Annotated in this window: 52 protein-coding genes (2 of these 52 running past the window's edge); 27 read left to right on the plus strand and 25 right to left on the minus strand. The window is 72.0% G+C overall.

Annotated elements, in window-relative coordinates:
* The 4 genes from Dac01nite_RS10655 to Dac01nite_RS10670 all read right to left on the minus strand — a co-directional run.
* Positions 1–1,822: the 5' portion of an FtsX-like permease family protein gene (locus tag Dac01nite_RS10655; protein ID WP_203656791.1), read on the minus strand. 1,520 nt of this gene lie to the left of the window's left edge; the window shows 1,822 of its 3,342 coding nt (coding positions 1–1,822); its start codon is at positions 1,820–1,822; the stop codon falls past the left edge of the window.
* Between the two features lie 108 nt (positions 1,823–1,930).
* Positions 1,931–2,302: a fluoride efflux transporter FluC gene (locus tag Dac01nite_RS10660; RefSeq protein WP_203656792.1), complete on the minus strand. Its 372-nt coding sequence runs from the start codon at positions 2,300–2,302 to the stop codon at positions 1,931–1,933.
* A complete protein-coding gene (locus Dac01nite_RS10665; RefSeq protein ID WP_203656794.1) occupies positions 2,299–2,712 on the minus strand; it encodes a fluoride efflux transporter FluC in 414 nt (137 codons plus the stop codon). The genes Dac01nite_RS10660 and Dac01nite_RS10665 overlap by 4 nt, the downstream gene beginning before the upstream one ends.
* Positions 2,709–3,206, minus strand: a complete 498-nt coding sequence (locus tag Dac01nite_RS10670; RefSeq protein WP_203656796.1) for a DUF2505 domain-containing protein — start codon at positions 3,204–3,206, stop codon at positions 2,709–2,711. The genes Dac01nite_RS10665 and Dac01nite_RS10670 overlap by 4 nt, the downstream gene beginning before the upstream one ends.
* A gap of 57 nt (positions 3,207–3,263) precedes the next feature.
* On the opposite strand from Dac01nite_RS10670, the gene Dac01nite_RS10675 reads away from it, so the two are divergent.
* On the plus strand, positions 3,264–4,712 hold the full coding sequence (locus tag Dac01nite_RS10675) for a sensor histidine kinase (protein ID WP_203656798.1): 1,449 nt from the start codon (positions 3,264–3,266) through the stop codon (positions 4,710–4,712).
* Positions 4,713–4,719: 7 nt separating this feature from the next.
* On the opposite strand, the gene Dac01nite_RS10680 is transcribed toward Dac01nite_RS10675, so the two are convergent.
* Positions 4,720–4,974: a WhiB family transcriptional regulator gene (locus Dac01nite_RS10680; RefSeq protein WP_203656800.1), complete on the minus strand. Its 255-nt coding sequence runs from the start codon at positions 4,972–4,974 to the stop codon at positions 4,720–4,722.
* 170 nt (positions 4,975–5,144) lie between these two features.
* Here Dac01nite_RS10680 and Dac01nite_RS10685 point away from each other — a divergent pair, with 170 nt between their 5' ends.
* Positions 5,145–5,522, plus strand: a complete 378-nt coding sequence (locus tag Dac01nite_RS10685) for a hypothetical protein (RefSeq protein ID WP_203656802.1) — start codon at positions 5,145–5,147, stop codon at positions 5,520–5,522.
* Between the two features lie 35 nt (positions 5,523–5,557).
* Here the strand turns inward: Dac01nite_RS10685 and Dac01nite_RS10690 are convergent, their stop codons facing one another.
* The 3 genes from Dac01nite_RS10690 to Dac01nite_RS10700 form a co-directional block, all read right to left on the minus strand.
* The gene (locus Dac01nite_RS10690; protein WP_203656803.1) at positions 5,558–8,401 is read right to left on the minus strand and encodes an FtsK/SpoIIIE domain-containing protein; all 2,844 of its coding nucleotides are present in this window, start codon (positions 8,399–8,401) and stop codon (positions 5,558–5,560) included.
* A gap of 63 nt (positions 8,402–8,464) precedes the next feature.
* On the minus strand, positions 8,465–10,057 hold the full coding sequence (locus tag Dac01nite_RS10695) for an Ig-like domain-containing protein (RefSeq protein WP_203656805.1): 1,593 nt from the start codon (positions 10,055–10,057) through the stop codon (positions 8,465–8,467).
* Positions 10,058–10,186: 129 nt separating this feature from the next.
* Complete coding sequence (locus Dac01nite_RS10700) at positions 10,187–12,289, minus strand: hypothetical protein (RefSeq protein WP_203656807.1); 2,103 nt, start codon at positions 12,287–12,289, stop codon at positions 10,187–10,189.
* A gap of 105 nt (positions 12,290–12,394) precedes the next feature.
* Here Dac01nite_RS10700 and Dac01nite_RS10705 point away from each other — a divergent pair, with 105 nt between their 5' ends.
* Both Dac01nite_RS10705 and Dac01nite_RS10710 read left to right on the plus strand, forming a co-directional pair.
* A complete protein-coding gene (locus Dac01nite_RS10705) occupies positions 12,395–13,072 on the plus strand; it encodes a response regulator transcription factor (RefSeq protein ID WP_203656809.1) in 678 nt (225 codons plus the stop codon).
* A gap of 9 nt (positions 13,073–13,081) precedes the next feature.
* On the plus strand, positions 13,082–14,392 hold the full coding sequence (locus Dac01nite_RS10710; RefSeq protein WP_203656811.1) for a sensor histidine kinase: 1,311 nt from the start codon (positions 13,082–13,084) through the stop codon (positions 14,390–14,392).
* Here the strand turns inward: Dac01nite_RS10710 and Dac01nite_RS10715 are convergent.
* Positions 14,383–14,889 carry a GtrA family protein gene (locus tag Dac01nite_RS10715; protein WP_203656813.1) on the minus strand — a complete coding sequence of 169 codons (507 nt, stop codon included), beginning with the start codon at positions 14,887–14,889 and terminating at the stop codon, positions 14,383–14,385. The genes Dac01nite_RS10710 and Dac01nite_RS10715 overlap by 10 nt on opposite strands.
* Positions 14,890–14,923: 34 nt before the next feature.
* Here Dac01nite_RS10715 and Dac01nite_RS10720 point away from each other — a divergent pair, with 34 nt between their 5' ends.
* Positions 14,924–16,069 carry a 5-(carboxyamino)imidazole ribonucleotide synthase gene (locus tag Dac01nite_RS10720; protein WP_203656815.1) on the plus strand — a complete coding sequence of 382 codons (1,146 nt, stop codon included), beginning with the start codon at positions 14,924–14,926 and terminating at the stop codon, positions 16,067–16,069.
* Positions 16,066–16,575, plus strand: coding sequence for a 5-(carboxyamino)imidazole ribonucleotide mutase (purE, locus tag Dac01nite_RS10725; protein WP_203656817.1), 510 nt, complete (start codon positions 16,066–16,068; stop codon positions 16,573–16,575). Before Dac01nite_RS10720 ends, purE begins: the two co-directional genes overlap by 4 nt.
* A 36-nt stretch (positions 16,576–16,611) precedes the next feature.
* Here purE and Dac01nite_RS10730 read toward each other — a convergent pair whose 3' ends face one another.
* Positions 16,612–17,874: an LCP family glycopolymer transferase gene (locus Dac01nite_RS10730; protein WP_203656819.1), complete on the minus strand. Its 1,263-nt coding sequence runs from the start codon at positions 17,872–17,874 to the stop codon at positions 16,612–16,614.
* A gap of 83 nt (positions 17,875–17,957) precedes the next feature.
* Positions 17,958–19,172 carry an LCP family protein gene (locus tag Dac01nite_RS10735; protein WP_203656821.1) on the minus strand — a complete coding sequence of 405 codons (1,215 nt, stop codon included), beginning with the start codon at positions 19,170–19,172 and terminating at the stop codon, positions 17,958–17,960.
* A gap of 104 nt (positions 19,173–19,276) precedes the next feature.
* Here Dac01nite_RS10735 and Dac01nite_RS10740 point away from each other — a divergent pair, with 104 nt between their 5' ends.
* From Dac01nite_RS10740 to Dac01nite_RS10755, 4 genes are all read left to right on the plus strand, one after another.
* The gene (locus Dac01nite_RS10740) at positions 19,277–20,263 is read left to right on the plus strand and encodes a glycosyltransferase family 2 protein (protein ID WP_203656968.1); all 987 of its coding nucleotides are present in this window, start codon (positions 19,277–19,279) and stop codon (positions 20,261–20,263) included.
* A gap of 80 nt (positions 20,264–20,343) precedes the next feature.
* Positions 20,344–20,664, plus strand: coding sequence for a WhiB family transcriptional regulator (locus Dac01nite_RS10745; protein ID WP_275404551.1), 321 nt, complete (start codon positions 20,344–20,346; stop codon positions 20,662–20,664).
* Between the two features lie 24 nt (positions 20,665–20,688).
* A complete protein-coding gene (locus tag Dac01nite_RS10750; RefSeq protein WP_203656823.1) occupies positions 20,689–23,796 on the plus strand; it encodes a glycosyltransferase in 3,108 nt (1,035 codons plus the stop codon).
* The gene (locus tag Dac01nite_RS10755) at positions 23,796–25,097 is read left to right on the plus strand and encodes a DUF5719 family protein (protein ID WP_203656825.1); all 1,302 of its coding nucleotides are present in this window, start codon (positions 23,796–23,798) and stop codon (positions 25,095–25,097) included. Before Dac01nite_RS10750 ends, Dac01nite_RS10755 begins: the two co-directional genes overlap by 1 nt.
* Here the strand turns inward: Dac01nite_RS10755 and Dac01nite_RS10760 are convergent.
* Positions 25,079–25,483 (minus strand): metallopeptidase family protein, encoded by a 405-nt coding sequence (locus Dac01nite_RS10760; RefSeq protein WP_203656827.1) that lies wholly within the window; start codon positions 25,481–25,483, stop codon positions 25,079–25,081. The genes Dac01nite_RS10755 and Dac01nite_RS10760 overlap by 19 nt on opposite strands.
* A 71-nt stretch (positions 25,484–25,554) precedes the next feature.
* Here Dac01nite_RS10760 and Dac01nite_RS10765 point away from each other — a divergent pair, with 71 nt between their 5' ends.
* Genes Dac01nite_RS10765 through ahcY form a run of 4 tightly spaced genes read left to right on the plus strand, consistent with a single transcriptional unit; the run spans position 25,555 to position 29,736 of the window.
* The gene (locus tag Dac01nite_RS10765) at positions 25,555–25,908 is read left to right on the plus strand and encodes a DUF3499 domain-containing protein (RefSeq protein ID WP_203656829.1); all 354 of its coding nucleotides are present in this window, start codon (positions 25,555–25,557) and stop codon (positions 25,906–25,908) included.
* A gap of 15 nt (positions 25,909–25,923) precedes the next feature.
* Entirely contained in the window at positions 25,924–27,342 is a 1,419-nt protein-coding gene (locus Dac01nite_RS10770; protein ID WP_203656831.1) for a phosphomannomutase/phosphoglucomutase, read from the plus strand.
* A 1-nt stretch (position 27,343) separates the two neighbouring features.
* A complete protein-coding gene (locus Dac01nite_RS10775; RefSeq protein ID WP_203656833.1) occupies positions 27,344–28,294 on the plus strand; it encodes a cation diffusion facilitator family transporter in 951 nt (316 codons plus the stop codon).
* Entirely contained in the window at positions 28,291–29,736 is a 1,446-nt protein-coding gene (gene ahcY, locus Dac01nite_RS10780) for an adenosylhomocysteinase (RefSeq protein ID WP_203656835.1), read from the plus strand. Before Dac01nite_RS10775 ends, ahcY begins: the two co-directional genes overlap by 4 nt.
* A gap of 30 nt (positions 29,737–29,766) precedes the next feature.
* On the opposite strand, the gene Dac01nite_RS10785 is transcribed toward ahcY, so the two are convergent.
* Positions 29,767–30,594, minus strand: coding sequence for an RDD family protein (locus Dac01nite_RS10785; RefSeq protein ID WP_239066622.1), 828 nt, complete (start codon positions 30,592–30,594; stop codon positions 29,767–29,769).
* A gap of 41 nt (positions 30,595–30,635) precedes the next feature.
* Between Dac01nite_RS10785 and Dac01nite_RS10790 the strand changes: the two genes are divergently transcribed.
* Positions 30,636–31,631 (plus strand): stage II sporulation protein M, encoded by a 996-nt coding sequence (locus tag Dac01nite_RS10790; RefSeq protein WP_203656837.1) that lies wholly within the window; start codon positions 30,636–30,638, stop codon positions 31,629–31,631.
* A 50-nt stretch (positions 31,632–31,681) separates the two neighbouring features.
* Here Dac01nite_RS10790 and Dac01nite_RS10795 read toward each other — a convergent pair whose 3' ends face one another.
* The 5 genes from Dac01nite_RS10795 to Dac01nite_RS10815 are packed head-to-tail and all read right to left on the minus strand — an operon-like array spanning position 31,682 to position 37,044.
* Positions 31,682–32,974, minus strand: coding sequence for a DUF58 domain-containing protein (locus tag Dac01nite_RS10795; protein WP_203656839.1), 1,293 nt, complete (start codon positions 32,972–32,974; stop codon positions 31,682–31,684).
* A gap of 3 nt (positions 32,975–32,977) precedes the next feature.
* Entirely contained in the window at positions 32,978–34,063 is a 1,086-nt protein-coding gene (locus Dac01nite_RS10800) for an AAA family ATPase (RefSeq protein ID WP_373307249.1), read from the minus strand.
* Positions 34,060–35,265, minus strand: a complete 1,206-nt coding sequence (locus Dac01nite_RS10805; RefSeq protein ID WP_203656841.1) for a DUF4350 domain-containing protein — start codon at positions 35,263–35,265, stop codon at positions 34,060–34,062. Before Dac01nite_RS10805 ends, Dac01nite_RS10800 begins: the two co-directional genes overlap by 4 nt.
* The gene (locus Dac01nite_RS10810; protein ID WP_203656843.1) at positions 35,262–35,891 is read right to left on the minus strand and encodes a DUF4129 domain-containing protein; all 630 of its coding nucleotides are present in this window, start codon (positions 35,889–35,891) and stop codon (positions 35,262–35,264) included. The genes Dac01nite_RS10805 and Dac01nite_RS10810 overlap by 4 nt, the downstream gene beginning before the upstream one ends.
* Positions 35,892–35,895: 4 nt before the next feature.
* Entirely contained in the window at positions 35,896–37,044 is a 1,149-nt protein-coding gene (locus Dac01nite_RS10815; protein ID WP_203656845.1) for a DUF7847 domain-containing protein, read from the minus strand.
* A gap of 97 nt (positions 37,045–37,141) precedes the next feature.
* Here Dac01nite_RS10815 and mtrA point away from each other — a divergent pair, with 97 nt between their 5' ends.
* From mtrA to secA, 7 genes are all read left to right on the plus strand, one after another.
* Complete coding sequence (gene mtrA, locus Dac01nite_RS10820) at positions 37,142–37,825, plus strand: MtrAB system response regulator MtrA (protein ID WP_203656847.1); 684 nt, start codon at positions 37,142–37,144, stop codon at positions 37,823–37,825.
* Positions 37,826–37,827: 2 nt separating this feature from the next.
* Positions 37,828–39,486 (plus strand): MtrAB system histidine kinase MtrB, encoded by a 1,659-nt coding sequence (mtrB, locus tag Dac01nite_RS10825; protein WP_203656849.1) that lies wholly within the window; start codon positions 37,828–37,830, stop codon positions 39,484–39,486.
* On the plus strand, positions 39,483–41,210 hold the full coding sequence (locus tag Dac01nite_RS10830) for an LpqB family beta-propeller domain-containing protein (protein ID WP_203656850.1): 1,728 nt from the start codon (positions 39,483–39,485) through the stop codon (positions 41,208–41,210). The genes mtrB and Dac01nite_RS10830 overlap by 4 nt, the downstream gene beginning before the upstream one ends.
* A gap of 99 nt (positions 41,211–41,309) precedes the next feature.
* Positions 41,310–42,047, plus strand: coding sequence for a ComF family protein (locus Dac01nite_RS10835; protein ID WP_203656851.1), 738 nt, complete (start codon positions 41,310–41,312; stop codon positions 42,045–42,047).
* 124 nt (positions 42,048–42,171) lie between these two features.
* Positions 42,172–42,843 (plus strand): ribosome hibernation-promoting factor, HPF/YfiA family, encoded by a 672-nt coding sequence (gene hpf, locus Dac01nite_RS10840; protein WP_203656852.1) that lies wholly within the window; start codon positions 42,172–42,174, stop codon positions 42,841–42,843.
* A gap of 55 nt (positions 42,844–42,898) precedes the next feature.
* Positions 42,899–43,783 carry a DMT family transporter gene (locus Dac01nite_RS10845; RefSeq protein WP_203656854.1) on the plus strand — a complete coding sequence of 295 codons (885 nt, stop codon included), beginning with the start codon at positions 42,899–42,901 and terminating at the stop codon, positions 43,781–43,783.
* A gap of 70 nt (positions 43,784–43,853) precedes the next feature.
* A complete protein-coding gene (gene secA, locus Dac01nite_RS10850; RefSeq protein ID WP_239066631.1) occupies positions 43,854–46,649 on the plus strand; it encodes a preprotein translocase subunit SecA in 2,796 nt (931 codons plus the stop codon).
* A gap of 14 nt (positions 46,650–46,663) precedes the next feature.
* On the opposite strand, the gene Dac01nite_RS10855 is transcribed toward secA, so the two are convergent.
* Complete coding sequence (locus Dac01nite_RS10855) at positions 46,664–47,050, minus strand: Rv3235 family protein (RefSeq protein WP_203656860.1); 387 nt, start codon at positions 47,048–47,050, stop codon at positions 46,664–46,666.
* Entirely contained in the window at positions 47,047–47,805 is a 759-nt protein-coding gene (locus Dac01nite_RS10860; protein WP_203656861.1) for a LysM peptidoglycan-binding domain-containing protein, read from the minus strand. Before Dac01nite_RS10860 ends, Dac01nite_RS10855 begins: the two co-directional genes overlap by 4 nt.
* Positions 47,806–47,925: 120 nt before the next feature.
* Between Dac01nite_RS10860 and Dac01nite_RS10865 the strand changes: the two genes are divergently transcribed.
* Positions 47,926–48,432: a hypothetical protein gene (locus Dac01nite_RS10865; protein WP_203656862.1), complete on the plus strand. Its 507-nt coding sequence runs from the start codon at positions 47,926–47,928 to the stop codon at positions 48,430–48,432.
* Here the strand turns inward: Dac01nite_RS10865 and Dac01nite_RS10870 are convergent.
* Entirely contained in the window at positions 48,429–48,647 is a 219-nt protein-coding gene (locus Dac01nite_RS10870) for a helix-turn-helix domain-containing protein (protein WP_203656864.1), read from the minus strand. The two genes, Dac01nite_RS10865 and Dac01nite_RS10870, sit on opposite strands and share 4 nt — an antisense overlap.
* Positions 48,648–48,774: 127 nt before the next feature.
* Between Dac01nite_RS10870 and Dac01nite_RS10875 the strand changes: the two genes are divergently transcribed.
* The 3 genes from Dac01nite_RS10875 to Dac01nite_RS10885 are packed head-to-tail and all read left to right on the plus strand — an operon-like array spanning position 48,775 to position 51,081.
* The gene (locus tag Dac01nite_RS10875; protein WP_203656866.1) at positions 48,775–49,398 is read left to right on the plus strand and encodes a CpaB family protein; all 624 of its coding nucleotides are present in this window, start codon (positions 48,775–48,777) and stop codon (positions 49,396–49,398) included.
* Entirely contained in the window at positions 49,398–50,642 is a 1,245-nt protein-coding gene (locus tag Dac01nite_RS10880) for a CpaE/TadZ family protein (protein ID WP_203656867.1), read from the plus strand. Before Dac01nite_RS10875 ends, Dac01nite_RS10880 begins: the two co-directional genes overlap by 1 nt.
* A gap of 4 nt (positions 50,643–50,646) precedes the next feature.
* Complete coding sequence (locus Dac01nite_RS10885; protein ID WP_203656868.1) at positions 50,647–51,081, plus strand: DUF6912 family protein; 435 nt, start codon at positions 50,647–50,649, stop codon at positions 51,079–51,081.
* Between the two features lie 9 nt (positions 51,082–51,090).
* On the opposite strand, the gene Dac01nite_RS10890 is transcribed toward Dac01nite_RS10885, so the two are convergent.
* Genes Dac01nite_RS10890 through Dac01nite_RS10905 form a run of 4 tightly spaced genes read right to left on the minus strand, consistent with a single transcriptional unit; the run spans position 51,091 to position 54,738 of the window.
* Positions 51,091–51,885, minus strand: coding sequence for an inositol monophosphatase family protein (locus Dac01nite_RS10890; RefSeq protein WP_203656869.1), 795 nt, complete (start codon positions 51,883–51,885; stop codon positions 51,091–51,093).
* 26 nt (positions 51,886–51,911) lie between these two features.
* Positions 51,912–52,928 carry a ribosome small subunit-dependent GTPase A gene (gene rsgA, locus Dac01nite_RS10895; protein ID WP_203656872.1) on the minus strand — a complete coding sequence of 339 codons (1,017 nt, stop codon included), beginning with the start codon at positions 52,926–52,928 and terminating at the stop codon, positions 51,912–51,914.
* The gene (gene aroA / locus Dac01nite_RS10900) at positions 52,925–54,235 is read right to left on the minus strand and encodes a 3-phosphoshikimate 1-carboxyvinyltransferase (RefSeq protein WP_203656880.1); all 1,311 of its coding nucleotides are present in this window, start codon (positions 54,233–54,235) and stop codon (positions 52,925–52,927) included. The genes rsgA and aroA overlap by 4 nt, the downstream gene beginning before the upstream one ends.
* A complete protein-coding gene (locus Dac01nite_RS10905) occupies positions 54,232–54,738 on the minus strand; it encodes a hypothetical protein (RefSeq protein WP_203656882.1) in 507 nt (168 codons plus the stop codon). The genes aroA and Dac01nite_RS10905 overlap by 4 nt, the downstream gene beginning before the upstream one ends.
* 219 nt (positions 54,739–54,957) lie before the next feature.
* On the opposite strand from Dac01nite_RS10905, the gene Dac01nite_RS10910 reads away from it, so the two are divergent.
* A protein-coding gene (locus Dac01nite_RS10910) for a sigma-70 family RNA polymerase sigma factor (protein ID WP_239066623.1) crosses the window boundary here: on the plus strand, positions 54,958–55,179 show its 5' portion. Its footprint extends 393 nt past the window's final position; 222 of the gene's 615 nt are visible here — the first part of the coding sequence; the start codon lies at positions 54,958–54,960; its stop codon lies beyond the right edge, outside the window.

The following is a 55,179-nucleotide window of genomic DNA, read 5'->3' on the forward strand; positions in this document are numbered from 1 at the left end:
TCGAGCGGTTCAGGGCCGGCTCCGCGCTCGCGGCCAGGTCCTCGCCTGACACCTGGGCAGCCTGCGCCAGAGCCGTGCCAGGGACGTCGGTGACCACGGCATCGGCCGGGTGGTGGTACTGCGCCTGGTCGTCCTGAGACTGGCGCCAGGACGCGAGGTAGGCCATCGAGAAGGCCCCGATCGAGATCGCGAGAGTCAGCAGCAGGATCGCGGAGACGGCACGTGCGGAGCGGCGCCCCACCTCCCACGCGGCCAGCGGCATCACGGCTCGGCGGCCGCGCGCCGCGAGGGCCTCGAGCGCCTTGGACGCGGCCGGGATCAGCCGGACCGCGACGAGCGCGCCGGCCAGCAGCGCCAGCGCCGGACCAGCGGCGAGCAGGGGGTCAAGCCTCGCGACGCCGCCATCAGCGATCACCGGCGACTCGTACGAGCGCAGCTGCCAGTACGCGAGTCCCGCGAGCACGAGGAGCGCGAGGTCGAGGCCGCCGCGCTGGAAGGCCGCGCCGCGCCGGGGTCGCGCCTGTGCGGACTCCGCCTCGATGAAGCTGGCGCCTCGGCGCAGCAGCGGCGCCACCATCACCAGGATCAGCACCACGCCGAGCACTCCCGTGACGGCCCAGGTCAGCGGAGGGATGCCGGGATCCTGGTTCATGCCCGCACGTGCCATCGCGTCGCGCGAGGCCAGCGCGCGGTAGGCGACAGAGGCCAGCAGCGGCGACGCCGCGATCGTGATCGCGGAGACCACGACGGCTTCGATGAGAGCAAGTCCCAGGAGCTGGCGGCCGGAGGATCCCCGGGCCACCATGAGCGACTGCTCCGCGTGCCGCCGCTCGCTCATGAGCCGAGCGGTCTGCGCGAGCGCCGCGACCGACAGCACCAGCAGCAGCAGTCCCGTCACGAGCACGCTCGAGCGGGTCACGGCGAGCGAGCCCACGACAGCACCCAGCGTCGCGTCGAGCTGCGAGGTGACGCGCACGTCGTTGCCGGTGACGCCCACTGCGGAGACCGCCGATCGCTCGAGGGCCTCCGTGCGCTCGACGAGCTCCGAGGCCTGGCCGACGGAGGTCGAGGAGAAGTCAGGCAGATACTCGAACGTGACCGTGGCCACGCGGTACTGATCGGCGGTGGCCGCGTCGGTCAGCAGCGGACCGTAGCCGTCGGTGACGATGCGACCCCCGGAGAACGGCACGGCCGTGGCGGGGTCGTAGCCCGCGCCCTGCAGCCTGTCGAAGCGCCAGAAGTCGGTGCCTGGCTCGAGGGCCACGAAGGCGCCGGCGACCGTGAGCGGTGGGTTGTCGTCGATCCCGAACACGCCGGCCAGGGTCAGCGGATCGCCCACCTCGAGGCCCCATGCCTCGAGCAGCTGGTAGGGCACCAGTGCCTCGCCCGGAGCCGTGGGCTCAGCTCCCTCGGTGATCCTGATCTGCTGGTCGACACCGTCCATCGAGGCGACGTAGGTGAGGGTGATGTCGCCCGAGGCGTCGCCGTCCTCGTCATCTCCTGGCAGGGACAGCAGCGCGGACTCCGCATGCGTCGACGTGGAGTACGGCACGGGGCCGAAGTACTCGTCGATCGACGTCTGGCTCGCCGCGGCGACGCTGTCGAGGGGGGCATCGGGGGCCACGCGCACCACGACCCGAAGGTCCTCCGCGGGCGCATCGGTCAGCGCGGCGCGCGCGGCGAACGTCTCGGTGGCAACCGCGAGCAGGTACAGCGTGGCGAGCAGCGTCGACGCGAGCGTGGCGACCAGCAGCACGACGGACAGGAGAGCCCATTGCACGCGGGACCGGCGCAGGGCCAGTCGGGTTCTCCACGGTCGCACGCGCTCGCACTCCTTCGGGTCATCGCTGCAGGGCCGTTCCATCCTGTCGTGGTGGACCGGCGGCCCTCGACCACGGCCATTTCCGTAATCGAATCGTGATGAACGGCGTCAGGCGGTGGCGGTCGACCACACCGCGAAGCCCGCGAACGCTGCGAGGACCCCTACGGTCAGGGTGCCACCGAGGTACCACCAGAACGCGCTCGTGCGCCGCTCATGGAGGAGCACCACCGCGTCGACAGCCAGCGTCGAGAAGGTGGTGAGCCCGCCCGCGAAGCCCGCACCCACGACGAGCCCCACGGATGTGCTCGCTCCTGAGCCGAGCGCCGCCGCCACCGCGCCCAGCACCGCGCTGCCGATCGCGTTCGACACCACGGTGGTCCACGGGAAGCGGGGCTCGGGATCGAGGTGGGCGATCCCGTAGCGCATGGTCGCGCCGAGCCCGCAGGCGAGCGCCGCGAGGATCCAGGTCAGCGTCGTCACAGCACGTCCTCGTCGATCACGTCCGACGCGGGGATCGACCGCAGCCCGAGCGTCCGAGCGCCCAGGCGCCACCCCAGCGCCGCCGCCACCACGGAGGCCGCGGTGACGCCCACCAGAGCCGCGAGCGCGACGGGGACGGACGCATCGGCCGTCCAGTGCAGTGCCGCGACTGCGGAGAAGGTCGTGAAGCCGCCCAGCACGCCGGTGGTCGCCAATGGCGCCCACCACTGCGGTCCCCGCTCGGCGAGGCGCGCGGCGAGCAGGCCCAGCGCGAACGAGCCCACGACGTTGATGGCTGCGATGTCCCAGGGGATGCCCGAAGTGCTCGGGACGAGCTCCTCGATCGCCAAGCGGGCACCGCCGCCCACGGCGGCGCCCAGGAAGACGGCGACGGGCGCGGGAAGCCTCATGCCTCGCGGGCGAGCCACTCGTCCGCGGCGGCGAGCTCGGCGCGCAGGCCCTTGAGCACGGACTCACCCACAGCCTTCTCGATCATCGCGCCGAACAGCGGCACCTTGACGGTCACCGAGCCGTCGACCAGGAAGCGCGAGCCCGCGCCCTCGGGCACGAGCGACAGCGATCCCGCCGCATGCCCCGGCGCGCCCACGATCTCCACCGCGAAGGTGCCGTGGCGGTCCTCGCCCTGCGGGGGCTCCCACACCTCGGTGTAGCGCACGGTGATCTCGGAGCCCACGAACGAGCGGAACTCTGCGGGGATCGTCGAGGCGGGCATGCCCTGACGGATCGCTACGGTGAAGCCCTCGTCAGCGGTGCCCTCGACGTCGACCTCGGGGTGGCGTGCGCCCGAGGCTGCCCCGCGTGCGCTCGCGAACTCGCGGTTCGCCAGCATCGCGCAGACGGCGTCGGGCGCGGCGTCGAACACGTGCTCGTGAGTGATTCTCATGGCTCTCCTTGGGGCTCGCCACAGAGTATCGCGCTCATTACTGCCTAGGCTGGACCCGTGGCGACACTGAGAGAGACGGCCGAGCGATACGGCCCACTGACCGATGCCGAGGCCGACTGGCTGGCCCTGCTCACTGCCGACTGGCAGATCATCGCCGATCTGTCCTTCGCGGACCTGGTGATGTGGCGGCAGGTGCCGGAGGGGTTCGTCGCGGTCGCGCAGTGCCGACCGTCCACGGGCCCCACCGTGCACCAGGACGATGTCGTGGGCACCATGGCTGCCGCGGGACGCATCGCGCACCTCCAGCGGGCGCTCGACGACCAGGAGATCGTCGCGTCGCGCGAGCCCCGGTGGGACGAGACGTACGCGGTGCGCGAGGACGCTCTGCCGGTGGTCATGGACGGCAAGGCGATCGCTGTCCTCACCCGCGAGGTGTCGCAGGCGGTGTCGCGCTCGTCCAGCCGGCTCGAGCTCAACTACAAGGGCGCGGCCGACGATCTGCTGCGCATGATCACCCGCGGGGAGTTCCCGGTGCAGACCTCCGTGACGGGCCCGCGCCGGGGCGCGCCGCGTGTGGGCGACGGCGTGCTGCGGCTGGACGCGGCCGGGCATGTCACCTATGCGAGCCCCAACGCGCTGTCGTGCTTCCACCGCCTGGGAGTGACCGGGTCGCTGATGAACCGCTCGCTCCCGCGGGTGACCAGCGAGATCGTGCTCGACAAGGGCCACATCGACGAGACCCTCGCGATGGTGGTCATGGGGCGCGCCGCATGGCGCACGGATCTCGAGGCGAACAGTGCGTGCCTGTCTCTGAGGGCGATTCCGGTGACGGACCACGGCGAGCGCACCGGAGCGGTGCTGCTGTGCCGTGACGTGAGCGAGCTGCGGCGTCGCGAGCGCGAGCTCATCACGAAGGATGCGACCATCCGCGAGATCCACCATCGCGTGAAGAACAACCTTCAGACGGTGGCAGCGCTGCTGCGGCTCCAGTCGCGACGCGTGGAGGCACCTGAGGCGAAGGAGGCTCTCGCGGAGGCGATGCGCCGCGTGTCGACCATCGCTCTGGTGCACGAGACGCTGTCGGGCACGCTCGACGAGCTCGTGAACTTCGACGACCTGGCTCAGCGCTCGATGCGGATGGCGGCCGATGTGGCGTCGCCGGGGGTGCAGGTGAAGATCGTGCGCGAGGGGGACTTCGGCCTGATTCCCGCGCAGTACGCGTCCTCGCTGGCGCTCGTGGTGACCGAGCTGGTCACCAATGCCGTCGAGCACGGATTCGAGTCCCGCGAGTTCGGGACGATCACCGTCACCTCGAGCCGTGACGGCGGGCGCCTCGCGGTCGAGATCGCCGATGACGGCGTGGGTCTGGCAGGGGAGCCGTCAGGCCTGGGCTCGCAGATCGTGCGCACGCTCGTCGAGAACGAGCTCTCCGGATCGATCGCCTGGCACCGCACCGAGGTGGGGTCGTCGGTCCGGCTCGAGGCCCGCGTCGACGACGAGCGCTGAGCGGGCGCTACTTCGCGGCGCGGCGAGCGCGCGCGGCGCGGCGCTTGAGCGAGCGGCGCTCGTCCTCCGACAGGCCGCCCCAGACACCGGAGTCCTGATTGTGCTCCATGGCCCACTGGAGGCAGGTGTCGCGGACGGGGCAGGTGTTGCACACTGCCTTCGCCTTCTCGATCTGCACGAGCGCGGGTCCGGTGTTGCCCACCGGGAAGAACAGCTCGGGGTCGTCAACATCCAGGCAGGCAGCGTTGTTACGCCAGTCCATGATTCCTCCAGGGGGTATCGGAGGCGCGGCAGGGCCCACGAGGGTGGTGGTGGGGTCGTGCCGCGGCCATCGCGGGGTCACTGTGTCGATTTTCTCATTGTTAACAACAGATGACAAGGGGTTTCTGCTGTGCGATGGTTCACAGTGCTCAGCCGCTACCGTTGTCGCCTATGGAGTCAACGCGTGAGCACGTCCCGGCGTTGCGCTGGACCGCCACGGCGATCATCGCGGTCGAGGCCCTCGCGCTGGTGGTCGCCGCGGTGATCTACGTGGCGCGGGCGATCGACGGCGCCGCTCCTGCCGACGCCGCTCTGTCGATCGCGGCGCTCGCACTCGCGGCTGGTGCAGCGCTCGCGGTTGCCGCAGCGGCCTACGCGCGTGGCCGCACGTGGCCGCGCGGCCTTGCCGTCACGTGGCAGCTGCTCCAGATCGCGGCCGGCGTGCTGCTGCTGGAGCTGCTCCTCGCCGCCGGCATCGCGGCGATCGCTGCCGGCGTCGTGGGCGCCGCCGCCCTGATCGCCGATGCGCGGACTCGCCCGACCGCGTAGGTCCACCCCGAGGCAGGCGCGCGCCGTCCGCGTGCTCACCGTGCCCGCAGCTGCACCGCCGTGGCGACGGCATCGACGATGAGCGCGCAGCGCCCGTCGCGGGGCACGGGCTCCGCGATGCCCTGCCAGCCGCGTGGCGCCAGCATGCGCAGCGCGCGAGGGCTGGGGTCGAGCAGCAGCACCGCATCCACGGGCGGCACCAGGTGCGGTGCGTCATGGCAGGTCACCGTCGCGTGAGGCAGGGACGCGGCCACCGCGTCGCGTGCCGCCCCGGCGGCGCCCACGACGGCCACCCGGCCGCGCGGCGCCGTGAGTGTCGAGGCACGGTCTCCGCCCACGGCCCAGCCACTCTCGACGTGATCCGGCAGCGAGCGCACCCAGCGCTCGGCGGGGTGGTGGTCGCCGTGGCACAGCTGTCCCTCGACCCAGGCGCCACCGATGCTCAGCCACGCCCTGCCGGGATGCGACGAGGAGAGCGCACGGTCACGAGGAGCTCCCCAGGGTGCGGCCGCGCCGGGATCGTGCCCGGGGATCACGGCGGTGATCGCAGCGGCGGCGGCGAGCCGGATGGGAGCGTGGGTCGCGCATGCGACGGCGGTGGGCGCTCGCAGCGCCAGGCGTGCCAGGAGCGCGTCAGCGGCGGCGCCGTCGTCCGCCTGGCCCAACCGCGCCAGCGCCCGCTCGGCGTCGTCGACCACCAGCAGCGCGTCGGACGCGCGCCCCACGAGGTGCACGGTGCGTGCGGCCTCACGCGGGTCGCTGGGCAGCCAGACCGGCCGCATGCCGACCGCACGCGCCTGCTGAGCGAGAGAGCTCAGCGCACTGGTGCGGCCCGAGCGCGCCGGCCCCACGATCACCGCCGGGCCGTCGGTGGGGCGCCAGACGACCTCGCGCTGGAGGCGCTCGCGGGGCCAATCGGCGAGCGCGAGCCGCACCTGATCGCCTGGTGCGGGCTCCCATCGAGCAGGCAACGGCGGCAGCCAGAGCGCCCGGGCCGGCGCCGCTCGTCTCCAGCGACTGGCCGCGACGTGGGCCAGGGAGCGTCCGGGCGGTGCAGGTGCTCCCACGCGCGAGACCGCCGGGCTCGGATCCGCGATGGGCGCAGCGATCTGCGCCATCTCGACGGCGCCCGCGCGCGAGATCAGCGCCCTGCCGGGGATGCCCGGCGGCAGGTCCGCCGCCTCGGGCGTTCCCACCAGGTCACGCGACTCGGCCGCCCCGGCCACCCGCAGTGCGATGGTGGTCGACACGTTCGCACGCACCTCGGGGGTCACGGCCCCCGCGGGGCGCTGAGTCGCGAGGACCAGGTGCAGGCCCAGCGAGCGCCCCTGAGCCGCGAGCCGTGCGAGGTCAGGCAGGAAGCTCGGGTGCCGGGTCACGATCTCCTGGTACTCGTCGATCACCACGAGGAGCCGCGCAGGCGCATCGCCGCGTCGCTCCCACTCCGCGATCGAGGCGAGGCCGCGCTCGGCGACCGCGCGCTTGCGCGCCGCGAGCTCGGCGCTGAGGGCGTCGATCACCCGTGTCGCCAGCGCACCGTCGAGATCGGTCAGCACGCCGCACACGCGAGGGAGCGTCAGGCATGAGCGCAGGCCCGCGCCTGCCTTGAAGTCCACGAGCGCGATCTCGAGGTCGGCGGGCGGGTGCGCGAGGGCGAGCGCCGCGACAAGCGTCTCCAGGGTCACCGACTTGCCGGAGCCGGTGGTGCCGGCGATCAGCAGGTGGGGGCCGTCGGCGTCGAGGTCGAGCTGCAACGTCGCGGTCGCGGTGCATCCCAGGGTCACGGTCAGCCGTCGCGGCGCGCCTCGCGCCCGCTCCTGCGTCGGCGAGGGCAGGTCCGCCCACCGCAGCGCCGCGGGCAGTGTGGTGTCACCGCGCGCGGCAGCGGCCGCGCGCGCCCGCGCATCGGCCGTCACCGCGGTCATCGCGAGCGGTGGGAGCGCGCTCTCCCCGTCCGGCGTGCGCTCGACGCGTCCGTGCGGCCCCACCGCGACGGTGGTGCGGCACCACGTGGGCGCCGTGGCGCCGCGAGGCACGTGCACCATGCGGTCCCCGGCGCTCGGCTCGCCCAGCCACCGCATCCACGGCTCCGCCCACGCCTCGCCGGCAGGCGCCCGGCCTCGCTCGACGGCCACGGCACGCACGTAGCCGCGGGCCCAGCGATCGTCTCCGACCACCGCCACCGGGCCCTCCGGCGGCCTCCACGGCTCGGCACCGCTCGAGGCGTGTGTGGGGCGGAGGCGGCGCACGAGCGCCGGCACCAGCATCGCGGCGGGCGCGGCGATGCCCAGGAGCGCCAGGTACCACCGGCCGGTCGCCACGGCGATAATCACGCCTGCGGCACCTCCGGCAGCGAGCGTGCCCCACGCAGGCCGTGGGCGCTCCTGCGGCGGCGCGTCCGCCATGCTCGACGGGAGGTCGAGCACCACCACGCTGCGTCCGAGTCGCAGCGGTTGTCCGCGCGCCAGCCGACGAGCGCCGCGGGTGCCGTTGGACGACCCCGCGTCGCGCACGCGGCCGGTAGGACAGACCAGAGCGTGCCACTGGGAGACCGCAGGGTCCGCGAGGCGCAGGTCGCACTCGTCCGAGCGCCCCACCACCACGCCTCGCGGCCCCACCGTGACGGAACCGCCGGCATCGGGACCCGCGATCACTCTCAGCGTGGGACCGGACGCACCTGGCGGCGCGCATCGCTCGGGTTCGGGACGAGCGCTGAGGCGCGCGCCGTGGACGAGAGGAGGCACTCCCGCGGGATGGTCATCGTCGAGCCGTACCCTCCCGCACCACAGCTCGCTGAGCCCCGCGGCCTGGGCGATCCGCGAGGCAGCGGTGCCGGTGCGGACCTCGAGATCGACATCGCCAGGGACTGTCACGCGCATGCCGCCAGCGTGGCGGTGGCCCTGGGGCGGGCGCGACCCCGGCGGCGGATCTGTGGAGAACTCCTAGTCGCCCACGGTGATCGACAGGCGCGCCTCGCCGCTGATCAGACCGTTCGCATCCATGGCCGTGTAGGTCGCGCGGACCGTTCCGGACGCTCCCGGTGCTGGCGTGAACGTGATCTCGCCCCCGGACGCCTCGAAGGTGCCATCCTCCGTGCTGACGGACGACTGCACGCCGGCGGCGGCGGTGTCGAGGTCGAGCCCTGCCTCGTCCCAGCCGGCCTCCGCGTACACCTTGTCGTTGGCCAGGACGTTCACCGTGACCGGTGCATCGGCCGTCGTCGTGGCGTAGTCCGTCTCCGCGAGGGGCGCGAAGCTCTCCCACGCCTCACCGTCGCGCACATGGCGGGTCCAGTTGCCCACGAGGTCGCATGCCGGCCCCGGGCACTTCTGCGTGAAGCCCACGCTGTCGGTGGGAGCGGCGATGCTCGCCTCGGGCTGCATGATCCAGAAGTGCGAGCCGTCGCCGCCGGCGTCGTAGAAGGTCTGCAGCCAGTGATCGAACACTGCCATGCGCTCGAACTGGTCGATCCATCCGTACTCGCCGATGTAGTACGGCTTGCCGGCCTCCTCCGCGATCTGACCGTGCTGCTCGATCCACCACGCTCCCCACTCCTCCCAGTCGTCCGTGGGGGTCGTGGGCTCCCAGTGGTTGGGGTAGACGTGGATGCCGTGCGCGTCGATGTTCGGGTCCTCGAGGAGCGCCACCGGGTCCGCAGACTCGGTGCAGTTGAACAGCGTGTCCTCGCTGTCGGGCTCGGTGCAGAGGAACCCCTCGCCGCCGAACCCGACCATGTGGTCGGGGTCGATCGACTTGACGTGAGCCGCCATCTCCTGCGCCCACGCGACGATCATGTCCGAGCCGCATGCGTCGCTCGAGGGGTAGGGGCCGCTGTCCGAGCAGCGCAGCTCGTTGCCGATCTCCCACAGCATGATGGTGGGATCGTCCTTGTACGCGATGCCGGTGAGGGGGTTGACGCGGTTGAGCAGGTGCGTGACCCAATCCTTGTACCAGCCGCGGATGGTCTCATCCGTGAAGAAGTCGTCGTGGTGGTCCAGGCCTGCCCAGCGCACGTACTGGTCGATGCCTCCGAACGCGGTCCAGTTGTTGACCAGCGGCAGCATGAGCTTCACGTCCCTCTCGCCCGCGGACCAGATCAGGTAGTCGAGCTTGCCGAGCCCGTCGGGTCCGTCGTTGTACGCAGGGGCGCCCGCCTCCGCGTCCCAGTACTGGAAGTACGTGCCCGGGTTGTTGCCCTCGACGTTCAGGTCGCCGTCCTCGGTGCCGATGTCCAGGAACGCCCATGCTCGGGCGACCGGCATCGCGCCCTCCTGGAAGGTCTTGAGGTAGACCTCGACCCCGGGCTCCGATTCCAGCATCAGCGTGTACGCGTTCGAGCTGGCGTAGGAGTAGGGCTCGCCATCGAGCATGAACTGGCCGTCCTCGGCGTGCACGAAGCCCTCCCGTGCCTGGCTCCCGGAGCCGTTCACGATCCCGTAGCCGATCAGTCCCACGAGCATGAGCGCGGCGATCACGAGCAGCGCGACCCCCACGCGGGCCGATGCGGGGGTGCGGGCAGCGGTGGTGTCAGACATCGTCGTCCTCCAGGGAGCGGCCGTCGCGGCCGGGTGGCTTGGTGCGCTCGTCATTCTAGGGAGACGGTCGCAACGTTTCGAACGCCTGGTGCGGTTGCTACCGAATCGTGACCTGGAGGCAGCCCGTCCTCACCGCACGCCGAGCGGCTCGACACGTCCGTCGGCGTCCACGACTCCTGCTCGCCAGCGGTAGTCGCGCTCGTAGTAGCTGCGGGGGATCCCGCCGAGCGTGTACGACGAGTGGCGCACGGACGCGTCCACGACGATGCCCGCCTCGCCCGTCCACGGGACGCTGTCCTCGCCGCGCGTGAGCACCAGCGGCGACTCGTCCCACGCGGCCGCCATCCCAGCGAGGTTCTCCGCCGACTGGGTGCTGAGCGCCAGCACGACCGGGACGTCGCACATCACCCGCAGCCCGCCGTACAGCTCGGATGTGCCCACGAGGACGATGGGACGTCCGGGGGAGAGCGCGCACAGGTCCTGGATCATGTCGCGCGCGCCGATCATCTCCCGCGTGGTGACGTTCACCGCCGAGGACACTGGCGTGGGCTGGTCAGGAGTGACCGCGATCCAGGTGGTCAGCGGGAGGCCCACCATCGCCGCCCCCGTCACGGCACGCAGCACGGCGCGCGTGCGCTCGCGGCTCGCGAGCGCCGCCAGCGCCCAGCCGCCCAGCGCTGCGGCGAGGAGGAATCCGGGCAGCGTGGCGGGCTCGAAGCGCCGGATCGCCCAGATCTGGTCCGGGATGATCGACGGCCGCACCAGGTACAGCAGGCTGGGAGCGAGGACCGCGCCCAGCGCGATCGCCCAGCCGCCGCTGCCGCGCAGCGCCCGGACGGCGGCGATGCCGAAGCCCACGACGGCGAGCACGACCAGCGGCCACGTCAGGTAGTACGCGAGCCAGCTCATGGTCGACTCCGCATAGGTGCGCGTGGCGTCGATCGGGAGTCCCTGCGCGGCTTGGAAGCTCTCGACCACGCCGTTGGCGAAGGTGTCGCCGTCGGACTCGGTGCCGCGCCGCGCGACGGTCCACAGCGGGCGCGACGCGAGCACCGTCAGCAGCGCGGCGACGGCGGTCCCGACTCCGACGGCAGCCCGCCCGCCCATCGCGGAGCGCAGGCGTGCCACGAGGCGCTCGCCCGCGGCCGATGCGGTCGCCAGGCCGATCAGCACGGTCACCAGGGCGAGGGCGACGTACGCGAGGTTCAGTGCCGTCGAGCGCTCACCGAGCCGGTCGATGTACTCGCGCGACCACACCTGGAGGGAGACGTACCCCACCCCCACCAGGAGCGCCTGCGGCAGCACGAAGGCGGCGGCCGCTCTCGCGCGCCACCCTCCGGCCGGGCCCGCCAGCACCACAGCCGCGAGCACTCCCGCGCACGCACCGATCGCGAACGCCGTCCCGTCGATGCGCACCAGCATGGTCGCTCCACTGGCGAGGCCGCCCGCCGCCAGGAGCGCGAGCGAGCGCTGCTCGATCCCGCGCCAGGCCCACAGCAGGCCGGCGATCACGAGCACCAGGGTGAGCGGCTCGGTGTACGCAGGGCGCGACAGCCCGATGTGCGACACCGTGAGGGCGAGAGCGCCCGCGGGCGCGAGCGCTGCGTACGGGCCCAGGAAGCGCCTCGCAGCGGCGTAGACGGCGAGGATCCCGATGGCGCCCACGACCACGTTGGCCGCGAGCACCCCCGTGTCGCCGGCGACCCACCCCCCGATCGCGATGGTCGCGGGCAGCATCTTCGCGCCCTGGGGTTGGATCACGTCGCCGCGCAGGTTCCAGGCCTCGGAGGCGTCCGGCAGGCTCTGGGCCCCCGCGGCGGCGGCCTCGACCGCTCCCGCCGCCGGGATGTCCGTGCTGGCATGGTCCACCAGCCACAGTCCCGAGAGCGTGAGGAAGCCGGGGTCCCGGACCACCAGCAGGTACTCCGCCGCGAGCGCGAAGCCGAGGAGCGTCCACGCAGCCGTGCCGATGACGGCGACGGCGGCCCCTCGCGCCTCAGCGATCGTGGTCGACGGCGCGGGCGCGAGTGGACGCCATGCGACCACGGCGATCCCGAGCGCCAGCGGCAGCACGGTCCACCAGTGGTGCAGGGACGCCGTGACGGCGATGCCGGCGGCGAGGCTCAGGGACACTCCCACCAGGACCAGGCGCTCGGGTGCGGCGGCCAGCGCGCTCCCAGCACGGCCGATGCGCGGCTCCGTCGCTCGGGCGTCGGAAGGGGAGGGCGTCACAGCGCACCAGGGTAGTCCCGAGGCGCCCAGCCGTCACAGGGTCCGTGTCCGGCGACGCGCCTCGGTCGACATTGCAAAGTGGGGCGGCGCCGGTAGTGTGGCCCCATGACGCGAATTGTCTTGGTCGAAGATGACCCGACCATTTCAGAACCCTTGACCCGCGCTTTGGGTCGCGAAGGCTACGACGTCGAGTGGCACGGCAACGGCATGGGCGGTGTGGGCGCCGCCGACGAGGCGGACCTGGTCATCCTCGACCTGGGCCTTCCTGACATCGACGGCGTGGACGTCGCGCGACGCATCCGCGACAAGGGCCTGCAGGTGCCGATCCTCATGCTCACGGCCCGAGCGGACGAGGTCGACCTGGTCGTGGGCCTCGACGCGGGCGCCGACGACTACGTCACCAAGCCGTTCCGCCTCGCCGAGCTGCTCGCGCGTGTGCGCGCGCTCCTGCGCAGGCGCGTGGCGGAGGACGGGGGCGCGGAGATGTCGGTGCGCGGCGTGCGCGTCGACGTGGCAGGCCACCGTGCGTTCGTCGACGACCGCGAGCTGCAGCTCAGCGGCAAGGAGTTCGACCTGCTGCACCTGCTGGTCGCCAACGCCGGTTCCGTGGTCTCGCGCGACACGCTCATGCGCGAGGTGTGGGACGCGGACGCCGGCGCCCCCTCCAAGACGCTGGACATGCACGTGTCGTGGCTGCGCCGCAAGCTCGGCGACGACGCCTCGGACCCCACCTACATCACCACCGTGCGGGGCATGGGCTTCCGGTTCGAGAACGACGAGTAGGCGCAGGCGATGCGTCGCCGGGTCCTGCAGGCCACCATCTCCGCTCTCGCGGTCGCGGTCATCCTGCTGGGCATCCCGCTGGGATTCTTCTCCGCGCAGCTGGTCCGCGATGATGCGCTGCGCGACCTCGACCTGCGCACCGGCACCGCCGCTCGCGCGCTCGACGTGCGCTATCGCGCCGGGGAGACCATCACCGAGGACAACCTCTCCTCGTACGTGAGCTCGGCCCCCGGGGCCGGCTCGTACATCTACGTGCAGCTGCCGGACGGCACCGAGCTGACCGCGGGAACCGAGCCCGCATCGGCCTTCTCCGACTCGACCGTGACCGAATCCGGCCTCGTGGTGGTCATGTCCGTGTCGTGGTGGGACGTGTTCTGGCAGGCGGCTCGCTACGTGGGCCTGGTGATCGTGCTGGGCACCATCGCCGTGGGCGCCGGGGTGGCGATCGCGATCTGGCAGGCGAACCGGCTCACGGCACCGCTCGTGTACCTCGCGGCCAGCGCCGAGCAGCTGGGCACGGGCCAGGTGCGCCCGCGCATCGACCGCTCCGGCATCGAGGAGATCGACCAGGTCGCGGACGAGCTGGCCCGCAGTGCGGACCGCATGGCAGCTCGTCTGGCGGCCGAGCGGCAGTTCGCGTCCGACGCCTCGCACCAGCTGCGCACGCCGCTGACCGCCCTCACCATGCGGCTCGAGGAGATCGCCGTGACCACCACGCAGGACGAGGTGCGCGAGGAGGCCGACAAGTCCCTCGAGCAGGTCGAGCGCCTCGTGGGCGTGGTCGACGACCTGCTGGGCCGCTCTCGTCGCGCCCTGGGCTCCGGCACGGAGCTGGTGGTGCTGCGAGACGTGCTGGACCAGCAGCGAGAGGAGTGGGCCCAGGCCTTCGTGGGGGCGGGCCGTCGCCTGGTCATCCACGACACGGATGCCACGGTGTTCGCCACGCCCGGCGGGCTCGCGCAGGTGCTCGCCACGCTGATCGAGAACTCGCTGCACCACGGTGGGGGCACCACCTCCGTCACGACCCGCGAGTCCGGCACCAATCACGCGATCGTGATCGAGGTGAGGGACGAGGGGGAGGGCGTGCCGGAGGAGATCGCGCCCCGCATCTTCGAGCGCGAGGTCACCAGCGGCAAGGGAACTGGACTGGGACTCGCGCTGGCGCGTGACCTCGTCACCGCCGACGGTGGCCGCCTCGAGCTCGCGCACCGCGTCCCGGCCTCGTTCGCCGTGTTCCTGCAGGGGGTGCCCCACATGGTGGACCTCGACACGGTGGTCCCGCATTCGGGGACCGTGCCGCAGCGACGCCGTCAGCGCTGAGCGCCCGCCTCGGGCCCCTCGGCGGCGCGCGCAGCCTCTCGCGCAGCGGGATCGTCCTCGAACACGAAGACCGCGTAGCCCGCGTAGCGGGCGATGGTTCCCACGCCGATCCCGATGATCGACGCGACGTTGTCCGCGAGGAGGCTCGTCAGGCCCAGTCCGTGATGACTGATCGCCACGACGGCCGCCTCGAGCGCCAATGCCACCGCGTTGACGGCTCCGAACAGCACCACCTCGCGAGCAGGCCGGTGGCGGCTGCCCCCGCGGAACGTCCACCCGCGGTGCGCCCACCAGGCGAAGGCGATCGACACGAGGGTCGCGATCACCTTCGCGGTCACGACGCGGTCGTCGTCGCCGGCGACCTCGGCACCCGGCGCCAACGGTCCCGCGCGCAGGAGATTGAACACCGCGAGATTGACCACCACGCCGGTGATGCCGACCGCGCCGAAGCGCGCGAGCTGTCCCGCCCGCTGCCTGGCCCACGTCGCTGCGCTCACGAGCGACGAGCCTAGTCGCCGGTAGGGTTCTGGCATGACCTCCCCCATCGTCGCCGTCATCGGCGGAGGCCAGCTGGCGCGAATGATGACGCCTGCCGCCACCGCGCTCGGCATCACCCTGCGCATCCTCGTCGAGTCCGACGAGGCGAGCGCCGCCGCCGCGGCCCACGAGACCGTCGTGGGCCTGCCCACGGACCCCGACGCGGTGCAGCGCGTGCTCGCGTCGCCCCGGCCCGACGTCGTCACCTGGGAGCACGAGCACATCCCCGCGGAGGTGTTCGAGGCGTGCGAGGCCGCAGGCGTGCCCGCCCGCCCTGGCCTGGGGGCGCTGCGGTTCGCGCAGGACAAGATCGAGATGCGTCGCCGCATGGACCAGCTGGGGCTGCCCAACCCCGCATGGCGGGAGGTCGCGACGCTCGCTGACATCGAGGAGTTCCTCGCGGCGCACGGTGGCGAGGCCGTGCTCAAGACGGCGCGTGGCGGCTACGACGGCAAGGGCGTGCGAGTGATCAGCGACGCGGCCGATGCGCGCGACTGGATCGAGTCCGCCGCGGACGGCGGCCCCCGCCTGCTGGTCGAGCAGAAGGTGCCGTTCGTGCGGGAGCTCGCGGTGCAGATCGCTCGCCGTCCCAGCGGGGATGCCCGCGCGTGGCCGGTCGTGGAGTCGATCCAGCGCGACGGCGTGTGCTCCGAGGTGACCGCTCCGGCTCCGGGACTCGATCCGACGCTAGCGCGCCAGGCGGAGGGCATCGCCCGCACCATCGCGGCGGAGCTCGACGTCACCGGAGCGCTCGCGGTCGAGCTCTTCGAGACGGCCGAGGGACTGGTGATCAACGAGCTCGCGATGCGTCCCCACAACTCCGGGCACTGGACCATCGACGGCTCCGTCACGAGCCAGTTCGAGCAGCACCTGCGCGCGGTGCTCGACCTGCCGTTGGGCGACACGTCCGCGACCGCGCCGTGGACCGTCATGGCCAACGTGCTGGGCGGTGCCCGCACGGACCTGCCGTCTGCGCTGGCGGAGACGGCGGACCCGGGCGCCAAGGTGCATCTGTACGGCAAGGGCGTGCGTCCGGGTCGCAAGGTGGGTCACGTCACCGTGAGCGGGGACGAGGCGGAGAGCACCTATGCGAGGGCAGTCGCCGCCGCGGCTATCGTGAGGGACGGAGGTGCGGCATGACTGAGACGCCCGTGGTGGGGATCGTGATGGGATCCGACTCGGATTGGCCGGTGATGCGCGCGGCCGCCGAGGCGCTCGCGGAGTTCGGCGTGCCGTACGAGAAGGACGTCGTGTCCGCGCACCGCATGCCGGACGAGATGATCGCGTACGGTCGCGACGCCGCCGCGCGGGGGATCCGGGTGATCATCGCCGGCGCCGGGGGAGCGGCTCACCTGCCGGGAATGCTCGCCGCGGTGACATCCCTGCCCGTGATCGGCGTTCCGGTGCCGCTCAAGCACCTCGACGGCATGGACTCGTTGCTGTCGATCGTCCAGATGCCGGCGGGCGTCCCTGTCGCCACGGTGTCGATCGGCGGCGCGCGCAATGCCGGGCTGCTGGCCGTGCGGATCCTGGGAGCCGGCCACGACGCTGAGGCAGCGGAGCTGCGCGCGAGCATGGATCGCTTCCGGGACGACCTCAGGAAGGTCGCCTACGCCAAGGCGGAGGCGCTCCGCCAGGAGGACTGAGCGCGCGCATCGGCCGCGCGCACTGCAGGCGGCGGGCTACGGCACCTCGCACGAGGCGAGGATCTCCGCCTGCGTCTCCCGCAGCGGCTCCGTCGCGGTGGGAGACGGCACGGGCGTCGAGGACGGCGTCGCGCTGATGGTCGGCGCAGCCGACGGCTCGCCCGACGGGTCTGCGCTCGGCGTCTGCGACGGCTCGGCCTCAGGCTCCTCGCCAGGCAGGGGCACGTCGTCGACGATGCTCTGGAACATCTGCTGAGCCTCGTACTCGTTCATCACCACGTCGCCCGAGCCATCGCCCGCGTACGACCACGGCACCGTGGTGAACGTCAGGTTCGAGGTGTCGAAGCCACGGAGGTGGTACGCCAGCCCCGCGAGATTCGTGATCGAGCCCAGCTGAGGATCGAGGGTGAGCGACTCGGCTCCCGCGCGCATGAACTGCGTGAGCTCGGGAACGTCCGTGAGCAGGTTCATGCCGAGCGCCTTGCGCGCGGTGTTCGTCAGCAGCTCGTGCTGGCGATCGATGCGCATGAGGTCCGTGCCGTCGCCCAGCCCGACGCCGGTGCGGGCGCGTGCGAACGCGAGCGCGGTGGTGCCGTCGAGGACCTGGGGGCCCGCCTCGAGCTCGAGGTTCGCCTTCGACGAGCTCATGTCCTGCGGGATGCACATGGGAACTCCATCGAGGGCATCGATCATGCCGATGAAGCCTGCGAAGTCGATCACCACGTAGTGGTTGTTGAACTCGATGCCAGTGAAGTCGGTCACGGTCCGCATCGCGCAGGCGGCCGCCTCCGCACGATCGCCGTTGACGCCACCGTTGGCGAAGGCGATGTTGAACTTGCCGGTCCATCCGGGCACCACGGAGCCGTCGAACAGCTGACAGTCCGAGATCCGCACCCGCAGGTCGCGGGGGATCGACATGACGTCGATCCGCGTGCGGTCACCGCTGATGTGCATCACCATGGTGGTGTCGCCGCGCATGCCGTCCGTCACGAAGCCACCGATGTTGCCGTTCTGCCCGTTGCGCTCGTCGGAGCCGATCAGCAGGATGTTGATGGGCTCGCCGGCGGCGAAGTCCGTGGGCTCCGCAGCCTCCTGCGGCTCGCCCTCGGCGTTCGTGGGCGCCGTCAGCGCGCCGATGTCCTGCCGGTCCAGGGCGCCCTGCGCGAGCAGCGCGTAGCTGGCGCCCGCGACCACGGTGAAGCCGAGGATCGCAGCGACCGCTGTGCCCATCACCGTCAGAGCGCGATGGCGCGGCGCGTGCGAGGCGTGGCGCGCAAGGGCGCGGCGGCGTGACGCCATTCATTCCTCCGTGAGCGGCTGTGGGGTGAGGCTGAGGACAGGGTACCGGCCGGGTAACGATTAGGTGACGGGGAGCGTTCCCGTCAGTTGCGGCACAGAGCGAGGATGTCCTCGACCGACTCCGGCTCGCCAGCGTCCGCAGCGTCATCCGAGGCGGCGTCGGGCGCGGGGGTTGCCGTCGCCTCCTCGGTCGGCTCGGCCAGGCCGTCATCCCACTCGGAGGTGGAGTCGCCCTGTGCCGCCACCGACAGCGGACGGTCATGACGCAGGTCGTCGAGCATCAGCTCGGCGTCCGCCGTCATCACGACGTTCAGCCGGTCGTCGGTGTACTCCCACGGGATCGTCGCGAAGGTGAGGTCCTCGGGTCGCAGGCCGCGCAGGTCGTAGGCCAGCGCGCCCAGATATGACAGCGAGCCCAGCTCGTCGTCCGTGGTGAGCGACTCGGCCCCGGCGCGCACGAACCGCGTCACGGCTGCGGCATCGGCGAAGAGGTTCTGCGAGCGCGCGGTCCGCACGGTCTGCTCGAGCAGCTGCTGCTGGCGCTGGATGCGCTGCAGGTCGGAGCCGGAGACGTCACCGACCTCCGCAGTCCGCAGCCGCGCGTAGTTGAGCGCGGTGACGCCGTCGAACACCTGCGGCCCCGGCTCCAGGTCGAGGTGAGCCTTGGAGGACACGATGCGCTCGGGGACGCACATGGGGATGCCGCCCAGCGCATCGACCATGTCGATGAAGCCCGTGAAGTCCACCACCGCGAAGTGATCGATGCGCAGGTCGAACTGGTCGTGCACCGTGTTGATCACGCACGCCGCGGCCTCCGCGGCGTCTCCGCCGGAGCCGCCGTTCGAGAAGGCGACGTTGAAGTCGCCGTAGCCGCCACCGACGCGTGTGCCGTCGTAGAGCGTGCAGTCCGAGATCTCGACCTGGAGGTCGCGGGGGATCGAGACGATCTGCGCACGCTCGCGGTCGCCGGACAGGTGCACGATGATCGTGGTGTCGTTGCGCATGCCGTCCGCGACGCGGCCGCCGATGTCGCCGTTCTCGCCCGTGCGGACGTCCGAGCCCATGAGCAGGAGGTTGAGCGGCTGACCGTCCGTGTGCTCGACGGGGGTGTCGGGGGACGTGCTGACCAGCGAGTCGATGTCCGCGGCGGTGATCGATGCGCTCACCGAGCTGGCGAGCGACTGGGCGAACACGATCGCGAAGCCGAGCGCCGCCGCGACCGCCACCGCAAGGATGCGGCCGATGGACTGCGAGCGAGCACGGCTGCCGTGGCGTACCGGCGCTGCGCCTCGTGTCACACCCGCTCCTTCCGCGTCAACGCACCAGTGTAGGGGGACCGCGCCGTGCCGCCCTGGAGCCCGGACCGCGGCCCTGTCGGGATAGTCTGCGAGGCGTGATCGACATGCCCGCCCTCCCCGAGCTTCCGCCCGTGAGCGTCGTGATGCCGGTGAGGAACGAGGCGCGCGCGCTCGAGGACGCCGTGCGCGCGGTCCTGGAGACGGGATACGCAGGGGACGTCGAGGTGGTCATCGCCGTGGGGCCGTCGACTGACGGCACCGAGGACATCGCCGCGTCTCTCGCTCGCGATCCCCGGGTCACCGTTGTCGACAACCCGAGCGGGCGGACGCCGCAGGCGCTCAACCTCGCCATCGCCGCTTCGTCGCACGATGTCGTGGTGCGCATGGACGGCCATGCGCACATGCCGACCGGCTACCTCGCGCTGGCCGTCGATGCGCTCCGACGCACGGGAGCGGCCAACGTGGGCGGGCGCATGGTGCCGACGGCCACGGAGCCGTTCGCGCAGGCGGTGGCAGTCGCGATGGCCTCGCGCGTGGGCCTCGGCGGCGCCGGCCACCGCCAAGGGGGCGTCGAAGGGCCCGCGGACTCGGTCTATCTGGGCTCGTTCAGACGCGCCGCCCTGGCGGACGTGGAGGGCTACGACGAGCACTTCGTGCGCGCGCAGGACTGGGAGCTCAACCGACGGCTGCGCGAGGCCGGCCACGAGGTGTGGTTCGTGCCGGACATGGCAGTGCCGTACACGCCGCGCAGCACCTGGCGGGCGCTCGCGCGGCAGTTCTTCACCTCCGGGCAATGGCGCCGCGAGGTGGTGCGACGCCATCCGGGGACGCGCTCCGCGCGCTATCTCGCGGCCCCGGTCGCGACCGTGGCCGTCGCGATCTCCCTCATTTCTGGGACTGTTCTCGCGGTCGCCGGGAGCGCCTGGGCGCTGCTGGCATTCGCCCCAGCAGCGGCGTACTTCGTGGGCGTCCTCGGTGCATCGGCCCTGCTGCTTCCCCGTACGGGGGTGCCAGCGGCCCTGCGCATGCCCCTCGTGCTGCCGACCATGCACCTGGCGTGGGGCCTGGGCTTCCTGCGAGGCGTGCGCTAGTCTCGGCTTGACGCATAGGGATAACAACGGTGTAATTCCTACAAGCAGGATCTCCTGCTGTGGCGATCGGAGGACGGCCCATGTGGAATATCTACGGTGGCGCAGTGCCCTCGGACGCGGACAAGCCGGCGCCAACCCTGGCCGCTGTGGTCGACATCTTCGACGCCGTCGAGGACGACGGACCGCTGTCGTGGCAGGAGCGTGCGCTGTGCGCTCAGACAGACCCCGAGGCCTTCTTCCCTGAGAAGGGCGGGTCCACCCGCGAGGCCAAGAAGGTGTGCGCGTCGTGCGACGTGCGATCCGAGTGCCTCGACTACGCGCTCGCGAACGACGAGCGCTTCGGCATCTGGGGTGGGCTGTCGGAGCGCGAGCGGCGCAAGCTCAAGCGCCGCGCTGTCTGACCGGCTGGCCTGCGTGGGGACGGCATGAGTCCCGCGCGCATCATCGTGCGCGCGGTGATGGTCACGGACGGCCGCTCTCCTCACCTCGCGGCCGCCCTCGACGCCGTCCTGTCCCAGGACCCCGCGCCCGATGCGGTGCATCTCGCGCTCGTCGCTGATCTCGATCCGCCCGCAGCCGGCTGGGACCCGCGCGTGGAGGTTCAGCGCGTGGACGCCCCTGACTACGGAGCGGCCGTCCAGCAGATCCTCGACCAGCACGAGGGCGACGGCTCCGAGCTGATCTGGCTTCTCCACGACGACATGGCGCCGATGCCGGGCTCGCTCGCCGCGCTCACGGCCACCGCGCGCAAGCGCCAGCTCGCCGGAGTCGTGGGAGCGGCGCAGGTGCAGTGGGACGCCCCCGACCGTCTGGTGGGGCTCGGCACCACGACCACCAGGGTCGGTGCCCGTCGCATCGGACTGGTCGAGCGCGACGACGTCGATCAGGGCCAGTACGCCGAGCGCGACGACGTGCTCGCGGTGTCCCTCGGCGGCGCGCTGGTGCGTCGTGAGCTGTGGGATGTCCTCGGAGCGCCCCAGGCGGACCCCGAGGGGTGGACGGCGAGTCTCGACTACTGCCGCCGCGCGTGGCGCGCAGGGTTCGATGTGGTCGCCGTTCCCCACGCCCGGATTCGCCACAGCCAGGAGAGGCTCTACGGCCGCCGTGACGGCGCTGGCGGGGGACGCCGTGCGACGTACGGGACGCGGCGCGCGGCCGAATGGTTCCACGCGTGCGTCTACGCCCCGTGGTGGGCGCCGCCGTTCCTCGTCCTCTGGGCGATCCTCGCCAGCCTCGCGCGAGCGGTGCTCCGCATCGCTCAGAACGAGCCGCGCCTGCTGATCGCGGACCTGCTGGTGCCGTGGCGGCTGCTGGGTCTGCTCCTTCGCCTCCCGTCGGCCCGCGCCCGTGCTCGGCGCGCAGGGCGGTCGACGGCCGCCGAGCTCCGCCTGCTCGCCGGCCCCCGGCAGGTGGCCCGGCATGTCCGTGCGCTCGAGTGGGGTGCGCGCAGCCGCATCGCGGCTCGCCAGGCCCCGAGCGATGCCGTGCGCGCCGAGCTGGCAGGCCTGGCCACGCGGCGTCGCCTCGCGCTCGCCACCCTCGCGCTCGCGCTCGTCTCCCTCAGCGTGTCGCTCCACCCCTCGTGGCTGCCCGGCCTGGTGCGAGGTCAGATGCTCACCGGGTCGATCCTGGGGGTCACCGACACGAGCCTGGGCGTCCTGTGGGATCGAGCGCTCACGGGCTGGAGCGACCAGGCGTTCGGTGCCCCGGCCATCGACGGCGGACTTGCGACGCTCCTGCTTCCCTTCGCTGCGGCGCCGGGAGGGCTCGCCGTGTGGCTGGGAGCCTTCCTGCTGCTCGCGCCGCTGCTCGCCGGGCTCACGGCGTGGGCGGCGACCGGCGCGTTCACGAGGTCGCTCTGGGCGCGAGGACTCGCCGCTGCGGCCTACGCGCTGTGGCCCATCGCCCTCGAGTCCGCCGCCGCCGGTCGCGTGGGCGCGGTGATCGTCCACGTCGTGGCCCCTCTCGCCGTGCTGGGACTCGTTCGAGCGGGCGGCTGGCATCGGCCGGAGTCGCTCAGCGACGGCGCCCAGCACCCGCCTGCCGTGCGCGCCTCGCGCAGCGCCGCGATGGGCGCCGCGGCCGCCCTGGCCATCGTCGTCATGGCCTCTCCAGTGCTGCTGGTGCTCGTGCTCGTCGTGGTCGCCATCGCTGGCACGGCAGCGGGTCGGGCGCGGTGGCGGGTGTGGGGGGCCGCGCTGCCCCCGCTCGCCGTGTCCGGAGCCTCGCTCGCGGCAGCGCTGGGCACGGGTCTCGCCTCTGGCCAGGCCTGGGCGATCCTCGCGCGCGAGCCTGGGCCGTCCGGCCAGGCCGAGGCGCTCTCGGCTGCAGATCTGCTGCTGGGAGGGATCGGCGAGACGGGGAGCGTGCCCGCGCCGTTCGTCTGGGCGCTGCGTGCCCTGCCTGTCCTCATGCTCGCGGCCGCGGTCGCCGGAGCGCTCGTGGGTCGCCGGCGGTGGCTGAGCGCAGGCGCGCTCGGCTCCGTCGCGGTGGCGGTGCTCGCCGCGACCGCCGTCCAGGGACTCACCCTCTCACCCGACGCCGGTGCCGACTCCCCGGCCCCATCGGGGTGGTACGGCTCCGCGATGAGCATCGCGGCGCTCGGGTCGATCGTGGTCGCCGCGGCCGCGTGGCGGCCGCATGCCGCCGATCGCCCCGGCGGCATGCGACGCGCGACCGCCGTCGTGGCGATCATCGTCGTCGCGGGCGCGGCGGTGGGATCTGCCGCGGCGCAGGTGTGGCCCGGACGCGCAGCGCTCGGCGACGTCTCACCGGCGGACGCGGATGTGCTGCCCTTGGTCGCTGCCCTCGAGCAGGGCACGGATCAACGTCAACGCGTGCTGGTGCTCGACTCGGACCCGGACGGAGTGGTCTTTGCCGTGCTGGGCACCGACGGCGCCGATGCCGTGTCCACGGCGGGCACGCTGCTGGACTCGGGACAGGCGGCGGTGCGCGGACCGGACTCGCCGCCGTTGCCAGGACCCGCCTCGCTCAGCGACGCGGTCGCCGCCCTCGTCGCGGGACGCGACGAGGGCATCGACGCGCTCGCCCAGTGGGGAATCGGAGTCCTCGTGGCCGCGCCGGGCGCGGACGGCATCGCGGACGTGCTCGCGCAGAGCCCCGACCTGCGGCTCATGGGAGCGGCGGATCGTGGAACGTCATGGCGAGTGGGCGCCGCGGAGGGTGACGCACGGGTCAGCCGTGCCACGTTCGTGGGTCCGGACACTGTCCCGGTCTCCGTCCCGATGGGCAGGACCGCGGCCGACTGGCAGGCCCCGGCCGCCGGAACGCTCGTGATCGCGGAGGCCGCGGACGATGCCTGGACCGCCACACTCGACGGGGCGCCGCTCGCCGGCACCGGCGACGAGCTGGGGCGGCAGGTGTTCTCTGTGCCCGAGGCTGGGCACGTGCACGTCCAGTACGACGACCGCACCTATCGCGTGTGGTTCTGGGCAGGCGTCGTGACGGTCGCGTGGTCGCTCGTCGCGGCGATCCCGGTGCCGTCGCGCCGCGCCCGTGAGGAGGACTCCTGATGATCCGCATGGTCGCCACCGCGGTGGCTCTGGCCTGCGTGCTCGGCGCAGCGACGCTCGCGGCGCCAGAGCCCGGAGGCGAGGGCGGTGCGACCGCGGTGGTGCCCATCGCTCCCGTCCGGCAGCCGCTGGCGTGCCCGGGCCCTCTCGAGATTCCCGTCGGAGCGATCTCATCAGGGGACGAGGTGCTCGACTCGGGTTCAGCGGACGTGACCTACGACGTCACTCCGACTGGACGCCCCGTGGGCGCAGGCGTCGCCGTGGATGCGCCGCAGGCGGTGAGCGTGGAGCGCGTGGGCACGGGCGACATCGCCGGGCTCGCCGGCGTAGGCTGCACCCCGCCGGCTCAGGACCAGTGGCTGGTGGGCGGCTCCACGGCACTCGGCGCCAGCGCACGACTCGTGCTCACCAACCCCACCGCATCGGCCGTCCGTGCGCGGGTGCAGATCTACGGACCGGGCGGACTCGCGGAGCAGGACGCCTCGGTGCTGCTGGGCCCCGACAGCCAGGGCACGCTCCTGCTCGAGTCGATCGCTCCCGAGGTGACGGCCACCGCGGTGCACATCCGTGCGGAAGGCGTCGGTGTGAGCGCTGCGCTGCAGGACTCGCGGCTCGACGGCTTCACGGCGGCCGGGACGGACTGGGTGTCCCCGGTGGAGCCGGCCACGTCGCTCGCGATCCCCGTCGCCGGCGCGTCGACCGATGATGCGCCGGCCTCCGTGTCGCTGATGGCCCCCGACGGCGCGGAGGTCACGCTCGCGCTCGTGACGGAGGACGGCCCGCAGCCGTGGCTGGGCGACGAGGCGGTGGTCCTCGAGCCCGGTGTCGTGACCGAGATCCAGGTGCCTGTGGCCGCACTCGCGGCGATCCAGATCGAGGCCACCGCGCCCGTGGTCGCCGGGGCTCGTGTGCTGGTGGCGCGCGACGCACCCCTCGACGATGGCTCGCTGGCGTTCGATCATGCGTGGACGGGCGGCCAGGACGTGAGCGAGACGCGCAGCCGCGCCCTGGTGGTGCCCGACGCGGACGTGACGCTGGTCGCGACCTCTCCCGCTGGCGGCACCTTCACGGCTGAGATCGACGGCGAGACGGTGTCCGTGGACCTCGGCGCTGGTGTGCTGGCGTCGCTGCCGGGCTCCTGGGAGCCCGGGACGGTCATCACGAGCTCCCACGCTGCCGCGTGGGCGCTGCTCGTGACGGACGCCGACGCGGGCTTCATCACCACCGTGGAGCCGGTGGTGACCGAGCTCGACGGACGGGACGTCACGGTGACCGTCGGCAGCTACCCGCTCGTGCCGTAGTCCGGATCCACGTCCTCGGGAGCACGCCCCACCACCGCCGCCACCTGCTCGGCCAGCACGTCGCGCACCAGCGATCGCACGTGCCCGTCCTCGACGCGCAGCTCGATGGGTCGCCGGTACAGCACCACGCGGGTGGGCTGCCCCAGCTCGGACGGGAACACGCGTCCCAGCGGCACCCCGTCCTCCCAGGGAGTCGGGTCCGAGGGCGGCACATCCTCCGACGCGAAGTCGATGCGGCCCCACGCCCGTCCCCAGCGCGGCTCCAGACGCTCGGCGGCGTCGCGCACCTCGTCGTCGAAGACCTCGGCTCGGGTCCGGTAGGCGGGAGCGTCGTACGGAAGGAGGGGTCGGCGCAGCCCGCGCTCGTGCCGGTCCCTGCGTCTCATGCCGCCCACGCTACCCGCGCATCGGCGTGGCACTCGGGTACGACCCGTCCGCGAGGGTAGCGTCCGGAGGCGTGAAGTCGACGCGTCAGTGCTCTCGCACCATCTGTGACCGCCCCGCTGCGGCGACGCTCACCTACGTCTACGCGGACTCGACCGTGGTGGTCGGTCAGCTCGCCGCCCAGGCCGAGCCCCACAGCTACGACCTGTGCGCCCTGCACGCCGAGCGCTTCTCCGCGCCGCGCGGCTGGGACGTGGTCCACATCCACCAGGAGTTCGTCGACTCGGGCCCGTCTCCGGACGATCTCGACGCGCTCGCACGTGCCGTTCGCGAAGCGGGACGACCGCGTGTGGCCGCCGTGCCCCCGCCGCCGCTGGCATCCGAGCCGCGCCGCGGACATCTGAGGGTCGTCTCAGGAGACGCCTGACGCTAACCTGAGCGCGTGACGACACGACCTGACCTCAGTGGCCTCATCAAGTCCTACGACGTCCGCGGAATCGTGGGCGACACCCTCACGGTCGACGTCGCGCGCGCCATCGGCGCGGCGTTCGCGGACCGCGTGGTGATTCCCGACGGCGAGACCGAGGTCGTGATCGGGCGCGACATGCGCGACTCCGGTCCGTCGCTCGTGGCGGCGGTGGCCGACGGCCTGCGCGACCGCGGCGTGGACGTCATCGACATCGGCATGTGCTCCACGGACGGTCTCTATCACGCCTCGGGCGCCCTCGAACGACCGGGCGTCATGGTCACCGCCTCCCACAATCCGGCCGCCTACAACGGCATGAAGATGTGCCGCAGGCTGGCCCGCGCCGTGGGGGAGAACACCGGCCTGGGCGACGTGCGGGAGACCGCCGCGGAGCTGCTCGCGGACGGCATCCCCGTCGCAGCGGAGCGGGGCACGCTGGTCCGGCGGGACATGCTCGCGGAGTACGGGGCCTACCTGCGTTCGCTTGTGGATCTGAGCGAGGTGCGTCCCCTCACGGTGGTCGTGGACGCCGCGAACGCGATGGCGGGCCACACGGTGCCCGCGGTGCTCGGCACCGACGCCGGACTGCCCGAGCTGCCCCTGACGATCATCCCGCTGTACTTCGAGCTGGACGGCTCGTTCCCCAATCACGAGGCCAATCCGCTCGATCCCGCGAACCTCGTGGACCTGCAGGCCGCGGTTCGCGAGCACGGCGCAGACATCGGGCTGGCCTTCGACGGAGACGCCGATCGCTGCTTCGCCGTCGACGAGCGAGGCGAGGTGGTGCCCGCGTCCGCCATCACGGCCCTGGTGGGGCTGCGCGAGTCCGCCCGCGAGATCGCTGAGGGGCGCACGCCCACCGTGATCCACAACCTGATCTCCTCGCGAGCGGTGCCCGAGCAGCTCGCTGCGGCAGGCGCGGTTCCGGTGCGCTCCCGTGTGGGGCACAGCTACATCAAGGCCGAGATGGCGCGTCTGGACGCGGTGTTCGGTGGAGAGCACTCGGCGCACTTCTACTTCCGCGACTTCTACTTCGCGGACTCGGGCATGCTCGCGGCCCTGCACGTGCTCGCGGCGCTGGGGGAGCAGCCGGGAACCCTGTCCGAGCTGCTCGAGTCGTACAGCCCGTACGCCGCCTCCGGCGAGATCAACTCGACGGTCGAGGACGTCCCGGCCGCCATCGCGCGCGTGCGTGCGACCTTCGAGGGCGACGGCGTCGAGGTGGATGACATGGACGGGCTCACGTTCTCGCACTGGTCGAGCGAGCCGCGCTGGTGGTTCAACGTCCGTCCGTCGAACACGGAGCCGCTGCTGCGACTCAACGTCGAGGCGGCAGACGCAGACCAGATGGAGCAGGTGCGCGACGCGGTCCTCGGCGTGATTCGGCAGGCCTGAGATGTCCGCCGAGGGCGGCACCAAGGCGATCGTCGCGGCGCTGAGCGCCAACCTCGGCATCGGCGCCACCAAGTTCGCCGCGTGGGCGCTCACCGGGTCCTCCTCGATGCTGGCGGAGGCGATCCACTCGGTGGCGGACTCCGGCAACCAGGTGCTGCTGCTCGTGGGCGGCCGTCAGGCTCGCAAGGAGGCCACGCCGGAGCACCCCTTCGGGTACGCCCGCAACCGCTACTACTACGCCTTCCTGGTCGCCGTGGTGCTCTTCCTCCTCGGCGGCGTGTTCGCCCTCTGGGAGGCGTGGCACAAGTTCCAGCACCCCGAGCCCATCGAGTCGTGGAAGTGGGTGCCGGTCGTGGTGCTCGTGGTCGCGATCGGCCTGGAGAGCCTGAGCCTGCGCACCGCTGTCATCGAGTCCAACAAGGTGCGGGGCACGCTCGGATGGGCGCGCTTCATCCGCAGGTCGCGTTCGCCCGAGCTGCCGGTGATCCTGCTCGAGGACCTCGGAGCCCTGGTGGGGCTCGTCTTCGCGCTGTTCGGAGTCTCCATGACGCTGATCACCGACGACGGCGTCTGGGACGCCCTCGGCACCGCGATGATCGGGCTGCTGCTGCTCGTCATCTCGATCATCCTGGCGCGGGAGACCAAGTCCATGCTGCTGGGGGAGTCCGCGACTCCCGAGGACATCGCCGCGATCCGCGCCGCCTTCGACGCCTCGCACCTGGGCGACATCATCCACCTGCGCACGATGCACCTGGGTCCGGACGACGTCATGATCGCCGCTAAGGTGGGCCTCGCGGCGGGCGCCACCATCGAGCAGATCGCTGAGCACGTGGATGACGCGGAACGTCGCGTTCGCGACGCCGTGCCGGCGGCGCGCCTGATCTTCATCGAGCCGGACCTGCGCCACGCGGTCGCGGCTGCCCACGACACCCCCAAGGAGAATCACGAGTGACCACGGTCGAGCACATCATCGCGGACCTTGCGCTGGCCGAGTCCGGCCGCCACCAGATCCGTCTGGCCGAGCAGGAGATGCCGGGGCTCATGGCGCTGCGCGAGGAGTTCGGCGACTCTCAGCCGCTCGCCGGAGCGCGCATCGCCGGCTCGCTGCACATGACCACCCAGACTGCGGTGCTCATCGAGACGCTGACGGCCCTGGGCGCGCAGGTGCGCTGGGCCTCGTGCAACATCTTCTCGACGCAGGACGATGCCGCTGCCGCCGTCGTGGTGGGTCCCGGCACGTTCTCCGCGCCGAGCGGCGTCCCGGTGTTCGCCGTCAAGGGCGAGACCATCCGCGAGTACTGGCAGTACACGGACAGGATCCTCACGTGGGACGGGCACGACGGACCCACCATCATCCTCGACGACGGCGGCGACGCCACGCTGCTGGTCCACGAGGGCGTGAAGGCGGAGAAGGCCGGTCACGTGCCGCCGCCGCTCGAGGAGGAGGACCCGGCCTACAACATCGAGGTCGAGGGCATGCGCCACGTCCTGCGCGCCTCGCTGGAGCAGGACCCCACCCGGTTCACACGGATGGCCGCCGGCATCGTGGGGGTGAGCGAGGAGACCACCACGGGCGTGCATCGGCTGGACCAGATGCACGCGCGAGGCGAGCTGCTGTTCCCCGCGATCAACGTCAACGACTCCGTCACCAAGTCCAAGTTCGACAACCGCTACGGCATCCGTCACTCGCTGCCCGACGGCATCAACCGCGCCACGGACGTCCTCATGGGCGGCAAGGTCGCGTTCGTCGCGGGCTACGGGGACGTGGGCAAGGGCGCTGCAGAGGCGCTGCGAGGCCAGGGCGCGCGCGTGATCGTCTCCGAGGTGGACCCCATCTGCGCGCTGCAGGCGGCGATGGACGGCTACGAGGTGGCTCGCATCGAGGACGTCGTGGACCGCGCGGACTTCTTCATCACGACCACCGGCAACAAGGACATCATCAGGGTCGAGCACATGGCCGCCATGAAGGACAAGGCGATCGTGGGCAACGTGGGGCACTTCGACAACGAGATCGACATGGCGGGCCTGGCGCGCTCCGGCGCGAAGCATCAGCCCATCAAGCCCCAGGTGGACGAGTGGACGTTCGCCGACGGCCACAGCGTCATCATCCTGTCCGAGGGCCGCCTCCTGAACCTCGGCAATGCGACGGGCCACCCGAGCTTCGTGATGAGCACGTCCTTCGCCAACCAGGTGCTCGCTCAGATCGAGCTGTGGGTGAACCTGGAGGCGTACCCGTTGGGCGTGCATCGCCTGCCCAAGGTGCTCGACGAGAAGGTCGCGCGCTCGCACCTCGACGCCCTGGGAGTCCGTCTCACGGAGCTCACCGAGGACCAGGCCGACTACCTGGGCCTTCCGCAGCACGGCCCGTTCAAGCCGGACCACTACCGCTACTGACCCCCGCCGTCGGGCGCCGCGCGGCGTCGATCAGTTGACCACGTCGGGCACGCCGTACGGGAGGACGTCGAGGCGGGTGGCCTCCGCATCGGCCCTCGCACGGCGCCGCTCCTCGATGCCGTGCTCGCGCCGTCCGCGCTCGGCGAGCACGGCCGCCACGAGGTCCTCGGGATGCGTGTGCGCCGGCGGCGGCGGGGACACGTAGTCGCTCATGCGCCCGCTCAGCTCGGTCGCCAGGCGCGCGCGGGACCCGGGGTGCAGGGTGGCAGCGCGTGCGAGGAACATGCGGCAGGTCAGCGCGAAGCCGTCCGGCAGGCGAGCGATGTCAGCGTTGCGCGCCCACGCCGCCAGGTGCGGCGGCATCTGCACCGGCGGCAGCGCACGGGTGCTGCCACGCACCCGCATCGCGTACGTGCCGGCGAGCATGTCGCCCAGCCGCTTGGCGCGGGCGCTCAGCACGGACACCGTGATCGCGAGCACGCCCAGGGTCAGGAACACCTCGACCAGTCCGGTGAGCGATCGCGCGAACGCGTGGCGGAAGGAGATGGGACCGCCGTCGTCCCGCACCACCCGCAGCCCGCACGCGAGCCGCCCCACGGAGCGCCCGCGGGTGAAGGTCTCCACCACTGCGGGGACCACGATCAGCATGATCGCGACCGTGCCGATCATGACCGCTCGCTGGATCGCGGCGTTGGCGAGCAGCGTCGCGCCCGCCATCCACAGCGTCAGCATCAGCGTGGGCACGCCGTAGACCAGCAGATCGATGACCCCGGAGAGCATCCGGTTGGTCACGGCGGCGGCACCCGTGCTGAGCGCGACGCCCTCTCCCGTGAGGATCTCGTCGTCCATGGGATCCATGCCTGCGCCTCTCGCTCGCCGTTCTATGGCATCGTAGCGGCGTGGACATCGACGCCTTCTCGCGCTCGCGCGAGGACCGCTGGCGCAGGCTCGAGGACCTGTCGCGCCGGCGCAGCCTCACCGGCCAGGAGGCTGACGAGCTCACGCGGCTGTACCAGGCGACCTCCGGCGACCTCTCCGCGCTGCGCTCCGCGGCGCCCGAGCCGGGACTCGTCACCCGCCTGTCGATCACGCTGGCGAACGCCCGCGTGTGGCTCACCGGCGCCCACGAGGTCTCGACCAGGGGCGTGCGGCAGTACCTGACGCTGGGACTGGCCGCCGCCTTCTACCGCGTGCGCTGGTGGGGCGTCGCCGTGCTGATCGCGGTCGTCGCGGGCGGTGCGCTGTCCGCGTGGTGGACCGTCACGCATCCCGAGGCGCTGGCGCTGGTGGGCGACGCCGAGACCCGCGCCGCGATCGCCAATGGCGAGTTCGCGAACTACTACTACGAGTACGACTCGTCGAGCTTCGCGGCATCGGTGTGGACCAACAACGGTCTGATCGCCCTCCAGTGCATCGCTCTGGGCGTCACCGGCGTGTACCCCTTGATCCTCCTGTACAACACCGTGATCCAGCTGGGCGTCGCGGCGGCGATCATGGCGGAGGCGGGCCTGCTCGACATCTTCTTCCAGCTGATCATCCCGCACGGCCTGCTGGAGCTCAGCGCGGTGTTCGTGGCGGCGGGAGCAGGACTGCGCCTGTTCTGGACCATGCTCGTGCCGGGGAGCCGACCGCGCGGACGTGCTCTCGCTGAGGAGGGCCGCATCGCCGTGAGCGTCGGCATCGGCCTGGTGGGAGTGCTGTTCCTGTCCGGGCTCATCGAGGGCTTCATCACCGGATCAGACCTGCTGTGGCCCGTCAAGATCGCGATCGGCGCTCTCGCGTTCGTCGCGTTCTGGATCTACGTGTTCGTGGTGGGGCGCTACGCGGTGGCCGCGCAGGTGACGGGCGACACCGATGGCGACTTCGCCACGGACCAGGCGGCGCTCGCGGGCTGAGGCGCGCGTCGCCTCGTGGTCACGCCCCGCCCGGCCGATGCGCGGTCCGGCTACAGGCGCCCGGACGCCTTGAGCGCGAGGTAGCGGTCCGCCAGGGCGGGCGCGAGGTCGTCCGGAAGCGCGGTCAGCACCTCGGCGCCGAGCTCGCGGACCCGAGCAGCGATCGCGTCGCTCTCGACGGCCGTGCGCGCGGCGGCCGCTGCCGCGTAGTAGTCGTGCGCATCGTCCCGCCCGGCCTCGAGCGCCGCGAGCTCGGGGTCGTCGACGGACGCGACCACGACGGCGTGCTTGGCGCTGATCGCGGCGACGGTGTCGAGAAGCCCGCCGTCGACCGCGGACGGATCCAGCGTCGTCAGCAGCACCACGAGCGCGCGCTGCGACAGCCGGCTCTGCACGAGGCGTGCGATCGCGGGCCAGTCGGGCTCGACGAGTGCGGGCTCCGCGGTGGCGAGCGCGTTCGCGAGCGCCGGCATCACGGCGGGCCCTCCGGTGCCGAGAGCGCGGGCGCGCTCCACGCGATCGAACGCGCTCACCTGGACGCGGTCGCCTGCCTTGGTGGCGAGGGCGGTCAGCAGGAGGGTCCCCTCGATCGACGCATCCAGGCGCGGAGCGTCGCCCACGCGGGCCGCGGACAGCCGTGACGTGTCGAGCACGATCATGACCCGACGGTCGCGTTCCGGGCGGTACGTCTTGACCATGACGTCCGCGCGACGGGCGGACGCGCGCCAGTCGATGGACCGGACGTCGTCCCCGATGACGTACTCGCGCAGCGAGTCGAACTCGGAGCCCGCGCCCTTGAGCTGCACCGCGGTCTGACCGTCGATCTCCCGCAGCCGCGCCAGCCGTGAGGGCAGGTGCTTGCGTGACGCGAACTCGGGCAGCACCCGCAGCGTCGCGGGAGCCTCGAGGGAGCGCTGGCGACCGGCGAGCCTGAACGGACCGGTGGTGCGGATGGTGACCAGGTCCGCGTCGCGGTCGCCGCGGCGAGTGGGGAGCATGGGGGTCGACAGCCGGACGGAGTCGCCTGCCCGCAGCGCGACTCGATGCCGGTTCGCGCTCGCCCCTGCGGACGGCTGCCATGCGTCGCGCACGGTCGCGCGCACGCGCCGACCGCCGGTGTTGACGACGTCGAGCGTGGTCGCGGTGCGCTCGGTCAGACGCACCGATCCGGGAACGGTGCGGCGCACGCCCAGCACGCGCGGGCGCGGGGCGAGCAGCGCGTCGAGTCCGGCGAGAGCGAGAGCGCCGAGCAGCCACAGCCAGGCGAAGGTGCGATCCTGCGCCCAGGCCGCGGGGATGGTCCCCACGGCGACCAGGGCGACGGTCCAGCCGGTGATGTACATGGCTCAGCGCGGCACGGGCACGGAGGCCAGCACGGACTGCAGCACGGCGGCGCTGGTGACGCCCTCGAGCTCGGCCTCCGCGCGCATCTGGATGCGGTGCCCCAGCGTCCACTCGGCGAGCGCCTTGACGTCGTCGGGGGTGACGAACGTGCCTCCACGCATCCACGCCCACGCGCGCGCGGTGCTCAGCAGCGCGGTGGCGCCTCGCGGAGACGCTCCGAGGGCCACCGACGGCGCCTCGCGGGTCGCGCGGCACAGATCGACCACGTACTGCGCGACCTCGCGGGAGACCGCGACGCGTGCGACGGCCTCCCGGCCCGCGTCGAGGTCCGCGAGCGACGCGACTGCGGACACCCCGGCGGCGTCGAGGTTGCGCGCGTCGAATCCCGCCGCGTGACGCAGCAGCACGTCGGTCTCCGCGTCACGCGCAGGGAGCGGGACGGGCAGCTTCATCAGGAAGCGGTCCACCTGCGCCTCCGGCAGGGGATAGGTGCCCTCGTACTCGACGGGGTTCTGGGTGGCGATGACCATGAACGGCTCGGGAAGCGCCTTGGCCTCGCCGTCGACGGTCACCTGACGCTCCTCCATCGCCTCCAGCAGGGCCGACTGCGTCTTGGGGGGCGTGCGGTTGATCTCGTCCGCGAGGAGGAGGTTGGTGAAGACCGGCCCCTCGCGGAACGAGAACGCGGCGCTGCGGGCGTCGTAGACGAGCGAGCCGGTGACGTCGCCTGGCATGAGGTCAGGCGTGAACTGCACGCGGCTGAAGTCCAGGCTCACGGTGTGCGACAGCGTGCGCACCAGCAGCGTCTTCGCGACGCCAGGCACGCCCTCGAGCAGCACGTGCCCGCGGCACAGGAGCGCGATCACGAGGCCGGTGACGATCTGGTCCTGGCCCACCACGGCCTTGCCCACCTCGGCGCGCAGTGCGCTGAGCGAGGCGCGCGCATCGGCCGCGTCGTCCGAGGGTGCGCTCGGCTCCTCGCCCTCGGCCTGAGCGACGGTGGGTGCCACGGCGCCGGCCGATGCGTCCTCGGGGGGCGTCTCGGCCTCGTCAGGCGCGGTGACAGGGTTCTCAGGGGTCTCGGTCACGGTCGGTGAACCTCGCTTTCCAGGGTGTCGAGCTCGTCGATGACGGACATGAACGCGGCGTCGCCCGCAGGGGCGTCGCCGTACAGGATGCGGTGAACGTCGCGCGGGTCCCTCTGGGCCGCGCGGGCGACAGCGCTCACGAGAGCCTCGGAGCCCGCTGAGCGCGGCACCCCCAGGCGCCGTCCCATGCGCATCGCGGCGCGGGCGCGCATCGCTGCCGCCGCGCGTCCGCTCGCCTGTGCGCGGCGGTAGAGGCGGGCGCGCCCGCGGGTGGCCTCGGAGGCGCGCACCTCGACGGGCAGGGGCTCTCGCACCAGGCGCCCGAAGCGTCGCGCCCGCCACAGCGCCGCCACCGCGACCGTCATGCCCAGCATGAACATCACCGGGCCGAACGCGGGCGGCAGGAAGTCGGGGTTCGCCACGAGCTCCGAGGGTGGCGCCGCGCCGTCGTCGCCGGAGCCGCTCCACGTGAGAGTGCTCGGATCGAATGGGTCGCCCACGTACCAGATCACGGTCGGGTGGCGTCCGAGCATCCGCAGTCCCAGGGCGGCGTGGCCGCGCTCGTCGAGGTGCTCGTTGGTGATCGTGGGCCACGACGCCAGGACGGCGATGCGTCGCTCGCCCTGGTCGATGACCGCGTAGGCGGCCTCGCCGTCGCCGTTCTCGAAGCAGGTCTCGGCCGTCGAGCGGGCGCCCGCGATGACGGCCTCCTCGAGCTGCTGGACCTCGCCCGCGGCCTGCGCATCGGGATCAGAGCACTGCGCGGGAACGATCTCCTGGTCGAGCGACCAGGTCACCCTGAGCCCCGTGTCCAGGTCGTCGAGCAGCTCCTGCGAGGGGCGGACCAGCACGAGGTCACCCGGATACTCGGCGATCGAGTCCCGCTGATAGTCCGCGAGGAACGTGGAGTCCGCGATCACCAGCGTGGAGGTGGCCGGGCTGGTGACGCGCGCCCCTGCGAGGGTGTCGCTCTGGCGCACGTCGACGCCCTGCGCCCTGAGGATCTGCGCGATCGCCCGCGTGCCGTCCTCGGACGCGTTGCCGGTCGACAGCGTCACGTAGTCCTCGGGCCGCGACGTCCACACCAGCGTCGCGATGAGAGCCACGAACAGCACCGCGGCGACGATGGCCAGCGGGCGTCGGCGTGCGCTCGCGACCACCCCTGGCCCCTGGGTCGCGTGGTGGAGCTCCGTGGTGCTCACGACGGTGCCGCCTCGGTGCGCCGGTACGACTCGACCGCGGTGAAGGTCGCCTCCGCGTGGCGCGCCTGCGCCTCGCTCAGGCCACCGGCGCCGTAGCGGGCGCGGTCGAACGCATCGGCGTCCATGGAGATCTCCGCGCGGGCGCGCGGCACCGCGTCGCCCACGCGCAGCGCCGCCTCGTGAGCCGTGACGCCGGGAGAGTCGAGGATCGCGCCGCGCTCGAGCTCGAGCCGCACCGCCGCGCGGAACCACTCCACGACGGCGAGATCCCAGTCGCCGCGGGACTGCGCGTCGCGTGCGCTGTCCCGGATCTGTCGCCACGGGCGGGAGTCGTCGTCGAACACGGCGCCCGCGCTGGCGCCCTGGCGCGACCGCCGCAGCGGCCCCAGGACCAGCCAGGTGATGAGCGCGAGCGCGGCCGCCACGATGAGTCCCACGACTAGCGCGCCGGGGATGCCGAGCGAGCCGCCCGCGTCACCGATGCGGTCGAACAGGTCGCCCAGCCAGTCCCACAGGGCGTCGAGCGAGAAGCCCGAGCCCTCGCGGTACTCAGGCTTGGCGAGCTCGTCGACCGCCCACTCGCGGGCCGTGTCGGCATCGGGGTCGACCGGGACGTCCAGGAGCATCGGCTCAGCGCCCGGCCGCCGCGGCCGCGCGGGCCTCCGCCGCTCGCGCGAGGTCGAGGTCGAAGCCCTCGTGGCGCATCCTCATGTCCGTGTACAGCAGCGCGAACACGGATCCCATGTACGAGTACAGCAGCACGGAGGAGACCAGGAACGTGATGCCGTACGCCACGAAGTAGGTGACCGCCAGCACCGCCATGTTGTCGGGGGCCACGAACAGCGCCGCGAGCGAGGCGATCTGGCCTGCCTGCTGGAGCACCCCCACCACCACGTTGATGAGCAGCGCGGTCACGAACACGATCAGCACGGTCCACCAGAACCTGCCCTTGAGCAGCCGCACCGTGCGCTTGATCGCGGCGATGGCGCCCAGCCCCTCGAGCACCACCATGGCGCGGGCGATGCCCTGAAGGATGGTCACGACCAGCCCCGCCGGCAGCAGCAGCACGAAGGCGAGCAGCACCGTGAGCACGATGGTCGCGCCGGTCGAGTCCCCGGCGGCGAGCCCCAGCAGCAGCGGCAGGGCGACGACGACGATCAGCGCCACGTACACCACGGTGCTCGCGATGTAGAGCACGAGGAGCGAGCCCAGCCTGCGCCGCATCTGCGTCCATGCCGTCCCCAGGCCGATGCGCTCGCCCAGCACCGCCCTCGCGACGCCTGGCGCGACGATCGAGCTCGAGAGCACGTCCGCGAGGAGCGTGGCGACCAGCGCGAGCACGAGCATCGCGACGGTCTGGCCGTTGATGCCGGACACCGAGGGGGTGGAGTCCAGCAGACCCAGCTGGGGGTCGGTGAAGAGCAGCCATGTGGCGGTCACGGAGATCAGGCCCGCGACGAGCGCGAACAGCAGCGGCCCTCCCAGGACCACCGCGCGATTGAAGCGCATCGCCTTGAACGGCACGGCGAGGAAGTCGCCGAACGTGAGCGGGCGCAGCGGGATGATGCCTGGCTGCCACGAACGGTAGGTGGGCGCTGGCGCGGGAGGCGCATGCGGGTGCGACGCGGGCGTCCCCTGTCCGCCCGGACCGGGCGGTGGCGGCGTGGCCGGTGCGCTCCAGCCCTGCGCGGTGGGCGAGTCGTGCGCGGAGGGCGGCGTCCAGCCCGCGTCCGGCTGCGGCGGGGCGTCTGCGGCCCCGCGTGACGTGCTGTCGCTCACTGCACCTCCTGGTCGACTCGGCCCATCCTGCCATGACTGCTCGGACCGCAGCGGCGGTGCGCGCCGTGCGGGAGCGGGCCCGTGGCAAGATGGCTCCATGACGGCACGCATCCTGGTGGTCGACGATGATCCTGCTGTCGCGGAGATGACCGGAATCGTCCTGCGCGGCGACGGCTTCGAGCCGGTCTTCTGCGACCACGGCGACCACGCCCTGGCGGCGTTTCGCGAGCAGGCTCCCGACGTGATCCTGCTCGACCTCATGCTGCCAGGCAAGAGCGGCATCGACATCTGCCGCGAGATCCGCGCCGAGTCCGGCGTGCCGATCATCATGCTGACCGCGAAGTCCGACACCGTCGACGTGGTGCTGGGCCTCGAGTCCGGTGCCGACGACTACATCCCCAAGCCCTTCAAGCCGCGCGAGCTCATCGCTCGCGTGCGTGCTCGGCTGCGCCGCAACGACAACGCCGTGCCGGCCGTCGTGCGCATCGGAGACCTGGAGATCGATGTGACAGGTCACCGGGTGACGCGCGGAGGCGAGGTGATCCCGCTCACGCCGCTGGAGTTCGACGTGCTCGTCACCCTGGCCAGGGCGCCCGGCCAGGTGTTCACGCGCGAGGTGCTGCTCGAGGACGTCTGGGGCTACCGCCACGCGGCGGACACCCGCCTGGTCAACGTCCACATCCAGCGCTTGCGCGCCAAGGTCGAGCGCGACCCGGAGAACCCCGAGATCATCCAGACGGTGCGCGGCGTGGGCTACAAGGCGGGCTCGCACGAGCCGTGAGGATGACGGCGCGGTCCGTGGGCGCCGCCGTGGTGGCGCCGCTGCGCACTGCGGTGCGGCGATGGACCCGATCGATGTCGCTGCGCGTGGTGGTCTCCACGCTCGTGGTGGGCATCGGGACCGTGGTGCTGCTGGGCGCGTACGTCACCACTGACATCCGCGACGGGCTGGTCGACGACCGCGTGGAGACCGTCCTGGCGGAGAGCGCCCGCGACGCCGCGACCGCGCAGGAGCGCGCGGACACGTCGACGGCGGCGAACCCGGCGGATCTGCAGCAGTTCGTCTACGACCTGCAGCTCGAGCTGCGTGCGCTGGGCGGGCAGAGCCGTGGGCTGGTGATGCTGCGCAGCCCCGACAACACCTCGGCCGTGCCGCTCACCATCGGTGAGTCGACCACGGACCTGCGCTTCGTGGTGTCCGCCGCGATGCGCGAGGCCGTCGAGGAGGGCGTCACGCAGCCGTGGCAGTTCGTGAGCCTGCCGGGGACCGACGACCCGGGCGTAGTGGTGGGCAGCCCGCTCGAGATCCCGGTCGCGGGGCCCTTCGAGCTGTACTTCGTGTATTCGCTCGCGAACGAGGCCGCCACGCTGTCGCTGATCCAGCAGGTGCTGGCGATCGGCGCGGTGGTGCTGGTGGCGCTGGTGGTGGCGATGACCTGGTTCGTCACCCTGCAGGCGGTCCGCCCGGTGCGGCAGGCGGCGCGGGTCGCATCGCGGTTGGCGGAGGGCCGCCTGAGCGAGCGGATGACGGTGCGCGGCCACGACGAGATGGCCACCCTGGCGCAGACCTTCAACGAGATGGCGGAGTCGCTCCAGCGGCAGATCACGCGCATGGAGGACCTGTCGCGCCTGCAGCGCAGGTTCGTCTCCGACGTCTCGCACGAGCTGCGGACGCCGCTGACCACGATCCGCATGGCGTCGGACGTGCTCCACGATGCGCGCGCAGACTTTCCCCCTCACGTGTCTCGCTCCGCGGAGCTGCTGAGCACGCAGCTCGACCGCTTCGAGGCGCTGCTGAGCGATCTGCTGGAGATCTCCCGCATCGATGCGGGCGCCGCGCAGCTCGAGTTCGAGGAGGTGGACCTCGCCGATGTGGTGCGCGACGAGGTCGAGGCGGTCGCTCCTATCGCTCAGGACATGGGCGTCGAGCTGCGGCTGCACATCGGGCCCGGCGCCCACACCGCGTCGATCGACAGGCCGCGGGTGGGGCGCATCGTGCGCAACCTCCTGTCCAACGCCATCGAGCACTGCCAGGACCGGCCCGTCGACATCGCGGTCGCCGCGAACCGGCGCGGCGTGGCCGTGGTGGTGCGCGACTACGGACTCGGCCTGACCCCTCACCAGATGGAACGGGTCTTCGACCGCTTCTGGCGAGCGGACTCCGCGCGGGCGCGCACCATGGGCGGCACGGGCCTGGGCCTGTCGATCGCCCGTGAGGACGCCATGCTTCACGACGGCACGCTCGAGGCGTGGGGCTCCCCCGGCCAGGGCGCGAGCTTCCGGCTGCTGCTGCCGCGAACGTCGGAGGGACTCGGCAAGAACTCGCCGCTCAAGCTGGTGCTGCGGGAGCGCGAGTTCGCCGATGTCGGACCGCAGGTCGCGCTCGCGGTGCCGACGCTTCCGCGCAGCGGGCGCGAGCAGGATGCCGAGGTGGCGCCATGAGGCTGCGAGGGCTCGCGATCATGTGCGCCGCCGTCCTTGCGTTGGCGGCGTGCGCCTCGATCCCGGACTCCGGTCCGGTCAACGAGGGCGACGCGGACGTGTCGCCCGTCGAGCCGCTGGTGCCCATCCAGGAGGGGCCCAACCCCGGCGACGACCCCGAGGCGATCGTCCGCGGCTTCCTCACCGCATCCGCGGGCGGGGTCGCGACGGACTTCTCGGTCGCGCGCGAGTTCCTCACGGAGGAGGCCGCGGCCCAGTGGGACCCCACCGTCCAGACCCTCGTCTACGACTCGGGAACCGTGACGCCCGACTGGGACGAGCCGAGCCGGACCGTGACCTACGAGGTTCCCCTCGCATCGGCCGTCGACGAGTCGGGGCGCCGCGTCGACGCTGCGGGCGACGAGGTCGCGCGCCTGGAGTTCACCGTGGCGCTGGACGACGACGATCAGTGGCGCATCTCGCGACTCGAGGACGGCGTGCTGCTGACGCAGGCGAACTTCGACCGGTTCTTCCGCCCCGTGGATCTGGTGTTCGCCACGGCGGACCGCACCACGATCGTGCCGGAGCTGCGGTGGCTCCCGGACAACAACGTGGCGACGTCCGCGGCCCGCGAGCTCATCGAGGGGCCGTCCACCTGGCTCGCTGACGCGGTGCTCACCGGCTTCCCGGCGACCGCCGCGCTCGCGGTCGAGTCGGTGGTGGTCAGCGGCGGCGTCGCGACCGTGGACCTCACGGTGCAGTCGGCCGGCACGGCGGACGAGCGGGCCCTGGCCGAGGAGCAGATGCGCCAGACCCTGACGGGGCTGCCGTCCGTGACGGACGTGGACGTGCGCATCGGCGGGCTGCCCATCGCGGGCGACGGCTCCATCGCGCTCGCCACGGCCCCGGTGCCCGAAGAGACGGCTGCCGCGATCGTGAACGATCAGCTGGGGATGTGGGACGGCGAGGACCTGTTCGTGGGCCCGCTGGCCTCCGGCGGGCTCGGCGAGGGGTCCTACGGCGTGGCGATGGCGTACGACGGCGGCACGGTGGCGTTCGTGAGGGGTGGCAGCGCGCTCGTGACCACGCCGTCGCTCGGTGCCGCGGGAACGGTGCTGGTCGAGGCGACGAGCGGCCTCGGTGAGCCCACGGGCCTGCTCGAGGCGCAGACGGTGCGTACGGGCGATGCGCTCGTGTCGCCCTCCTACGACCGCCACGGCTACCTGTGGACCGCGGAGCGGACGGGCGCCGGAGGGCTGGTCGCGGTGGCCCCGGACGGCACGTCGGTGGAGCTGGCCAGCGAGTGGCTCCAGACCCGTTCTGTCATTGGCCTGTCGGTGTCGCGGGACGACGCGCGACTGGCCGTGATCTCCCGCTCGGGTGGGCAGCCGGCTGTCGAGCTGGCCGCGATCGTGCGCGACGCAGACGGCGCTCCGCTGAGCCTGGGGGAGCCGATCTCCGCCGGCGCCGGCGTGGGCGCAGGGGTCGACGTGGTGTGGGTCGACGACACGACGGTGGGCGTGCTGGGCGAGCCGCTCGACGGCTCGCCCTCACCGCTGTGGCTGGTCCAGGTGGGGGGCGGCACGTCGACGATTCTGTCCGTGAGGCAAGCCGTCGACATGGCGGTGCGCTCGGGCGAGTCGACAGTGCTGGTGGTCGCCGCGGACGGCACCGTCGAGGAACGCTCGGGGTCCTCCTGGGCGCCGGTCACGCAAGGCGTGGCCGAGCTCGCGTACTCGGGCTGAGGGGCCCAGCGCGTCCCCAGGACGGCCGATGCGCGCTCGTGTCCTCAGCCGGCGCACCGTCGCGCTGCGGTGGCTCGCATGAGCGCCCAGCCTGGGGTCATGAGACCTGCGACTGCGGGGCGCGCCCTCGCCCAGGCGGTGCGTGACCTCGCGCGCGTGGTGGTTCCCGTGGCGTGCCCCGGATGCTCGGAGCCGGACGTGCGGCTGTGCGGGGCGTGCGCCGCGGCCTGGCACGAGCCGCCGGTGCGGGTGGAGACCTGCGCGCCGCGCCTGGACATCGAGGGTCGGGCGGGCCTGCCGGTGTGGTCGATCGCCGCGCACGACGGTCCGGTGGCGGGCGTGGTGGGCTCGTGGAAGGACGGGGCGCGGCGCGACCTCGACGGATGGCTGGCGACGTCGATGACGCGCGCGTGCCGTGTCGTGGGCGCCGAGCTGGCCGCAGCAGGCGTGCGCTCCGTGGCCGTGGTGCCGGCGCCGGCGCGCGCAGCGAGCACGCGGCGCCGGGGCGTCGACCTGCCGTGGATCCTCGCTCGCGGCGCCGCAGCCGGGCTCAGGCAGTCAGGCCTGCAGGCACAGGTGGTGCGGGCGCTGCGCATCGGCGCGGGGGAGTCCCGCGGCAGCTCGGCTCGCGGTCGCTGGCGCGATGCGAGCAGGTCGGTGACCTGTCGCGTCGCGCCGGCCCACGCGGTCCTGCTCGTGGACGACGTCCTCACCACCGGCGCCACGCTCGCGGCGTGTGCGGGGGCGCTGGAGGGGCGCGGCGGGAGCGCGATCGGGGCGGTCACGGCAACGTTCGTCGACACTGGTCGCGCCGATCCGGCGCGGGGTCTAGGGTGAGGAGCAGACGACGACTGTCGTCACCTTCCAGACAGTTGGAGGTGATGCCGCAGGCGCACAGAACGCGCCGCCACCACCCCTGCCATGGCCGCCTGGCCGCCCCGCTGCTGAAGGAGTTTTCACCATGGACATCGCGATCGTCGGACGCCACACGAAGGTCTCTGAGGACATGCGCCAGAAGATCTTCGAGAGGATGGAGAAGGTCGAGTCGCTCGCTCCCCGTGCCACCCGTGCAGAGATCAACGTGGTGCATGAGCGCAATCCGCGCCTGGCCTCCGATCGCGAGAGGGTCGAGATCACGCTCCACGACCACGGGGTGATCCGCGCAGAGGCCGCCGCAGACGATCGTCACGTCGCCCTCGAACGCGCGTCCGCACGCATCGTCGAGCAGCTGCGCCGGCAGCACGAGCGCCGCGCGAAGCGCCACAACAGCAAGCCTTCCCTGCACGCGGTGGTCGCGCAGGACCTCGCAGCCGACGGCACGGATGCGCGGTCGGGGTCCTCGGAGGAGGAGCGCGTCGAGAGCGTGGAGTCCTGGGAGGGCGCGCCCCACGACGCCACCGTGGAGGTTCCGGTAGACGGGACCCCCATCACCATCCGCTCCAAGACGCACAAGGCCTCGCCGATCACCGTCGCCGAGGCCATCGACCAGATGGAGCTCGTGGGCCACGACTTCTACCTGTTCCTCGACGCGGACTCAGGACTCGCATCGGCCGTCTACCGTCGTCGCGGCTGGACCTACGGCGTGATCCGCATTGAGGACGAGACCGAGAGCGCCGGCCGCGAGAGCGCCTGACCTGGCGGTGCGGCATCGCCGAGGCGGTGCCGTACCGCGCCAGTAGTCTCACGGAGTGCGCACCCGTGACTTCATGCTCGTCGTCCTCGCGGCGACCCTGTGGGGCACCGGCGGCGTGCTCGGCACCGTGCTGTCCGACGGCGGCGCGGTCCCGCCCGCGTCGGTGGCGATGTGGCGCATGCTCATCGCGGGGGTGGTGCTCACCGGCTGGGTGCTGCTGCGAGGAGGGATCGGACGCCTCGACCGTCCCGCGCGCACGCGCATCCTGCTCACCGGTGGACTCACGGGCCTGTTCGAGGTCCTGTACTTCACCGGGATCTCGCTCGCGGGAGTGGGCCTCGCGACCCTCGTGGCGATCGGCTCGGCCCCGGTGTGGGTCGCGGTCGGGGATGCCGTGCGCGAGCGGTCGTGGCCACCGCTGCGCTCCTTGGGCGCGCTGGCCCTGGCGCTCGCAGGCCTGCTCGCGCTCCTGGGATCGTCGCTGGGAGCATCGGACCGCGCGATCGCCGGTGTCCTCGTGTCGCTCCTCACGGGCGCGTCCTTCGCCGCGGTGACAGTGCTGAACCGCAGCCCGGTGCCGGGACTCACGACGGTCCGTCTCACGGCGCTGTCCTTCCTGTCGGGAGGCGTCATGCTGCTGCCAGTGGCCGCCGTGCTCGGCTGGGGCGTCCCGGCTGGGGTGGAGGCCTGGACGGTGGCGCTGGCCATGGGCATCGGCTCGACGGCGCTCGCGTACGTCGCCTATCTGTCCGGTCTGGTCACGGTGCCGCCGTTCGTGGCCACCGTCGTGACCCTGCTGGAGCCGCTCGTGGCCGCGGTCCTGGGCGCGATCGTGTTCGCGGAGCGGCTGGGCTGGTGGGGAGCCCTCGGAGGTCTCGCGCTCGCGGGCGCGGTGGTGCTGTTGCGCCCTCAGCGAGACGAACCGGCGACGGTGCCGTGACCGCCTACGATGGTGGACGGATTCGAATCGCTAGGAGTTGCACGTGTCAGTTCTCGATCGCGTCGTCCGCATGGGCGAGGGCCGCATCATCCGCCGGCTGGAGAAGGTCGTCACCCTCACCAACGCCATGGAGAGCGTGTACCAGGAGCTCACCGATGAGGAGCTGCGCGCCCTCACCGACGAGTTCAAGGAGCGCTACGCGGACGGCGAGTCCCTCGAGTCCCTGATGCCGGAGGCCTTCGCCGCCGTGCGCGAGGCGTCGAGCCGGACCCTGGGTCTGCGCCACTTCGACGTCCAGGTCATGGGCGGCGCCGCCCTGCACCAGGGCGACATCGCGGAGATGAAGACCGGTGAGGGCAAGACGCTGGTCGCCACCCTGCCGGCCTACCTCAACGCCCTGACCGGCAACGGCGTCCACGTCGTGACCGTGAACGACTACCTCGCGAGCTACCAGTCCGACCTCATGGGTCGCGTGTTCCGCTTCCTCGGCATGGAGACCGGCTGCATCATGTCCGGGATGACCCCGGACGAGCGCAAGGCACAGTACGCCGCGGACATCACCTACGGCACCAACAACGAGTTCGGATTCGACCACCTGCGCGACAACATGGCGCTGGACCCCAAGCAGCTGGTGCACCGCGGCTACCACTTCGCGATCATCGATGAGGTGGACTCGATCCTCATCGACGAGGCCCGCACGCCGCTCATCATCTCCGGCCCCACCCAGGCAGACAACGGCAAGTGGTACTCGGAGTTCGCTCGCCTGGCGCGCCAGATGGTGATCGACGAGGACTACGAGGTCGAGGAGAAGAAGCGTGCCGTGGGCATGCTCGAGCCCGGCATCGACAAGGTGGAGAAGGCACTCGGCATCGAGAACCTCTACGACCCCGCCAACACCCCGCTGATCGGCTTCCTCACCAACGCCGTGAAGGCCAAGGAGCTCTTCAAGCGCGATCGGGACTACGTGGTCCAGAACGGCGAGGTGGACATCGTCGACGAGCACACGGGCCGCCTGCTCAAGGGCCGTCGCTACTCCGAGGGCCTCCACCAGGCGATCGAGGCCAAGGAGGGCGTCGCGATCAAGGCGGAGAACCAGACCTACGCCTCGATCACGCTCCAGAACTACTTCCGTCAGTACGACAAGCTCGCGGGCATGACGGGCACCGCCCAGACCGAGGCGGCAGAGCTCAACGCCACCTACGGCATGGGCGTGGTGCCCATCCCCACGAACAAGCCGATGATCCGCGAGGACAAGGCGGACCTGCTGTACAAGACTGAGCAGGCCAAGTTCAACGCCGTCATCGAGGACATCGTCGAGCGCAACCAGAATGGCCAGCCGGTGCTCGTGGGAACCGTGTCCGTCGAGAAGTCGGAGCGCCTCAGCAAGGAGCTGCGCAAGCACGGCATCAAGCACTCGGTGCTCAACGCCAAGCAGCACGAGCAGGAGGCCTCCGTGGTCGCCGAGGCCGGTCGCAAGGGGGCCGTCACCGTCGCCACCAACATGGCTGGCCGAGGCACCGACATCATGCTGGGCGGCAACCCCGAGTTCCGCGCCGTGCAGGAGATGACCTCGCGCGGCCTCGACCCTCATGAGCAGCCCGAGGAGTACGAGAAGGTCTGGGACGAGGTCTTCGAGAAGGCCAAGGCGGACGTGGCGACCGAGCACGATGAGGTCCTCGCCGCGGGTGGCCTGTACGTGCTGGGCACCGAGCGCCACGAGTCGCGCCGCATCGACAACCAGCTGCGCGGACGCTCAGGCCGTCAGGGCGACCCGGGCGAGTCGCGGTTCTACCTGTCGCTCGAGGACGACCTGATGCGCATGTTCCAGTCCGGCCTGGCCGCGACCATGATGAACTCCGGCGCGCTGCCCGACGACATGCCCATCGAGTCCAAGGTGCTGACGCGCGGCGTGCGCAGCGCGCAGGCCCAGCTCGAGGGACGCAACGCTGAGATCCGCAAGAACATCCTCAAGTACGACGATGTCATGAGCTCGCAGCGCTCCGTCATCTACGCCGAGCGCCGTCGCGTGCTGGATGGCGAGGACTTCCGCGACCAGATCATGACCTTCATCGACGATGTGGTGGGCGCCTACGTCAAGGCCGGCACCCTCGTGGGCACTCCGGAGGACTGGGACCTCGACGCGCTGCGCAAGGATCTCCACACGATCTATCCGGTGTCGGTGACCAACGAGGAGCTGATCGAGGAGGCGGGCGGTCGCGACCGGCTGTCCACCGCGTTCCTCACGCGTGAGCTCACGGCCGATGCGAAGGTCCAGTACGAGGCCGTGGAGGAGCGCCTGGGCGAGGAGCTCACCCGAACGGTGGAGCGTCAGATCGTCATGCAGGTGCTCGACGCGAAGTGGCGCGAGCACCTGTACGAGATGGACTACCTCAAAGAGGGCATCGGCCTGCGCGCGATGGGCCAGCGTGACCCGCTCACCGAGTACCAGCGCGAGGGCTACCAGCTCTTCGAGGCCATGACCGATGCGATCAAGGAGCAGTCGCTCCAGGTCCTGTATCGCGTCGAGAAGCGGGTCAAGCCCGCCGAGGGCGAGGGCCTCACCGAGCAGGGCGCGGCGGCGACGGCGGCTGCCGCACCGTCGACCTCAGCGGCGGCAGGGCAGCAGCGTCGCGTCGTGGCCAGTGGCTCGGCGACTCCTGGCGCGATGATGCAGTCCTCCATGGGGGCGCTGAGCTATTCAGGACCGTCGGACGACGGCACGGGTGAGGTCAAGAAGTCGGGTCCGAAGACGCCGACGAAGGCCTCCGACGACGGCGCGACGTTCCCCGGCACCGCTAAGAACGCTCAGTGCCCGTGCGGCTCCGGCAAGAAGTACAAGGCGTGCCACGGCAAGAACGAGGCGTGACGCGGGTCCCCTGACTACCCCAGGTGGATCTCGGTCACCAGCCACCGGCCGGTGACGTCCTCGAGGCGCATGGCGACTGGCCGGACGCGGCCGTCGACCTCGACCACGATCGCGACCTCAGCCGCTGTCGCTGAGACGCGGCACGAGCGGGCGCGCCGCACGGAGACCGTCCCAGGCGACCGTCGGGAGGCTCGGCGCGCCAGGGAGCGCTGTCGGGCGACCTGTGCGAACACGGAGGGCTCCACCCAGCGCACGTAGGCATCGAGGCTGGTGCCACCGAGAACCGCCTCCATCGCCGCCTTGGCCACCGTGCAGGCCAAAGGAGTGGGGTCGCCCAGCACGCGGCGCTGTCGAGCGTACGGACGGACGCTCGACACGGCGTACGCGGGCTGGGCGCTCATCGCCGCCACCCCGCGGGCAGGGTCAGCTCGTCTCCGGGATGGATGAGCGCGGGGTCATCGCCGATGCTCGAGCGGTTGATGCTGTAGAGCTCGGGCCACGCCGCGGTCACCTCGGCATCGGTGCCGCCGGTGACCCGAGCCGTGATGCTCCACAGCGACTCGCCTGGCTCGACGCGATGGACCCCGCGATCCTCGGGCGGACGTGGTGCGCTCGCCTGATCCTCGTCACGTGGACCGGAGCCGTCGCTCTCGGCGGGTGGGTCGGCCGCCGCCTGGCGCGGCGGCGCCGCGTCCACCGAGGGCTGCACCCATCCCGCGTCCGGTGCCTGTGCACTGCGCGGCGCCACCCAACCGGCGTCGATCGGTGCGGGAGTGCTCTCTGATCCGTCGGTGGGCAGGGGTGCGGAGGCCGCGGGGATCGCGAGGCCCGTGAGCGCAGAGCCCGAGACGGCGATCGCGACCACGCGACGCCATGCGGCGGGGCTGGCGCGTTCAGCCAGCCGGCGAGCGCGCGAGTGCACGGGTGCGACGGTCATCGCGAGCGTGGTTGCGGTGAGGACGAGTGAGGTGGCGGCCCCGGCCACGGCCGCCGCCGCCACCAGGATGTCGGCGATGGCCGCAGCGGGGGAGCCCAGTCCGCCCACTGCCGCCGCGGCTTGGACCGCCAGGAGCCAGCCGATCGCCGGGGTGAAGAGGACGGCGACGATGGCGGCCAGCCGCTGGAGGCGCGTTCCGGGGGATCGGCGGGAGCTCATGGGTGACCCTTCGTCTCGTTTGATGCTGTTTGATACCTGTAGATATACACGAGTCGCGTTTTGTCGTCCATGGCGACGTGTCTGTGGCTGTGGAGAAAGCCGCGCCCTAGGTTGGGTTCCATGCGATGGGAAGCACTGTTCCGCGATCTCGAGGCTCAGGCGGACGCTCAGGCTGACGAGCAGTGGCGTCACGAGGTGGCGGAGCGCACGCGCGGAGAGCGTGCGAGCGTGACGGTGGCCGCGCGCGTGGCCGCGGCACGGGGAGGGTCCGTGAGTGCCGTGCTGCGCGACGGCACCCGGGTGAGTGGAGTGCTGGTCGACTCGGGAGGGGATTGGGCTCTTGTGACGGACGGCGGGCGCCAGCACCTGGTGTCGCTGGCCTCAGTGGCGGTGCTCGACGGACTGCCACGCCGTGCGGACGTGCTGAGCGCCGTCGAGAGCAGGCTCAGCATCGCGCACGCCTTGCGTGCGCTGAGTCGTGAGCGGGCGCGGGTCGCGGTGCGCACCGGGGTCGAGGTGGCTGGCGTGATCGTCGGCGTGGGCGCGGATCACATCAACGTGCTCACGGACGCGGGCGTGACGACGACGGTCCCGCTGGCCTCGATCCTCGAGGTGGCGCAGGGCTAGGCGTCCGCGCCGCGTGCCTGCGCGGCCCGGCGACGAGAGGCCTCGTACTGGCGCTCGATGTAGCCCTCCAGCTCGGTGGCCTCGACGCGCCACACGCCCCTACCGCCTACCTGGATGGCAGGAAGATCGCCCGATCGCACGAGCGCATAGGCCTGCTGAGAGGAGATGTTGAGCGCTTCCTGGACGTCGTCCAGGGTGAGGAAACGGGGGCTCATGCCGACATTCTCGCATGGGGCCGTGAGGAGGCCGGGATTGTCCACAGGGCCTTGGCAACACCGTGAACTCTGGGCAGGATAGGCGCGAACGACATCGCCGCGCGCGGCATGGACGGCTGGGGGGAACATGGCTGACGACGGCTCGGTCGCCGGGAGGCTGCGCCGGCCCACGTGGCGCGATCCTCGGCTCCTGGTGGGCATCCTGCTGATGACGGTCGCGGTCGTCGGAGTCGCGGCTGCCGTGAGGGCTGCGGACCAGACCGAGCCGCACTACGTCGCGGCCCGCACGCTCGTGCCAGGGACGGTGATCGACCGGGAGGATCTCGACGTCGTTCGGGTCCGCATCGAGGACGGCGCCTACCTTCCCGTCGACACTGCCCAGCCGTGGGGTGACGTGGTGACCCGCACGGTGGCGGCAGGCGAGCTGGTCCCACAGTCCTCCGTGGAGCCCGAGGGAGCCTATGACGGGCGCGTGATCGGGGTGGTCGCGCACGCTCCCCTCGCCCCGGACCTCGTCGCAGGAGCGACGGTCGATCTGTGGATCGCACCACCAGCGTCCGATGCGCTGCCGACCGCCTCGCTGGTCGCGGAGAACGTGGTGGTCGCCGACGTGGACCGGGACAGCGGGGGCTTCGCGGTGTCGGGCGGCCAGACCGTCTACCTCGCTGTGCCGCAGGACCAGGTGCAGGCGGTGCTCGATGCGCTCAGCGCAGGCGGCGACGTCACGATCGTGGGCCGCGGAGGCTCGTGATGGCTGCCATCGGCGTCATCATCGCCGTGGCGGCTCGCGACGAGGGCGAGCTCGCCGCCGCCATCGACGCGCACCCGCGGCTCGCGGTGGTGCGCCGATGCGCGGACCTCGCGGAGGCCGTGGGCGCTGCGCGTGCCGGTGTCGCCGGCGCGGTGGTGGTCGCGGAGCAGCCGCGCCTCACCAGGGATTCCGTCGCGGCGCTGCTGGACAGCGGGGTCGCAGTCATCGGAGTGCCGTCGACGCCTGAGGCCGGCGAGCAGCTGCGCGCGGTCGGTCTCGGCACCGTCGTGCCCGCAGGAGCCGACGCGCAGGTGGTCGCGAACGAGATCGTGGGCGCGATGGCGCTGCGGGCGGCCGTGCAACCGCGGGCGCAGGACGGCGCGAGGGACCGTGGTGAGCCCGGAACCCTCGTCGCCGTGTGGGGGCCGGCCGGTGCGCCTGGCCGCACCACGATCGCTGTCAACCTCGCGGCCGAGCATGCGCGTCGCGGTTCCCGCACTCTCGTGGTGGACGCGGATGTCTACGGCGGCGCCGTCGCTCAGGCACTGGGCCTCACGGACGAGGTGGCTGGCGTCGCCGGCGCCGTGCGTGAGGCCCAGCACGGCTCGATCGATGCGGCGATCATCGAGCGGCACAGCATCGAGGCACTGCCTGGCCTGTGGGCTCTCACCGGCATCACTCGAGCGGAGCGGTGGGCGGAGCTCGCGCCGTCGGCCACGACGGAGGTGCTCCGAGCGGCGTGCCGAGCCTTCGACGCCGTGGTCGTGGATGTGGGCTTCTCGCTCGAGAGCGCGGGGCCACTCGGCTCCGAAGGGATGCCGGAGCGCAACGGGGTGACGCTGGCGGTGCTCGCGGTGGCGGACCACGTGGTCGCCGTCGGCGGTGCGGAGCCCCTGTCCATGCAGCGACTGATCCACGGGATCGGTGCGCTGCGGGAGAGCATGGACGGCGAGCCGACCGTCGTGGTCAACAAGGTGCGCGCGGACGTGGCTGGGCCCCGGCCGGCCGAGGCGGTCGCGGACCTGCTCGCGCGATTCGCGTCCGTCGACCGCATTCGCGTGGTGCCCTGGGATCCCGCCGCGTGCGACGCCGCAGCCATGACGGGACGGGTGCTGGCGGAATGCGCACCGCGCTCGAAGGCGCGCAAGGCCATCGCGGGCCTTGCGGAGGCGGTCCTGCCCGCTTCCGCCACGTCCGCGCCGCCGCGTCGTCCCCGCATGGCGACGGCGCCGGTGGGACACTGAACGCATGCGCGTGTATGTGCCCGTGACCCTGTCCGACCTCCCGGCGGCCCTGTCGGGCCGGTGGGAGCCCCAGTCGGGCTACGCGGTCACTGGGAGGCTGCTGGACATCGCGGTGGACGACGACGAGGAGCTGCTGGCCGAGCAGGTGCGAGACATCGCAGCAGTCGATGCGGTGCTGGAGCTGCGCTCGCCGCGCCGCGCGGTGGTGGTGGTCGACTACCCGCGTGCGGACGTCACGCCGGTGCCGAACGGCCACCCGGCGGCGGTCGCGCTCGAAGGCCGCGTGGATCCCAGCACGATTGCGTGCGCGTTCGTGGACGAGCAGGACGCCGCGAAGGACGGCGCCGCCGCAGCCACCGGGGACGGGGAGGCGCTCGACCGGCTCGAGATGCGGGACCTGCTGTGGTTCGACGCGACCGAGATCGACGCGATCGACTGAGGCCGAGCCTCAGCGCCGGTTGAGGATGTCCGCCACCGGCAGGTGCAGCGCACCGTTGGTCGCGAGAGCGTCGCCGCCAAAGGGTCCAGGCGTTCCGGACAGCGACGTGAAGTGGCCGCCGGCCTCCTCCACGATGGGCACCAGAGCCGCCATGTCGTACAGCTCCAGCTCCGGCTCGCACGCGATGTCGACCAGGCCCTGCGCCACCATCATGTAGCTGAGGAAGTCGCCGTACGCGCGCGTGCGCCACACCGATCGGGTGAGGTCGAGGAACGGCTCGAGCATGTCGCGCTCCTCCCATCCGCTCAGCGACGAGTACGAGAGGCTGGCCTCCGCCATGTCCGTGACCGTGGAGACGCCGATGGGGCGCGCCTTGCGCATGCTGGTCCCGATCCAGGCGCCGTCGCCTCGAGCGGCGAACCAACGGGCACCCAGGGCCGGAGCGCTCACGACGCCCATGACCGGATCGCCGTCGTCCAGCAATGCGATGAGGGTGCCCCACACGGACACGCTGCGGATGTAGTTCTTGGTGCCGTCGATGGGGTCCAGGACCCACTGGCGCGGGCCGCCCCCCTTCGAGCCGAACTCCTCGCCGTACACCGCATCGTCCGGGCGCTCGCTGTCCAGGTAGCGGCGGATCATGAGCTCCGCCTCGCGGTCCACCGCGGTGACGGGCGTGTCGTCCGCCTTCAACTCGATCGTGAGGCGATCCGATGCGAAGTTCGCGAGCGTGAGCCTGTCGACGTCGTCCGCGATCTTCATCGCGAGCGCGAGGTCGTCCGCATACTCTCCCCGGGGCTGCATGGCACCAGGCTAGCGGCTGCCAGGCTCTACCAGGCGTCAGCCTGAGCGCGGCTCGCCAGCAGGCGTCTGATGGAGTCCACCCGCGCATGCTGATCCGGCGTGGAGGCCCACGCGTCGAGCTCGCATCCGGCCTCGGCGGACTCGTGCATGCACCCACGCGGGCAACGCTCGGCGGCGGCCTCCGCGACGTCAGGGAAGGCGGCGATGAAGTGCTCCGGGTCCACGTGCGCGAGGCCGAAGGACCGCACCCCAGGGGTGTCGACGATCCACCCACCGCCGGGCAGCTCGATCGCGATCGCAGAGCTCGAGGTGTGCCGCCCTCGCCCGGTCACATCGTTGACGCCGCCGGTCGCGCGATCCGCCAGCGGAGCGAGCGCGTTGACCAGTGTCGACTTGCCCACGCCCGAGTACCCCACGAACACGGAGGTGGTGTCGAGGATCTCCGTGCGCAGGCGCTCGGCGCCGTCGATCACGCGGGTGCCGTCGGGCTCCGTGCGCATCGCCGTCTCGATCACCGTGACACCCAGCGGCTCGTACGCGGCCCTCAGCGGATCGGCGCTGTCCAGGTCCGCCTTGGTGAGCACCAGGATCGCTCGCATGCGGGCGTCGAACGCCGCCACCAGGCAGCGGTCGATCATGCGGGGATTGGGCTCCGGGTCCTGCAACGCGGTGACGATCGCCAGCTGCTGCGCATTCGCGACGATCACCTTCTCCGCGGTCTCCGCATCATCCGCGGTGCGCCGCAGCGAGTTGTCGCGCTCGTCGCGACGGACGATGCGGGCGAGCGTGCCGTCCGATCCGGAGGTGTCGCCCACGACGGAGACGCGGTCACCGATCACCAGGCCGCGCCGCCCCAGCTCGCGAGCCTTGACAGCAGTGACGTCCTGGCCGTCGCCCAGCCGCACCGCGATGCGCCCGCGGTCCACGCCGATCACGACGCCCGCGACCGCATCGTCGTGCGCGGGACGGCGCTTCGAGCGCGGCCGCGAGCCCCGCCGGTTGGGGCGCACCCGGGCGTCAGACTCGTCGTACTCGCGCCTCACGCCCGCAGCATCGCCTTCCACATGTCCGGGAAGTCCGGCATGGTCTTGGCGGTGGTCCCCACGTTCAGCACCTGCAGCCCCGGGACCGCGAGGCCCAGGATCGCGGCGAAGGTCGCCATGCGGTGATCGTGGTACGTCTCGAGAGCCGCGGGCTGGAGCCCGCCGGCGGGAAGCCCCTCGAACGTGAGGGAGTCGTCCCCGGCGACGCAGCGCCCGCCGGCGCGGTCCACCTCGGCGGCGATCGCCGCCAGCCGGTCCGTCTCGTGCCCGCGCAGGTGGCCGATCCCGGTGAGCACGCTGGGGGAGTCCGCGAGGGCGCACAGCGCGGCGATGGTGGGAGTGATCTCACCTGCGGGGCCCAGGTCCGCCTCGATGCCGTGGATCACGCCGCCGGGCGCCGTCACCGTCATGACATCGCCCTCGAGGTTGCAGGTGGCGCCCATGCGCTCGAGCAGCTCGGGATACAGCGCGCCCGGCTGCGTGGTGGACCGAGGCCACCCCGGGATCCGGACGGTGCCGCCCGCCACGAGGGCAGCGGCCATGAAGGGGCCGGCGTTGGACAGGTCGGGCTCGACGCGCACATCGCCCAGCAGCACTGGCCCGGGCCGCACGATCCAGGTGCGCTCGTCCGGCTGCTCCACCTGCACCCCGGCATCACGCAGGGTCGCGCACGTCATGTCGATGTGCGGCAGGCTCGGGAGCGTCTCGCCTACGTGTCGCACCGTCAGCCCGTGAGGCACCCGCGCGGCGACCAGCAGCAGTCCGGTGACGAACTGCGAGCTCGCGCTCGAGTCCACCTCCACGCTCGCGGGGACCTCGGAGGGAGGCGTCACCGTGAACGGCAGGGTGCCACGGCCGCCGTCCTCCACGGTCGCGCCCAGCGCGCGCAGCGCGTCGAGCAGCGGCCCCATGGGGCGCACGCGGGCGCCCTCGTCGCCATCGAACGTGACGGGCGCATCGGCCAGCAGCACCAGCGGCGGGACGAACCGCATCACCGTGCCGGCGAGCCCGCAGTCCACGTGCACGCCGCCACGCAGGGGCCCGGGCGTGATCCGCCACTGAGCCGTCGCATCGTCGATCCCCACGCCCATGCTGCGCAGCGCTGCGGCCATCAGGGAGCTGTCGCGCGAGCGGAGACCGCCGGTGAGCGTGACGGGAGAGTCGGCGAGCGCCGCGAGCACCAGGAAGCGGTTGGTGAGCGACTTGGAGCCCGGCACATCGACCGTGGCGTCGAGCCGTCCCGCCGCTGCGGGGGCGTCCCAGAGCTGTCCGGGACCGGTACCGCGAGTGGGCGCGGCTGCGCTCACTTCTTGAGCTTCTTGGACGCCTTGGCGCTCAACACCTCAGCCTTGGCGGCCGCCTTGTCCTTCTTGGCAGCCAGCTTGTCCTTCTTGGCCTTGGCGCGCTCCTTGCGGCGAGGGCTGTGCCCGGCCGATGCGGCGAGCAGCGTGCCGCCGAACAGCGACACGTTCTTGAGGAACAGCTCGAGCTGCTCCTCACGCTTCTGCTCGTCGGTCTCGAGCCAGAACGGACGCGCCGTGGCGACCGTGGCGGCGGTGAGCCCCGCGAGCACCAGGCCGGCGGTGCGCGGCGTGCGCGACAGTGCGAGGACCGTCGCAGCGGCGATCGACACGGCCCCGTGCACCTTCACCAGATCCGTGGTCCTGACGTCCTCGAGGCCGGCTTCCTTGAGCAGCGGCTCGACCACGGGGGCGGCGCGTTCCGCTCGCTTCTCGGGCTCCAGGACGGACTGGACTCCGCCGTAGACGAACCAGGTGGCGAGCAGGGGTCGGGCGAGGTGTCGGAACATGCTCCCTACGCTATCAACCCGCGCGCCCGGCGCACAGGGCAGACGTGTCCTCGTCCGCACCGTTCGCACCACACGCCGTATCAGGCGCCCCCGGAGGTCACATTCTGGTGACCCGGGAATGCTTGCTCCTTCAACCGTGTTGAGCGGGTCATGATGGCCACCGCAATCCGTCCGCCGCGTGATGCGAGCGACGCCCACGCTGGAGTAGGCTCGCGCATCATGACCGACGCGCAGCTGGACTTCGAGACCGAGGCCCTGTCCTACATGGACCAGCTCTTCGCGGCGGCGCTGCGGATGACGCGACACCGTTCCGACGCCGAGGACCTGGTGCAGGAGACGTACGCCAAGGCCTTCGCCGCGCAGGACAAGTTCAAGCCCGGCACCAACCTCAAGGCATGGCTGTACCGCATCCAGACCAACGCCTTCATCAACACGTACCGC

This window comes from Demequina activiva, from assembly GCF_016862815.1.
In the GTDB taxonomy this organism is placed as follows: domain Bacteria; phylum Actinomycetota; class Actinomycetes; order Actinomycetales; family Demequinaceae; genus Demequina; species Demequina activiva.

Excerpts from the sequence above, each read along its gene's own strand:
- Dac01nite_RS10665 (WP_203656794.1), bottom strand. The coding sequence starts at position 2,712 with ATGAGGCTTCCCGCGCCCGTCGCCGTCTTCCTGGGCGCCGCCGTGGGC.
- Dac01nite_RS10670 (WP_203656796.1), bottom strand. The coding sequence starts at position 3,206 with ATGAGAATCACTCACGAGCACGTGTTCGACGCCGCGCCCGACGCCGTC.
- Dac01nite_RS10680 (WP_203656800.1), bottom strand. The coding sequence starts at position 4,974 with ATGGACTGGCGTAACAACGCTGCCTGCCTGGATGTTGACGACCCCGAG.
- Dac01nite_RS10685 (WP_203656802.1), top strand. The coding sequence starts at position 5,145 with ATGGAGTCAACGCGTGAGCACGTCCCGGCGTTGCGCTGGACCGCCACG.
- Dac01nite_RS10690 (WP_203656803.1), bottom strand. The coding sequence starts at position 8,401 with ATGCGCGTGACAGTCCCTGGCGATGTCGATCTCGAGGTCCGCACCGGC.
- Dac01nite_RS10695 (WP_203656805.1), bottom strand. The coding sequence starts at position 10,057 with ATGTCTGACACCACCGCTGCCCGCACCCCCGCATCGGCCCGCGTGGGG.
- Dac01nite_RS10705 (WP_203656809.1), top strand. The coding sequence starts at position 12,395 with ATGACGCGAATTGTCTTGGTCGAAGATGACCCGACCATTTCAGAACCC.
- Dac01nite_RS10710 (WP_203656811.1), top strand. The coding sequence starts at position 13,082 with ATGCGTCGCCGGGTCCTGCAGGCCACCATCTCCGCTCTCGCGGTCGCG.
- Dac01nite_RS10720 (WP_203656815.1), top strand. The coding sequence starts at position 14,924 with ATGACCTCCCCCATCGTCGCCGTCATCGGCGGAGGCCAGCTGGCGCGA.
- purE (WP_203656817.1), top strand. The coding sequence starts at position 16,066 with ATGACTGAGACGCCCGTGGTGGGGATCGTGATGGGATCCGACTCGGAT.
- Dac01nite_RS10730 (WP_203656819.1), bottom strand. The coding sequence starts at position 17,874 with ATGGCGTCACGCCGCCGCGCCCTTGCGCGCCACGCCTCGCACGCGCCG.
- Dac01nite_RS10740 (WP_203656968.1), top strand. The coding sequence starts at position 19,277 with ATGCCCGCCCTCCCCGAGCTTCCGCCCGTGAGCGTCGTGATGCCGGTG.
- Dac01nite_RS10745 (WP_275404551.1), top strand. The coding sequence starts at position 20,344 with ATGTGGAATATCTACGGTGGCGCAGTGCCCTCGGACGCGGACAAGCCG.
- Dac01nite_RS10750 (WP_203656823.1), top strand. The coding sequence starts at position 20,689 with ATGAGTCCCGCGCGCATCATCGTGCGCGCGGTGATGGTCACGGACGGC.
- Dac01nite_RS10755 (WP_203656825.1), top strand. The coding sequence starts at position 23,796 with ATGATCCGCATGGTCGCCACCGCGGTGGCTCTGGCCTGCGTGCTCGGC.
- Dac01nite_RS10760 (WP_203656827.1), bottom strand. The coding sequence starts at position 25,483 with ATGAGACGCAGGGACCGGCACGAGCGCGGGCTGCGCCGACCCCTCCTT.
- Dac01nite_RS10775 (WP_203656833.1), top strand. The coding sequence starts at position 27,344 with ATGTCCGCCGAGGGCGGCACCAAGGCGATCGTCGCGGCGCTGAGCGCC.
- Dac01nite_RS10785 (WP_239066622.1), bottom strand. The coding sequence starts at position 30,594 with ATGGATCCCATGGACGACGAGATCCTCACGGGAGAGGGCGTCGCGCTC.
- Dac01nite_RS10795 (WP_203656839.1), bottom strand. The coding sequence starts at position 32,974 with ATGTACATCACCGGCTGGACCGTCGCCCTGGTCGCCGTGGGGACCATC.
- Dac01nite_RS10810 (WP_203656843.1), bottom strand. The coding sequence starts at position 35,891 with ATGCTCCTGGACGTCCCGGTCGACCCCGATGCCGACACGGCCCGCGAG.
- mtrA (WP_203656847.1), top strand. The coding sequence starts at position 37,142 with ATGACGGCACGCATCCTGGTGGTCGACGATGATCCTGCTGTCGCGGAG.
- mtrB (WP_203656849.1), top strand. The coding sequence starts at position 37,828 with ATGACGGCGCGGTCCGTGGGCGCCGCCGTGGTGGCGCCGCTGCGCACT.
- Dac01nite_RS10830 (WP_203656850.1), top strand. The coding sequence starts at position 39,483 with ATGAGGCTGCGAGGGCTCGCGATCATGTGCGCCGCCGTCCTTGCGTTG.
- Dac01nite_RS10835 (WP_203656851.1), top strand. The coding sequence starts at position 41,310 with ATGAGACCTGCGACTGCGGGGCGCGCCCTCGCCCAGGCGGTGCGTGAC.
- hpf (WP_203656852.1), top strand. The coding sequence starts at position 42,172 with ATGGACATCGCGATCGTCGGACGCCACACGAAGGTCTCTGAGGACATG.
- secA (WP_239066631.1), top strand. The coding sequence starts at position 43,854 with ATGGGCGAGGGCCGCATCATCCGCCGGCTGGAGAAGGTCGTCACCCTC.
- Dac01nite_RS10855 (WP_203656860.1), bottom strand. The coding sequence starts at position 47,050 with ATGAGCGCCCAGCCCGCGTACGCCGTGTCGAGCGTCCGTCCGTACGCT.
- Dac01nite_RS10860 (WP_203656861.1), bottom strand. The coding sequence starts at position 47,805 with ATGAGCTCCCGCCGATCCCCCGGAACGCGCCTCCAGCGGCTGGCCGCC.
- Dac01nite_RS10865 (WP_203656862.1), top strand. The coding sequence starts at position 47,926 with ATGCGATGGGAAGCACTGTTCCGCGATCTCGAGGCTCAGGCGGACGCT.
- Dac01nite_RS10870 (WP_203656864.1), bottom strand. The coding sequence starts at position 48,647 with ATGAGCCCCCGTTTCCTCACCCTGGACGACGTCCAGGAAGCGCTCAAC.
- Dac01nite_RS10875 (WP_203656866.1), top strand. The coding sequence starts at position 48,775 with ATGGCTGACGACGGCTCGGTCGCCGGGAGGCTGCGCCGGCCCACGTGG.
- Dac01nite_RS10880 (WP_203656867.1), top strand. The coding sequence starts at position 49,398 with ATGGCTGCCATCGGCGTCATCATCGCCGTGGCGGCTCGCGACGAGGGC.
- Dac01nite_RS10885 (WP_203656868.1), top strand. The coding sequence starts at position 50,647 with ATGCGCGTGTATGTGCCCGTGACCCTGTCCGACCTCCCGGCGGCCCTG.
- Dac01nite_RS10890 (WP_203656869.1), bottom strand. The coding sequence starts at position 51,885 with ATGCAGCCCCGGGGAGAGTATGCGGACGACCTCGCGCTCGCGATGAAG.
- Dac01nite_RS10905 (WP_203656882.1), bottom strand. The coding sequence starts at position 54,738 with ATGTTCCGACACCTCGCCCGACCCCTGCTCGCCACCTGGTTCGTCTAC.